30 protein-coding genes and 1 pseudogene are annotated in these 42,312 nt (G+C 70.5%); 22 read left to right on the top strand and 9 right to left on the bottom strand.

Annotated elements, in window-relative coordinates:
* The first annotated feature begins 81 nt into the window (after positions 1-81).
* The gene (locus FNH04_RS06530; protein WP_152781213.1) at positions 82-2,094 is read left to right on the top strand and encodes an ATP-dependent DNA helicase; all 2,013 of its coding nucleotides are present in this window, start codon (positions 82-84) and stop codon (positions 2,092-2,094) included.
* Between the two features lie 141 nt (positions 2,095-2,235).
* Here FNH04_RS06530 and lexA read toward each other — a convergent pair whose 3' ends face one another.
* The gene (gene lexA, locus FNH04_RS06525) at positions 2,236-3,012 is read right to left on the bottom strand and encodes a transcriptional repressor LexA (protein WP_322722668.1); all 777 of its coding nucleotides are present in this window, start codon (positions 3,010-3,012) and stop codon (positions 2,236-2,238) included.
* A gap of 520 nt (positions 3,013-3,532) precedes the next feature.
* Between lexA and nrdR the strand changes: the two genes are divergently transcribed.
* From nrdR to FNH04_RS06510, 3 genes and pseudogenes are all read left to right on the top strand, one after another.
* Positions 3,533-4,087, top strand: a complete 555-nt coding sequence (gene nrdR, locus FNH04_RS06520; RefSeq protein ID WP_152781211.1) for a transcriptional regulator NrdR — start codon at positions 3,533-3,535, stop codon at positions 4,085-4,087.
* A gap of 160 nt (positions 4,088-4,247) precedes the next feature.
* Positions 4,248-7,133: a vitamin B12-dependent ribonucleotide reductase gene (locus FNH04_RS06515; RefSeq protein ID WP_152781210.1), complete on the top strand. Its 2,886-nt coding sequence runs from the start codon at positions 4,248-4,250 to the stop codon at positions 7,131-7,133.
* 278 nt (positions 7,134-7,411) lie between these two features.
* A pseudogene (locus tag FNH04_RS06510) lies at positions 7,412-7,582 on the top strand (DUF6215 domain-containing protein); the annotation flags it as partial.
* A gap of 125 nt (positions 7,583-7,707) precedes the next feature.
* On the opposite strand, the gene FNH04_RS06505 reads toward FNH04_RS06510, so the two are convergent.
* Complete coding sequence (locus FNH04_RS06505; RefSeq protein ID WP_322722667.1) at positions 7,708-8,241, bottom strand: TerD family protein; 534 nt, start codon at positions 8,239-8,241, stop codon at positions 7,708-7,710.
* A gap of 151 nt (positions 8,242-8,392) precedes the next feature.
* On the opposite strand from FNH04_RS06505, the gene FNH04_RS06500 reads away from it, so the two are divergent.
* The 4 genes from FNH04_RS06500 to FNH04_RS06485 all read left to right on the top strand — a co-directional run bounded on the left by FNH04_RS06500 (position 8,393) and on the right by FNH04_RS06485 (position 12,630).
* Entirely contained in the window at positions 8,393-8,998 is a 606-nt protein-coding gene (locus FNH04_RS06500; RefSeq protein WP_322722666.1) for a YdbC family protein, read from the top strand.
* 161 nt (positions 8,999-9,159) lie between these two features.
* Positions 9,160-9,819, top strand: coding sequence for a histidine phosphatase family protein (locus tag FNH04_RS06495; protein WP_152781206.1), 660 nt, complete (start codon positions 9,160-9,162; stop codon positions 9,817-9,819).
* A gap of 12 nt (positions 9,820-9,831) precedes the next feature.
* The gene (locus FNH04_RS06490; protein WP_152781204.1) at positions 9,832-10,734 is read left to right on the top strand and encodes an ADP-ribosylglycohydrolase family protein; all 903 of its coding nucleotides are present in this window, start codon (positions 9,832-9,834) and stop codon (positions 10,732-10,734) included.
* Positions 10,735-11,139: 405 nt separating this feature from the next.
* Positions 11,140-12,630, top strand: a complete 1,491-nt coding sequence (locus FNH04_RS06485) for a DUF4153 domain-containing protein (RefSeq protein WP_228031185.1) — start codon at positions 11,140-11,142, stop codon at positions 12,628-12,630.
* A gap of 356 nt (positions 12,631-12,986) precedes the next feature.
* Here FNH04_RS06485 and FNH04_RS06480 read toward each other — a convergent pair whose 3' ends face one another.
* A complete protein-coding gene (locus tag FNH04_RS06480; RefSeq protein WP_322722665.1) occupies positions 12,987-14,534 on the bottom strand; it encodes an MFS transporter in 1,548 nt (515 codons plus the stop codon).
* A 174-nt stretch (positions 14,535-14,708) separates the two neighbouring features.
* Here FNH04_RS06480 and FNH04_RS06475 point away from each other — a divergent pair, with 174 nt between their 5' ends.
* The 3 genes from FNH04_RS06475 (at position 14,709) to FNH04_RS06465 (ending at position 16,902) form a co-directional block, all read left to right on the top strand.
* Positions 14,709-15,386, top strand: coding sequence for a TetR/AcrR family transcriptional regulator (locus FNH04_RS06475; RefSeq protein WP_228031182.1), 678 nt, complete (start codon positions 14,709-14,711; stop codon positions 15,384-15,386).
* Between the two features lie 104 nt (positions 15,387-15,490).
* Entirely contained in the window at positions 15,491-16,192 is a 702-nt protein-coding gene (locus tag FNH04_RS06470) for a ribonuclease HII (protein WP_152781200.1), read from the top strand.
* A gap of 68 nt (positions 16,193-16,260) precedes the next feature.
* A complete protein-coding gene (locus FNH04_RS06465; protein ID WP_152781198.1) occupies positions 16,261-16,902 on the top strand; it encodes a hypothetical protein in 642 nt (213 codons plus the stop codon).
* Positions 16,903-17,415: 513 nt separating this feature from the next.
* Here the strand turns inward: FNH04_RS06465 and FNH04_RS06460 are convergent.
* On the bottom strand, positions 17,416-18,051 hold the full coding sequence (locus FNH04_RS06460) for a hypothetical protein (protein WP_322722664.1): 636 nt from the start codon (positions 18,049-18,051) through the stop codon (positions 17,416-17,418).
* A 559-nt stretch (positions 18,052-18,610) separates the two neighbouring features.
* On the opposite strand from FNH04_RS06460, the gene FNH04_RS06455 reads away from it, so the two are divergent.
* The 8 genes from FNH04_RS06455 to FNH04_RS06420 all read left to right on the top strand — a co-directional run bounded on the left by FNH04_RS06455 (position 18,611) and on the right by FNH04_RS06420 (position 32,608).
* Positions 18,611-20,770, top strand: coding sequence for a RecQ family ATP-dependent DNA helicase (locus FNH04_RS06455; RefSeq protein WP_152781224.1), 2,160 nt, complete (start codon positions 18,611-18,613; stop codon positions 20,768-20,770).
* 458 nt (positions 20,771-21,228) lie between these two features.
* Complete coding sequence (locus FNH04_RS06450; RefSeq protein ID WP_228031181.1) at positions 21,229-23,031, top strand: DUF4192 domain-containing protein; 1,803 nt, start codon at positions 21,229-21,231, stop codon at positions 23,029-23,031.
* Positions 23,032-23,857: 826 nt separating this feature from the next.
* Positions 23,858-25,768, top strand: a complete 1,911-nt coding sequence (locus FNH04_RS06445) for a glycogen debranching N-terminal domain-containing protein (protein WP_386574940.1) — start codon at positions 23,858-23,860, stop codon at positions 25,766-25,768.
* A 131-nt stretch (positions 25,769-25,899) separates the two neighbouring features.
* The gene (locus FNH04_RS06440; RefSeq protein WP_152781194.1) at positions 25,900-26,658 is read left to right on the top strand and encodes an NUDIX hydrolase; all 759 of its coding nucleotides are present in this window, start codon (positions 25,900-25,902) and stop codon (positions 26,656-26,658) included.
* A 40-nt stretch (positions 26,659-26,698) separates the two neighbouring features.
* Positions 26,699-28,588: an ATP-binding cassette domain-containing protein gene (locus tag FNH04_RS06435; protein ID WP_322722663.1), complete on the top strand. Its 1,890-nt coding sequence runs from the start codon at positions 26,699-26,701 to the stop codon at positions 28,586-28,588.
* Positions 28,589-28,784: 196 nt separating this feature from the next.
* Entirely contained in the window at positions 28,785-29,672 is an 888-nt protein-coding gene (locus tag FNH04_RS06430; RefSeq protein WP_322722662.1) for a FadR/GntR family transcriptional regulator, read from the top strand.
* A gap of 447 nt (positions 29,673-30,119) precedes the next feature.
* Entirely contained in the window at positions 30,120-31,664 is a 1,545-nt protein-coding gene (locus FNH04_RS06425) for an RNA polymerase sigma factor (RefSeq protein ID WP_322722661.1), read from the top strand.
* A gap of 134 nt (positions 31,665-31,798) precedes the next feature.
* Entirely contained in the window at positions 31,799-32,608 is an 810-nt protein-coding gene (locus FNH04_RS06420; RefSeq protein ID WP_152781188.1) for a serine protease, read from the top strand.
* A 190-nt stretch (positions 32,609-32,798) separates the two neighbouring features.
* Here the strand turns inward: FNH04_RS06420 and FNH04_RS06415 are convergent, their stop codons facing one another.
* Positions 32,799-33,029, bottom strand: a complete 231-nt coding sequence (locus FNH04_RS06415) for a DUF7455 domain-containing protein (protein ID WP_322722660.1) — start codon at positions 33,027-33,029, stop codon at positions 32,799-32,801.
* 453 nt (positions 33,030-33,482) lie between these two features.
* On the opposite strand from FNH04_RS06415, the gene FNH04_RS06410 reads away from it, so the two are divergent.
* The 3 genes from FNH04_RS06410 (at position 33,483) to FNH04_RS06400 (ending at position 37,944) form a co-directional block, all read left to right on the top strand.
* Complete coding sequence (locus FNH04_RS06410) at positions 33,483-35,606, top strand: DNA gyrase/topoisomerase IV subunit B (protein ID WP_322722659.1); 2,124 nt, start codon at positions 33,483-33,485, stop codon at positions 35,604-35,606.
* A gap of 179 nt (positions 35,607-35,785) precedes the next feature.
* Positions 35,786-36,355 carry a DUF485 domain-containing protein gene (locus FNH04_RS06405; protein WP_152781186.1) on the top strand — a complete coding sequence of 190 codons (570 nt, stop codon included), beginning with the start codon at positions 35,786-35,788 and terminating at the stop codon, positions 36,353-36,355.
* Complete coding sequence (locus tag FNH04_RS06400; RefSeq protein WP_322722658.1) at positions 36,352-37,944, top strand: solute symporter family protein; 1,593 nt, start codon at positions 36,352-36,354, stop codon at positions 37,942-37,944. Before FNH04_RS06405 ends, FNH04_RS06400 begins: the two co-directional genes overlap by 4 nt.
* Before the next feature lie 61 nt (positions 37,945-38,005).
* On the opposite strand, the gene FNH04_RS06395 is transcribed toward FNH04_RS06400, so the two are convergent.
* The 4 genes from FNH04_RS06395 to FNH04_RS06380 form a co-directional block, all read right to left on the bottom strand.
* Entirely contained in the window at positions 38,006-38,686 is a 681-nt protein-coding gene (locus tag FNH04_RS06395; protein ID WP_152781182.1) for a response regulator, read from the bottom strand.
* Entirely contained in the window at positions 38,686-40,410 is a 1,725-nt protein-coding gene (locus FNH04_RS06390; protein ID WP_152781180.1) for a sensor histidine kinase, read from the bottom strand. The genes FNH04_RS06395 and FNH04_RS06390 overlap by 1 nt, the downstream gene beginning before the upstream one ends.
* Positions 40,411-40,528: 118 nt before the next feature.
* On the bottom strand, positions 40,529-41,467 hold the full coding sequence (locus FNH04_RS06385; RefSeq protein ID WP_322722657.1) for a sucrase ferredoxin: 939 nt from the start codon (positions 41,465-41,467) through the stop codon (positions 40,529-40,531).
* Positions 41,468-41,593: 126 nt separating this feature from the next.
* On the bottom strand, positions 41,594-42,312 hold a 719-nt coding region (locus FNH04_RS06380; protein WP_322722656.1), incomplete at its 5' end, for a citrate/2-methylcitrate synthase.

The raw sequence follows: 42,312 nt of genomic DNA, 5'->3' as shown, positions 1-42,312 counted from the left end.
CCCGGGCCCCGACCTGATCACGCCCTTCACCTCCGCCTCGATCACCCGGATGTCAGTGCCGGGCCGTAGGGTGGTCGCGCTATGACGAAGCCCTCACTTCCCGAACTCCTCCATGCCGCTGTCACCGCCGTCGGCGGCACGGAGCGCCCCGGCCAGGTGACGATGGCCGAAGCCGTCGCGGAGGCCATCGACGACGGCTCGCACCTGCTGGTCCAGGCGGGCACCGGCACTGGAAAGTCGCTGGGCTACCTGGTCCCCGCCCTAGCGCACGGGGAGCGTGTCGTCGTGGCGACGGCCACCCTCGCGCTGCAGCGCCAGCTCGTGGAGCGGGACCTGCCGCGCACGGTCGAGGCGCTGCACCCGCTGCTGCGCCGCCGTCCCGAGTTCGCGATGCTCAAAGGCCGGTCGAACTACCTGTGCCTGCACCGGCTGCACGAGGGTGTGCCCCAGGACGAGGAGGAGGGCCTCTTCGACCAGTTCGAGGCGGCCGCGCCCACCAGCAAGCTGGGCCAGGACCTGCTGCGGCTGCGGGACTGGTCGCAGGAGACGGAGACAGGCGACCGCGACAACCTGACTCCGGGCGTCTCCGACCGGGCCTGGGCGCAGGTTTCGGTGTCCTCCCGGGAGTGCCTCGGCGCCTCCAAGTGCGCGTACGGTGCCGAGTGCTTCGCCGAGATGGCGCGCGAACGGGCCAAGCTCTCCGACGTCGTCGTCACCAACCACGCGCTGCTCGCGATCGACGCCATCGAGGGTGCGCCGGTGCTCCCACAGCATGAGGTACTGATCGTCGACGAGGCGCACGAGCTGGTCTCCCGCGTGACGGGTGTGGCCACCGGGGAGCTCACACCGGGCCAGGTCAACCGTGCCGTGCGCCGCGCCGCGAAGCTCGTCAACGAGAAGGCCGCCGACCAGCTCCAGACCGCCGCCGAGGGCTTCGAGCGGCTGATGGAGCTGGCGCTTCCGGGCCGCCTGGAGGAGATCCCGGAGGACCTCGGATACGCCCTCATGGCGCTGCGGGACGCCGCTCGTACGGTGATCTCGGCCATCGGCAACACACGCGACAAGTCCGTCCAGGACGAGGACGCGGTCCGCAAACAGGCGCTCGCCTCGGTGGAGACCGTGCACGACGTGGCGGAGCGGATCAGCAACGGCTCGGAGTGGGACGTCGTCTGGTACGAGCGCCACGACCCCCGCGGCGGAGCCGCATATCGACCCAGCGGCGCCTCCCTGCGCGTCGCCCCCATGTCCGTGTCGGGGCTCCTCAGGGAGAAGCTCTTCACGGACCGTTCCGTCACCCTCACCTCGGCGACCCTGAAGCTCGGTGGCGACTTCAACGGCGTGGGAGCTTCGCTGGGCCTGGCGCCCGAGGGCACAGGGGGCGAGGACCTGCCCGAGTGGAAGGGCGTCGACGTCGGCTCGCCGTTCGACTACCCGAAGCAGGGCATCCTGTACGTCGCCAAGCACCTGGCGCGCCCCGCCCGGGACGGCGACCGCGCCGACATGCTGGACGAGCTCACCGAACTGATCCAGGCCGCTGGCGGACGCACGCTGGGCCTGTTCTCGTCGATGCGGGCGGCCCAGCTGGCAGCCGAGGAGCTGCGCGCCCGTATCCCCGAGTACCCGATCCTCCTGCAGGGCGAGGAGACGCTCGGCGAGCTGATCAAGAGCTTCGCCGCCGACCCGGAGACCTGCCTTTTCGGCACGCTCTCCCTCTGGCAGGGCGTCGACGTGCCGGGCCCCAGCTGCCAGCTCGTGGTCATGGACAAGATCCCCTTCCCGCGACCCGACGATCCCCTGATGAGCGCCCGCCAGAAGGCCGTCGAGGACGCGGGGGGCAACGGCTTCATGGCGGTCGCGGCCACCCACGCGGCCCTGCTGATGGCCCAGGGCGCCGGCCGTCTCGTACGGGCCTCCGGAGACCGCGGTGTGGTCGCCGTACTGGATCAGCGTCTCGCGACGGCCCGTTACGGCAGCTATCTGAAGGCGTCACTGCCCGACTTCTGGTACACGACGGACCGTAATCAGGTGCGCAAGTCCCTGGCCGCGATCGACAAGGCGGCGAAGGAGACGGAGAAGGAGAAGGAAGAGGCATGAGGACGGGGGTGCCGTGTCCCGGCCAGGACACGGCACCCCCGTCCAAGTGCAGCGGAGCGGGGCCGGACAGCGCAGGGCCCCGGAACCGGCGCAGGGGGTTCCGGGGCCCGGATCGAGGGCGGCACGCCGCTCGCCGCAGGGTCACACCCGTCGTAGCACCGCCACCACCTTGCCCAGGATGGTCGCGTCGTCACCGGGGATCGGCTCGTACGCGGCGTTGTGCGGGAGGAGCCATACATGGCCGTCCTCGCGCTTGAAGCGCTTGACCGTGGCCTCGCCGTCCAGCATCGCCGCCACGATGTCACCGTTCTCGGCGACCGGCTGACGGCGGACCGTCACCCAGTCCCCGTCGCAGATGGCGGCCTCGATCATCGAGTCGCCGACGACCTTCAGCACGAACAGCTCACCGTCACCGACCAGCTGCCTCGGGAGCGGGAACACGTCCTCGACCGACTCCTCGGCGAGGATCGGCCCACCGGCGGCGATACGGCCGACGAGCGGGACGTACGACGCGGCCGGCTTGCCCGTCGTGTCAGCGGGCTGCGCCGACGCCTGGTCGGAGCCCCGGACCTCGTACGCGCGCGGGCGGTGCGGGTCGCGGCGGAGGAAGCCCTTGCGCTCCAGGGCCATCAGCTGGTGCGCCACCGAGGACGTGCTGGAGAGGCCGACCGCCTGGCCGATCTCGCGCATCGACGGCGGGTAGCCGCGCCGCTGCACGGAGTCCCTGATGACCTCGATGACCCGGCGCTGCCGGTCCGTGAGTCCGGAGCTGTCCGCCCGGATGCCTGGAGGTCGGCCAGGCAGGGACCGCTTGGGTCCCTCAGGATTCGTGGCTTCGTTCATCGCATGCACCGGCTCGAATCGGTCCTGGGAGCGGTCCTGGGCAGTGATGGCGGCACTGTCTGCGGTGGTGGTCACGTCGGCCCCTCTCGATGGTCTCCCGTGCAGCACAACGGTAGTTGCTTTCGAAAGGTTGCGCCAAACACACGTTCGAGTGAAAAACTGTGGACTGCCTGACGTGATCAGGTGTGGGAGTGTATGGCCAACGCCGCTCCTGGCGGACAAAACCGATCATCGCGGTACTCTTCACCGCCGAGGGCGACGGCCTTGTGGGCCGATGTCGCCGCGCGGCCCAGTCTGCCACCCGCCGTCCCGTCAACCGGGCGCCGCCTCCGCCAGCGTGGCGCCCACCGTATCCCCGTCCGTCCTGCGGCGGAATGGCCTGGCGGCACATGTCTCGGCGTGTGCGACACGCGCGGCGTGGACTGGTTTACGTGCCAAGCCCCTACATGTAGTGCTTGGATGGCTACAACAGCCCAGAAGTTGTGGTCCCCCGGGGCTGCAGGCTCATCGGCATCCCCTATGCTTGGGGCTGCTTCGTGGGGCGCAAGCGGCCATACGGGGCTATCGAGTCTGCTGTGAGGAGGGTTGGAGTTCCATGCACTGCCCCTTCTGCAGGCACCCCGACAGCCGTGTCGTCGACTCCCGTACGACCGACGACGGAACGTCGATCCGCAGGCGCCGTCAGTGTCCCGACTGCTCCCGTCGTTTCACGACGGTGGAGACGTGTTCACTGATGGTGGTCAAGCGGTCCGGCGTCACCGAACCCTTCAGTCGGACGAAGGTCATCAACGGTGTGCGCAAGGCGTGCCAGGGGCGGCCCGTCACCGAGGACGCGCTTGCCCAGCTCGGCCAGCGGGTCGAGGAGGCGGTGCGGGCCACCGGGAGCGCCGAGCTGACCACTCATGACGTGGGGCTGGCCATTCTCGGCCCGTTGCAGGAGCTCGATCTCGTCGCCTACCTGCGGTTCGCCTCGGTCTACCGGGCGTTCGACTCGCTGGAGGACTTCGAGGCGGCCATCGCGGAACTCAGGGAAGAGCAGGGGAAGCGCTCCGCCGCGGACGACGAAGACGCGCGTGAGGAGTGCCGGAAACCCGAGCGCGGGCCCGGGGGGACCGGAGGGGTCCCCATGCCCGCCCGCGCCGCCGACTGACCGGCGGACCGCCCGGAAGGACCATCCGGACCGGACGATCGGCGGCGATCAGAACCTGTCGCGGGGGGTTGCGCGAGCGGCGCCGCGACACAAGACAGAACACCGTGTCACGGGAACAAAGTGGCACTTCAGGGCGTTTTCGCCCGTACAGGGAGGCGGCATGACAGAGACGGCGAGCGGTCCGGCACGGAGTTCCCGCGCCAAGGGCACCAAGGCGAGCAAGGGACTGCGTATCGAGCGCATCCACACCACCCCTGGCGTGCACCCGTACGACGAGGTCGAGTGGGCGCTCCGTGACGTCGTCATGACCAACTGGCGCGACGGCTCGGTCAACTTCGAGCAGCGCGGCGTCGAGTTCCCCGAGTTCTGGTCGGTGAACGCGGTCAACATCGTCACCAGCAAGTACTTCCGGGGTGCCGTCGGCACCCCGCAGCGCGAGGTGAGCCTGAAGCAGCTCATCGACCGCATCGTGAAGACGTACCGGAAGGCCGGTGAGGACTACAAGTACTTCGCCTCGCCCGCCGACGCCGAGATCTTCGAGCACGAACTGGCGTACGCCCTCCTGCACCAGATCTTCAGCTTCAACAGCCCGGTCTGGTTCAACGTCGGCACGCCCCAGCCCCAGCAGGTCTCCGCCTGCTTCATCCTGGCCGTCGACGACTCCATGGAGTCGATCCTCGACTGGTACAAGGAAGAGGGCATGATCTTCAAGGGCGGTTCCGGCGCCGGCCTGAACCTCTCCCGTATCCGCTCCTCCAAGGAGCTCCTCTCCTCCGGCGGCAACGCCTCCGGTCCCGTCTCCTTCATGCGCGGCGCCGACGCCTCCGCGGGAACGATCAAGTCCGGTGGCGCCACCCGCCGCGCCGCCAAGATGGTCATCCTCGACGTCGACCACCCCGACATCGAGGACTTCATCGAGACCAAGGTCAAGGAGGAGGAGAAGATCCGCGCCCTCCGTGACGCGGGCTTCGACATGGACCTCGGCGGCGATGACATCACCTCCGTCCAGTACCAGAACGCCAACAACTCGGTCCGTGTGAACGACGAGTTCATGAAGGCCGTCGAGTCCGGCGGGAAGTTCGGCCTGCGCGCGCGGATGACCGGTGAGGTCATCGAGGAGGTCGACGCCAAGTCCCTGTTCCGCAAGATGGCCGAGGCCGCCTGGGCCTGCGCCGACCCCGGCATCCAGTACGACGACACGATCAACCACTGGCACACGTGCCCGGAGTCCGGCCGTATCAACGGCTCGAACCCGTGCAGCGAGTACATGCACCTGGACAACACGTCCTGCAACCTGGCCTCGCTGAACCTGATGAAGTTCCTGAGCGACGACGGCAAGGGCAACCAGTCGTTCGACGTCGAGCGCTTCCAGAAGGTCGTCGAGCTCGTCATCACCGCGATGGACATCTCCATCTGCTTCGCGGACTTCCCGACCCAGAAGATCGGCGAGAACACCCGCGCCTTCCGCCAGCTCGGCATCGGCTACGCCAACCTGGGCGCCCTCCTGATGGCGACCGGTCACGCGTACGACTCCGACGGCGGCCGCGCGCTGGCCGGTGCCATCACGTCACTGATGACCGGCACCTCGTACCGCCGCTCCGCCGAACTGGCCGCGGTCGTCGGCCCGTACGACGGATACGCCCGCAACGCGCAGCCGCACCTGCGCGTGATGCAGCAGCACGCCGACGCCAACGGCAAGGCCGTCCGCATGGACGACCTGGACACCCCGGTCTGGGCCGCCGCCACGGAGGCCTGGCAGGACGTGCTCCGCGTCGGCGAGAAGAACGGCTTCCGCAACTCCCAGGCGTCCGTCATCGCCCCGACCGGCACCATCGGTCTCGCGATGTCCTGCGACACCACCGGCCTCGAGCCCGACCTCGCGCTGGTCAAGTTCAAGAAGCTGGTCGGCGGCGGCTCGATGCAGATCGTGAACGGCACCGTCCCGCAGGCCCTGCGCCGCCTGGGTTACCAGGAGGAGCAGATCGAGGCGATCGTCGCCCACATCGCCGAGCACGGCAACGTGATCGACGCCCCGGGCCTCAAGCCCCAGCACTACGAGGTCTTCGACTGCGCCATGGGCGAGCGCTCCATCTCCGCGATGGGCCACGTCCGCATGATGGCCGCGATCCAGCCGTGGATCTCCGGTGCGCTCTCCAAGACGGTCAACCTGCCGGAGTCGGCCACCGTCGAGGATGTCGAAGAGGTCTACTTCGAGGCGTGGAAGCTGGGCGTCAAGGCGCTCGCGATCTACCGCGACAACTGCAAGGTCGGCCAGCCGCTCTCCGCCAAGAAGAAGGAGCCCGAGGAGACCAAGGCCGAGGAGCCCGTCGCCGAGACCAAGGTCGAGAAGGTCGTCGAGTACCGCCCGGTCCGCAAGCGTCTCCCGAAGGGCCGCCCTGGTATCACCACGTCCTTCACGGTCGGCGGCGCCGAGGGCTACATGACGGCCAACTCCTACCCCGACGACGGCCTGGGCGAGGTCTTCCTGAAGATGTCCAAGCAGGGCTCGACCCTCGCGGGCATGATGGACGCCTTCTCGATCGCCGTCTCCGTCGGTCTCCAGTACGGCGTCCCCCTGGAGACGTACGTCTCGAAGTTCACCAATATGCGCTTCGAGCCGGCCGGCATGACGGACGACCCGGACGTGCGGATGGCGCAGTCGATCGTCGACTACATCTTCCGCCGCCTGGCGCTCGACTTCCTGCCGTTCGAGACCCGTTCCGCGCTCGGCATCCACTCCGCCGAGGAGCGCCAGCGCCACCTCGAGACCGGCTCCTACGAGCCGACCGAGGAAGAGGTCGACGTGGAGGGGCTGGCCCAGTCCGCGCCGCGCGCGCAGGAGCTGAAGGCCGTCGCCACCCCCAGGGCGGGCGTCGAGGCGGCCAAGCCCGCCCCGCAGCAGGCCCACACCAGCGCCGAACTCGTGGAGATGCAGCTGGGTATCCAGGCGGACGCCCCGCTCTGCTTCTCCTGCGGTACGAAGATGCAGCGAGCCGGCTCCTGCTACATCTGCGAGGGCTGCGGCTCGACCAGCGGATGCAGCTGACCCCGGGCGCCTGCTGGGCGTGAACTAGCTGGTCAGGGCGGTGGAGTCGGTATCCGGACTCCACCGCCCTCGGCGTTTCCCGGGCCATGGCTCGTATCGCAGTCGTACTTCCGGGAACCCGGGGCGAGCCGCCACCACGGAGGCGTGTATCGGGCGCGCACGCAGGATGGGGACATGGTCGTGGGGACATGGTCGACGAGTGCGCTGAATCCAGGAAGGGCATGAGCGCGGGGGCCCAGGCGGCCGCGGCGGTGGTGCCGGTCGCGGTGTTCCTGGCCGGCCCCGTAGGCATCGCCCGCAGACTGCTGGTCGCCAAGGACGCGAAGGACGGCGGTGGCTCCTTCGAGGTCGTCGTCTGGCGTCAGGACGATGTGCCGCTGGATGACACGGCGTTGCTCCGCGTCGCCGAGAAGGTGCTGCCGACGGTTCCCGGCTGGAGCGTCGGCTGAGGAATGCGCGCGTCCGCAACAGAGCCGTAGGGAACACGCGTTCCGTGTCCCTACCCGGTGCCTCGAAGGGCGGTACGACCGATGTCCGTACCGCCCTTGAGCGTTGACGGGTGATCTACGAGGTGTCAGGACTCGCTTGTGCTGCCCATGACGCGGGCGAAGGAGGCTGGGTCCTCCTCGTAGCCCTTGACACCCGGGTGGAAGGACCACGTCCCGGAGTCGTCGCGTACGAACTCCGCGATCGTCGCCGCCGTCGCTCCGAGGACGCCGCCGAAGTCGTCCTCGGCCAGGACGGTGTAGCCCTCACGGATGCGCAGGGCGGGGTTGTGGACGTTCACGAAGGTCTTCCGGCTGCTCGACTGCTGTATGGCCACACCGACCACCACGCGCGCGTAGCGGCTGTCGAGACGGTTGAGCTCCACCGTCATGACCTCGTCCCAGCCGAAGCCCTGCCCCGTCTTGCTGTCGCGGTCGAGATTGATGGTGCCGTCGGGGGAACGGCTGTCGAAGTGCACCACATACGCGGGGTCTCCATGCGGTGCGGTGGCCGGATAGGTCGCCGCGACCAGATCGAGGTCCGTGGGTGTCTCCCCTGCCGGACTCGGGTCCCACTTCACCGCCACCTCGACCTTGCGGATGCCCTTGTTGAGGCCGTTCACCAGATCTCCCTCCCCGTCTCCTGGGCCTGCCGCCCGAACTGCCGCGCAGTCCTGGCCAATTGTCCATCCTCCCACGCGCGCGGAGCGCTCGCTCGGGTGTACTGCGCCGGAGCGTGACCGGCGCCACGTTCCTGGGCCTTACCATGGCGCGGTGCTGGTCAAGTGGATTCGCTGCACCGTGGTGGACCGCCGCGGTTTCGAACGGGGGCAGCGAAAGTGGGCGGGGCTTCCGGGGGAGCCGGGTTTCCGTGGGCAGGGCGGCGGCTGGAGCCGTGGGCGGCCCGGGGTGGTCCACATCTTCTCCTTCTGGGAGAGCCGTGCCTTTTACGACTCCTTCATGGCGCGCTCCCACGACCGGCTTGCCGCCTCGCAGTCGGGCACCTTCAAGGACCCACAGGTGAGGCTCTTCGACCACCGCTTCGACGTGAAGACGGGTTTCGAACCGCGCTTCACGGACGCCGACCTGCTGCGGGTGGCGCACTGTCGCGTTCACGAGGAGCGCGCCGAGCACTTCGCGCTGATGCAGGAGAAGGTGTGGAACCCCGCGATGGCGGGTTCACCGGGCATGGTGCGGGGGCTCTTCGGCGAGGCGCCGGGCCATGAGTTCCTGATCCTCTCCATGTGGCAGTCGGCCGCCGAGCACGGGAAGTACCGCGCCGAGCGGGTGGAACGGCTCGCCCTGCGGGCCCAGATCGAGGCGGACGTCGCCGCGCTCGCGGGGGACATCGTGCAGCTCGAGCCCGCCTGGACGGTGTGAGGTCCGGTCGGCGCCAAGAGGTGAATGGGGGGTTCCGGGCGCGCGCAGGGGGCGATTGGGAGCGCTGAATGCGGTGCCCGGTGCGCGAAATCTGTGTGACCTACGCCGTATGAGGCCCGTACGGGTGCTCGATCGGCCGTCAGCCGATCTAGGGTTTCGGCATGGCACGACCACGGCGCATCGTCCTTGTCCGGCACGGCGAGTCAACGGGCAACGCCGACGACACCGTGTACGAACGCGAGCCCGACCATGCCCTGGCGCTCACCGAGCGCGGCTGGCGGCAGGCGGAGGAGACCGGCAAGAGGCTCCGGGAGGTGTTCGGCCGGGAGCGCGTCAGTGTGTACGTCTCCCCGTACCGCCGCACCCACGAGACCTTCCGGGCCTTCCACCTCGACCCCGAACTTGTGCGCGTCCGCGAGGAGCCACGGCTGCGCGAGCAGGACTGGGGCAACTGGCAGGACCGCGACGAGGTACGGCTGCAGAAAGCCTATCGGGACGCCTACGGGCACTTCTTCTACCGCTTCGCCCAGGGGGAGTCCGGGGCCGACGTGTACGACCGGGTCGGCGGCTTCCTGGAGAGCCTGTTCCGCAGCTTCGAGGACCCCGACCATCCCCCGAACGTGCTCCTGGTGACCCACGGCCTGGCCATGCGGCTGTTCTGCATGCGCTGGTTCCACTGGTCGGTGGCCGAGTTCGAGTCGCTGTCGAATCCCGGGAACGCGGAGATGCGGATGCTCGTTCTCGGAGACAACGGCAAGTACACGATGGACCGGCCTTTCGAACGTTGGTGTGACCCGGAGTCGTACGGAGTCACCGATTAGAGTGGCAGGGCGATGACCGCTGACTCCTCTCCCGCCGGGCGCCTGGACCGCGCCCTGAGCAGCCTGCGCGGACTCTCCGTGGGGGACGCACTCGGTTCGCAGTACTTCGTGCCCGAGAACTATCCGCTGCTCAAGCGCTGCGAGACCCCGCCCGGCCCCTGGCAGTGGACGGACGACACGGAGATGGCCTGTTCCGTGCTGGCGGTCCTCGCCGCCCACCAGCGCATCGACCAGGACGAGCTGGCCCACTCCTTCGCCGAGCACCACGACTTCGACCGCGGCTACGGGCCGGCGGTCAACCGGCTGTTGCGGCTGATCAGGGAAGGCGGCGACTGGCGGGAGCTGGCCTCGGAGCTCTTCAACGGACAGGGGTCGTGGGGGAACGGCGCGGCCATGCGGATCGCACCACTGGGGGCCTGGTACGCGGACGACCCCGAGCAGGCGACGCACCAGGCGGAGATCTCGGCCTACCCCACGCACCAGCACCGCGAAGCCGTCGCCGGAGCCATGGCCGTCGCCGCGGCCGCCGCCCTCGTGGCCGACCCGGCCGGGCCGCCGAGCCCGGAGACGCTGCTGGACGGAGTCATCGCACTCGTCCCGAAGAGTGCCGTCGGCGCGGGACTGCGGCGGGCCCGCGACATGCTCGACTACGGGGACGCGACCACCGTCGCCGCCGTACTGGGGTGCGGTCGGCGTACGTCGGCGCACGACACCGTCCCGTTCGCGCTCTGGGCGGCCGCGCGGTCCCTCGGTGACTTCGAGCAGGCCTTCTGGACGACGGCGCAGGCCGGCGGCGACGTGGACACGACCTGCGCCATCGTCGGGGGAGTGGTCGCCTCGGGGAAGGCGGGGACGCCTCCCGCGGAGTGGGTGCGGCAGACGGAGGCGCTGCCGGACTGGGCGCGCGTGGCGTAGCGGGGGGCAGAGGATCCCGGCCCCGCCGGCCGGATTCGCCCCGGTTGTCACAGGCGTGCCACAGAAGGCCTTCACCCGCTCCGGCGCTCGTTCCGCGGCATACCCTTGCGCAACGCGGCCTGTCGATCATGAGGGCGTGCGTCTACGAGACACCGGCCACGGGCTGCCTGCCGCAACGACGCGTTGCGCGCGGCGGGCGAACAGGGCCGGTCGGGAGGGGGTCCCGTGTCCGGCATACCGTCCGCGTCCGAGCCGAAGAAGGAAGCGCCCGGAGAGCGTCTCTCACCGGCCGACGAGCCCGAGTCACCAGCCGACGAGCTCGAGGACGACATACCCAGAGCCCGGGCGAGCTCCCCGGAGGCGGCGTCCGTCGCCCCGCCCCCGGCGATCGTCCCGGTCCCCTGGCTGGCCGAGCTCCAGACCGACGAACCAGCCCCGGTACGTACGGCGACCCTGTGGGCCGCACTGGCCACCGGCATTCTGAGCATGCTGCTGCTCGGCGACGGCCTGGCCGTCAACCTGCTGATCGTCGCGCTTCCGGCCGCGCTCGCCGCGTACTTCGCCGCTCGGGCGGCCGGCCGTCGCCCGCGCGCGTGGACCATTGTCTGGAGCGTCGGCGCACTCGCGCTGCTGACCGTGCCGGCGCTGCTGGACGCGGACTGGCCGTCGTTCCTCGCCGTCGTCACCGCGGTCGGGACCGGCTCGCTGGCGCTGCACGGCGGCCGCAGCTGGCCGGCCGTTCTGCTGGGCCCGATCGGGGTGCTCAACTCACTGGTCACCGGCCCGGCCTGGGCCTGGCGGGGGCTGCGCACCCTGTCGCGGGGTGTCCGCGAGCGGCTGGGCCCACTCCTGCGGGCGCTCACCGTGACGGCGGTACTGCTGCTGGTGTTCGGGACGCTGTTCGCCGGGGCGGACGCTGCCTTCGCGGACCTGCTCGGCGCCCTGGTGCCGGACATGTCCGTGGCCGATGGTCCCTTGCGGGTGCTGCTCTTCGTGTTCGGCCTGGTCGGGGCGCTCGCAGCGGCGCGTACGGCCGCCGCGCCCGTTCACTGGGACCTCGTCGAAGTGCCCGAGGGCCGCGCCCGGGGCCGTGTCGAGTGGGTGCTGCCGCTGATCGTGCTCATCGCGCTGTTCGCGGTCTTCAACGCCATCCAGCTGGCTGTCCTCTTCGGCGGATACGACGCCGTACTCGAGGAGACCGGCCTGACGTACGCCGAGTACGCGCGACAGGGATTCTGGCAGCTGCTCCTCGCGACGCTTCTCACCCTGCTCGTCATCGTGCTCGCCCTGCGCTGGGCGCCGCGCACTCGATCGGGTGACCGCTCGCTGGTGCGGGGCGTGCTGGGAACTCTGGCCGCTCTGACGCTCGTTGTGGTGGCATCCGCTGTGCGGCGTATGGACATGTACGTGGAGGCGTATGGACTGACGCGACTGAGGATCTCGGTGCTGGGCATGGAGCTGTGGCTCGGCCTGGTCATCGTCCTCATCATGGCCGCCGGGGTGTGGGGCGCCCGCTGGCTGCCACGTGCCGTCGCGGCCAGTGCGGCCGCCGGTGTGCTGGTGTTCGGGCTCGTGTCGCCGGACGAGCTGATCGCCGAGCGCAACGTCCAGCGGTACGAGGACACGGGCCAGTTCGACCTCGACTACGCGCGCGGCCTGTCCGCCGACGCCGTGCCGGCTCTCGACAAGCTGGACGAGCCCCTGCGGACCTGCGCGCTGCGGTTCGTCGCGACCGACCTCGGCGAGCGGAACACGCCCTGGTACGCGATGAGTCGGGGCGAGGCCGAGGCGCGGCGAATCCTTGAGGAACGGCCGCTGTCGGAGGAGGCGGACCCGGTCGAGTGCGGACGCTTGGCGGACGAGGCCCTGTACGGCCGCGAGGACGGTCTTCACTGAGGGGTTGGGGTTCGGCTTGGAGCGCGGGTCCGGCTTGCGGAAGCGGTAGGCGCTGCGCGGGTGTACGGCAGCGGGGGTGCCGTGGGTGTGGTGTGCGGCGGGAGGCTGTTCGGACTTCGCTGCCGTCGCCGTACCTCTCTCGTACGGTCGCGCCTCAGCCTCGTACGTGCGGCAGCGCATTCGGGCTCGTACGGTCGAGCCCGCTGTCGTGCCGCTGCGAAGGTGGGCAGGGGCGCGGCGTGCGGGAGGGCCGGGCACCCTCCGCCGTCGTAGTTGTGGGGCTGGGGATGGCCGGACCACGTCCTCGCGCCGGTTGTCCCGTACCCGGGGCGTGGTCCGGCCGGCGGCGGTCCCCGTCAGCCTCCGGCGGGTCCCGCCGTGCCGGCCAGGGCGTCGAGGTCGCTCTTGCGGACCTTGATGACCAACGCGGCGGTGGCCAGAGCGAGTACGGCCATGGCGGCGGCCGGGACGAAGGCCGTCGAGATGCCCTGCGCGAGCACCTCGTGACCCCATGGAGCGGGCAGTTGGTGGGTCTTGGCGAACTCGGCCTTCTGCTCGGCCGTGCCGTCCGCCAGGAACTTCGGCAGTTGCTTCTCCGTCTCGTCGCGGCTTGCCGTGCCGAAGACCGTGGTCAGGATGGACAGACCGAGGGAACCACCCACCTGCTGGGTCGCGTTGAGCAGACCGGAGGCCGCACCCGCCTCGTGCTGGGCGACCCCGGAGACCGCGGTGAGGGTCAGCGTGACGAAGTTCAGGCCCATGCCGAATGCGAACAGCAGCATCGGCCCGAGTATGCCGCCGACATATGAGCTGTCGGGCGTGATGAAGGTCTGCCAGCCGAGCCCGAGAACGACGAGCGTCGAGCCCGTCACCATGAACGGCTTGGGACCGAGGACCGGAAGGAAGCGCTGCGACAGACCGGCACCCGTGACGATGGCGACCGTGACGGGCAGGAAGGCGAGACCGGATTCGATCGGCGAGTACCGCAGCACGTTCTGCACGAACAGCACGATGAAGAAGAACATGCCGAACATCGCGGCGGCCAGGCTCAGCATGATCACATACGTGCCGGAGCGGTTGCGGTCGGCGAACATCCGCAGTGGCGTGATCGGTTCCCTGGCCCGCGACTCGATGATCCCGAAGGCCAGCAGCAGGACGACCGCGGCGCCGAAGGAGCCGAGGGTGAGGGTGTCGCGCCAGCCCTCCTCCGAGGCGCGAATGAATCCGTACACCAGAGAGGCCATGCCGGCCGTCGACGTGAGCGCGCCCGCGATGTCGAACCGCCCCGGGTGCCGCTCCGACTCGCCTATGTACCTCGGTGTGAGCACGGCGATCAGGACACCGATGGGTACGTTGACGAAGAGCACCCACCGCCAGTCGAGCCACTCGGTGAGCATGCCGCCGGCGAGGAGACCGATGGCACCGCCTCCCGCGGAGACCGCGGCGAAGACGCCGAAGGCCCGGTTCCTCTCCGGGCCCTCGGCGAACGTCGTCGTGATGAGCGCCAGTGAGGTCGGCGACGCGATCGCGCCCCCGACACCCTGGAGCGCCCGGGCGGCCAGCAGTTGCCAGGGCTCCTGGGCGAGTCCGCCCAGGAGCGAGGCGAGCGTGAAGAGCAGGATGCCGGTCATGAAGACCCGGCGCCGGCCAAGGATGTCACCGGCCCGGCCGCCGAGGAGCAGCAGGCCGCCGAAGGCCAGCGTGTACGCGCTGACCACCCATGTCAGGTCGGTCGTGCTGAATTCGAGCGCGTCTTGAATGTGCGGGAGTGCGATGTTCACAATCGTCGCGTCGAGTACCACCATCAGCTGGCAGGCCGCGATCACGGTGAGTGCGATGCCGGGGTGCCCCTCCCGGCGGGCCGCTCCCGGCTTCTGATCCTCAATCAACGGAGAGGTTGTCACTATGGGTCCCCCACAAGTGTGTTAGTGAACGCTCGCGTTCACTGTCGCGTCTACGGTAGTGAGTCCCCCTTAGTGAACGCAAGCGTTCACTGAAGTCGCCGCCGGATGGCGTCCCATCCCGCTCGCCCTCCCCGGAAGTCCCCGCTTCCCCCTCGCTCAACGGAGAAAGAACAGATGGCTACTTCGCGCTGGACGGCCTCTTCCGCTCAGGCGACCGCCGCCGCTCGGACAGGCACTCCCGGCCAGGAGGCCGTTCCCGCTCGGACGGCCGCGCTGCGCCGGCGCGGCGCGGTGCTCGAGCGCGCGATCCTCGATGCCGCGCTGGAGCAGCTCAGTACGGTCGGCTGGAACGGCCTCACCATGGAGGGCGTCGCCGCGGGCGCCCAGACCGGCAAGGCCGCGGTCTACCGTCGCTGGCCGTCCAAGGAGGACCTCGTCGCGGACGCGCTCCAGGCGGGGTTGCCCCGGTTCGACGAGGCGCCCGACCTCGGGAGTGTGCGGGAGGATCTGCTGGCGTTGTGCCGCCAGGCACGCGAGGCGATGTTCTCGCGCCCCGGGTTCGCCCTGCGCTCGGTGATTCACGAGTGCGACACCGCTCAGGCCGAGCGCTTTCACGGTGTGATCTTCGAGGGGGTTGTGGAGCCGACCGTCAAGCTGCTCCGTGAGGTCATCAAGCGGGGAATTGAACGCGGAGAGGTGCGTTCCGATGCGGCCAACAGCTATGTCTTCGACGCCATTCCAGCCATGATGATGTACCGCTCCAAGATGTGCGCGAGTGAATGGGGTGAGCGTGACATCGAGGAAATGATCGACCAGTTGATGGTTCCGCTGCTGCGGCCGACGGGCGCGTGACCGCCGTTCGAAGGGTGCTGGATCCAGGGCCCGCGCGGGCGCCGACGGGGTCCGGGGGAGCCGGGTGTCGCGGGGGGTTCCCGGCGGCGTACGCTAAGAGCGCCATGCCGTACGAACCGCCTACTCACACCGTCGAGCGCTCCCTCCGCGCCACGACCGGAGCGAAGATCGTTGCCGGTGTCGACGAGGTGGGGCGGGGCGCCTGGGCCGGTCCCGTCACCGTCTGCGCTGCGGTAACGGGCTTGCGTCGACCGCCCGAGGGCCTCACCGACTCCAAGCTCCTCACGATCAAGAGGCGTACGGAGCTCGCCGAGGAGCTGCGGACGTGGGTGACGTCGTACGCCCTCGGTCACGCCTCTCCGGAGGAGATCGACGCCCTCGGTATGACGGCCGCGCTGCGGCTCGCCGCGGTCCGTGCCCTGGAGGTGCTTCCGGTGCGGCCCGACGCGGTAATTCTCGACGGGAAGCACGACTACCTGGGGTCGCCCTGGCGGGTGCGTACCGTGATCAAGGGCGACCAGTCATGCGTGGCTGTCGCGGCGGCCTCGGTGATCGCCAAGGTTCAGCGCGACAAAATGATGGCCGAGTTGGGCGTCGAGCATGCAGACTTCGGTTTTGCGGCCAACGCCGGGTATCCGTCACCCGTGCACAGGGCCGCGCTGGAGGAGCGGGGCCCCACTCCGCACCACCGGCTGTCGTGGGCGTATCTTGATGCGTTGCCCCGGTGGCGGCATCTCAAGAAGGTCCGCAGTTGGGTGGACGGAAGCGTTCCGGAAATCGAGGGCCAGCTCGGCTTCGATTTCTGACGGTTCCGTTCGCACTCATGTGCCACCCGCCGACGCGAGTCGCACCGGCGTTTGATAAACATCAACTCATGCCTCTCATTCCCGAGGAGCCTCAGATTCACGAGAGTGCCCAGGGTCCGCGTGCCACTCCGGCCAGCGGCCGTGCCACGCCGACCCCCCGCCCCGTACCCGGTCCCCGTCCCGCCGCGCCCGCGCGGCCCGGCCGACCAGGTCCCGTCAGGCCGATGCCGGCCCAACGCGCGCCGCGCGACGCTGCCGTGGCCAAGCCGGGGCCGCCCGCTCCGGCTACCGCCACACCTGTCACTTCCGCCACCCCTGTCACGCCGCAGGTCCAGCTGATTCCGGCTTCGGTGGAGGGTGCGCTGGACGCCGCCGAAGAAGCCGTCGATCTGCTGCTCGAGTCGGGTCGTGCCCCCGGCGAGGTGCTGGTGATCACCACCGGTGAGCCGCATCCGTGGGCCGCCCATGAGCTGTCCTTCGGCGAGGACTCCTACTGGGCGCAGCACGACGTCGGCGACGACGTGTTCTACGCGGACGCCGGCGTCGCCCAGCGCGTCAAGGCGCGTCCCGTGGTCGTGGTCGCCGTCAACGGCGGTCAGGACACCGCGGCCGCGCAGGTGCTGCCGCTGGCACTCGCCTGCGCCGGTGCGCTGCTGATCGTCTGCGGCGACCCACAGCGGATCAACTCGGTGCTGGGCGCGGGGGTCTGAAGCGGTTCCGCGCCCGCGGCGGGGGTCATCGGTCCCCGCCGACGAGGTGCGTGACTGCTTCCGTGCCTGCGGCCGGGCTGGGCGGCCGTGTCCCGGGAGTGGGCTGAGCGGTCCGGGGGTTTCGTTCTGGGCGTACATGCTCGGGCGTCCGCGCTTGGGCGTGTGCGCCTGTGCCGGGCCGGGAGGCCGGGGCCGGGGCCGGGGCCGGGTTCGGCCCTGAGGTGTCCGGTTGTGGTGTCTGGGGGCAGGGTGTTCTGGCGCGTCTCCGAAGTGGCCCCTGTGGGGGCGATACGGGGTCGCGCCGCTGCCTTTTGCCGTCGTTGACGCATGGAGGGCGTGCCGGGGCGCGTGGACGATCGTGCCCGGTTCAGAGGTCTCGGGGCTGTGCCCGCGCGCCCTGTGCGGTGTGGTGCGGCGCCCAGGCGGCCTTCCGCCTGTTCCTCCGGGTGGGGCGCCCCCGCCGTATCCGGATGGGCGCCCCGTTTCGTTCCAGGGACGGATGGGTCCCCGACGTCAGCGAGCCGCCGCCCTGCGCAGTACCTCCGACGCGGCTCCCCCGGTACGTGGCAGCGGGGGCGGTGCCTCGGCCGTGGCGAAGGCCGTCGCGGGCGACGACGTGTTGGGGCGGCGCCCGCCCCGGTCCTCGCCGAGAACCTGCCAGCCGTCACGTGTCAGCGTGATGTACGCCCCGCAGCGCAGCCCGTGCAGCGTGCACGCGTCTCGCAACCCCCACATCCACGCCCCGTCCTCCTCCGTCCAACGCGCGTCGCCGTCGCGGCAGTAGAGCAGCACAGCCGTACGTACCGGAGTGCGACGCCGCAGGTCGTGCGGGATGACCCGGCGCAGCTGGGCGAGCAGCACATTGCGGAACATCCAGCCGTCGGCGGGCGCCGGGCGCCGGGTGAACGACGCACTCGCCCGCAGTCGTTCGTCCGGATCGAGGACGGCCACGACCGCGGTGGCGGGCCGGGGTTGGTGCCGCGCGTGCAACCCGCTGACGACCTCCCGGGGATTGCGCAGCAGTGGAATACCGGCGGCGGCCCACTCCGCGGGTTCGAGCATGCGGGCCAGGGGGTTGGTGGAAGCGGCGGACAGAGCGGCAGACGCCGACATGTTCGCCGCCGAGGACGGTGCGAATCCGAAGGTCACGGTCCTCCCTTCGGCTACGCGCCCACACTGCGGGCGAGGTTGGACTTGGGGGAGCGCACGCCGCAGCAGAGCCCTACCGGACCACGGGGAGAGCCGTGCGGGGAGCGGGCTTCAATTCTTCCTGTCGAACTTGAATGCGGCAACGAGCAATTGGGGCCACCGACCGTTTTCTGGCGATCCGTCGCCTATATCCCCGCCCCGCGGGTTCAGTGTTGCCAGCGCTGTCCCATGCCGCTCCGGCGAGGCATGGTGACGCAGGAGCACATACCGCTCCGTACGACCGCAACCGGGGCCGTCCGGGCGCGACCGTTTGTGGGTGCGGACGCTGGTTTTGCAGCCGGGCCATCGGTTCGTACCCGGACCTCGTCCCTGCTTGGCGAGAAGCAGCCGCACCCCGGGGCGTCGCGGCCCGTCGAAGCATGCGCGCGGCGACCGCGATTGTCCAGCGTGTTTCGGTCGCGTCGTCGACGAGCGGGACGCGGCCGGTGGGTCGTTTGTGAGTCGGGTGTCACTCAGCGTGAAGTGGCCCACTGTCCTCGCCATCGGGTTGCATGGGGGCATGGACGTTCTGGAGCTCCGTGCCGAAGCCGATGCCATCCTCGCTGAGCTCGTCGGTGCCCCCGGGGGTGCGGCGCGGCTGCGGGAGGACCAGTGGCAGGCGGTGGCGGCTCTGGTGGAGGAGCGCCGACGCGCTCTGGTGGTGCAGCGCACGGGCTGGGGCAAGTCGGCGGTGTACTTCGTCGCCACCGCTCTGCTGCGCCGGCGTGGATCCGGCCCTACGGTGATCGTCTCGCCCTTGTTGGCGCTGATGCGCAACCAGGTCGAGTCGGCGGCGCGGGCCGGTATCCGGGCGCGCACGATCAACTCGGCCAACCCGGAGGAGTGGGACGCCATCCACGAGGAGGTGGAGCGCGGTGAGACCGACGTTCTCCTCGTAAGCCCGGAGCGCCTCAACTCTGTGGATTTTCGTGAACAGACGCTGCCCAAGCTCGCGGCCACGACCGGTCTGCTGGTGGTCGACGAGGCGCACTGCATCTCCGACTGGGGACATGACTTCCGCCCCGACTACCGGCGGCTGCGGGCGATGCTGGCCGAGCTCGCCCCGGGCGTGCCGGTGCTGGCGACCACGGCGACGGCCAATGCGCGGGTCACCGCGGATGTGGCCGAGCAGTTGGGTACCGGTGCCGGGGAGGCCCTGGTACTGCGGGGGCCGCTGGAGAGGGAAAGTCTGCGGCTGGGTGTCGTGCGGTTGCCGGACGCGGCGCATCGCCTGGCCTGGCTCGCCGAGCACCTGGACGAGTTGCCGGGTTCCGGGATCGTCTACACGCTGACGGTTGCCGCAGCCGAGGAGGCCACCGCCTTCCTGCGGCAGCGAGGCTTCCGGGTGGCCTCCTACACGGGCAGGACGGAGAACGCCGACCGGCTGCAGGCCGAGGCCGACCTGCTGGAGAACCGGGTCAAGGCGCTGGTCGCGACTTCGGCGCTGGGGATGGGCTTCGACAAGCCGGACCTGGGCTTCGTGGTCCATCTCGGTTCACCGTCCTCGCCGATCGCCTACTACCAGCAGGTGGGGCGTGCGGGCCGTGGTGTCGAGCACGCCGATGTACTGCTGCTGCCGGGCAAGGAGGACGAGGCCATCTGGCGTTACTTCGCCGATACCGCCTTCCCGCCCGAGACGCAGGTGCGACAGACCCTCTCGGCCCTGGCCGGTGCGGAACGGCCGCTGTCCGTGCCGGCCCTGGAGGCTCTGGTCGATCTCCGGCGCACCCGTCTGGAGACCATGCTGAAGGTGCTGGACGTCGACGGCGCGGTCAAGCGGGTGAAGGGCGGCTGGATCTCCACCGGCGAGCCGTGGGTCTACGACTCCGAGCGGTACGCCTGGGTCGCCCGGCAGCGGGCGGCCGAGCAGCAGGCCATGCGCGACTACGTGAGCACCACCCAGTGCCGTATGGAGTTCCTGCGCCGACAGCTGGACGACGAGGGCGCGACCCCGTGCGGCCGTTGCGACAACTGCGCGGGAGCCTGGGCTGACTCCTCCGTTTCGGCGGAGACGCTGACGGGGGCGGCGAAGGAACTGGACCGCCCCGGGGTGGAGGTTGAGCCGCGCCGCATGTGGCCGACGGGAATGCCCGCACTGGGCATCGAGCTCAAGGGCCGTATCCCGGCCAAGGAGCAGTGCTCCACCGGGCGGGCCCTGGGACGGCTCTCGGACATCGGCTGGGGAAACCGGCTGCGCCCGCTGCTGGCCGAGAACGCGCCGGACGGGCCGGTTCCCGACGATGTCCTGCGGGCCGCGGTGACGGTCCTCGCCGACTGGGCGCGCTCTCCGGGCGGCTGGGCGACGAACGCCCCGGACGCCTCCGCGCGGCCTGTGGGAGTCGTGGCCGTGCCGTCCCTGGCCCGCCCGCAGCTGGTCGGTTCGCTCGCTCAGGGAATCGCGACCGTCGGACGCCTCCCGTTCCTGGGCACCTTGACGTACATCGGGCCGGGCGGCGCGCACGCGGCACGTCGTAGCAACTCCGCCCAACGTCTCAGGGCGCTGTCCGGCGCCTTCACGGTCTCTGACGAGCTGGCCGGTGCCCTCGCGTGTTCTCCAGGTCCTGTCCTGCTCGTGGACGACTGCACCGACTCCGGCTGGACCCTCGCGGTCGCTGCCCGCCTGCTCCGCAGGGCAGGGTGTGAAGCGGTTTTTCCGTTGGTCCTCGCCGCGGCAGGCTGAGCTTTCCGAGGCTGACGGTGTTACCAGGCTGGGAGTGTTCCCGAGCCTGTGGGTGCTCCCGGGGCCGGCGGCCCGAGACGGGGGGCGTTCCCGAGTCCGCAGCTGTTCCCAAGGCCGTGGCTGAGGCGTGTGACGCGGCGGGGGGTCGCGGTACGGAGTGGCACAGACGTCCCCGTACTTGGTGGTGCGCTCGTGCGAGTACGGAGCCACGGGAAGCGGGCCTCACGGGAGGCGGGCCGGTACGGCATCGGCGGCGGAACACAGGTCGGTTCGGCGGTCCGGTGGAGCGTCGTCGGTCCGCGGTGGACACGTCGTCGTGGGTCATGGCTCCATGCAACCCCACGCCTCGGACATCGTGAGGACGAGCCGGGCGAGCTGTGGACAAGTCCTGACGTGGCCATGGTCGGACTTATCCACAGGGGAAACCGGAATCCTGCAATCCGCGGGATGGTCACGGCATGACGAATCACAGCGAGGCAGCCGGCACCTCCGGCAACGGCGACAGCAGCGAGCAGCGACGGCAGGGTGGAGGGGAAGGCCGTGTCCGGCCCCGGCACACGGGGTGTGGGCAGGGCGTGGAGCAGCCAGGACAGGGCCCGGGGGGCGCCGGTCCCGGGCGGAACCCGCAGGATCCAGGTCGCGGAACAGGAGAGCGCGACTCCGAATCCGCAGGGCGCGAGCCCGAGTCCCCGGGTCGCGAGCCCGAGTCCCCGCGACGCGAGCCCGAGTCCCCGGGGCGCGAACACCCGGTGTACGCGGCGCACGAGCACTCCTCCCTGTTCCCGGGACACGCCAAAGCCAGGGGACACGCGGGGCACAGCCCGTCCACCGGTCCGTGCGGCGAACACCAGGTCACGCTCCGTACGCCTGCGGAACTGGCCGACGCCCTGCCCTACCTGCTCGGGTACCGGCCCGAGGACAGCATCGTGCTCGCCGCGCTCCACGACCGCGACGGCCGGGGGCGGTTCGGCGGACGGGCACGGCTCGGCATCCCCGCCCAGGCGGACGACTGGCCCGCCGTGGCCGAGCAACTGGCACACGGGCTGGTGACCGGCAGCGAGCGCCGAGGCGCCAGGCCCGAGACCATGGTCGCGTTTCTCTGCCAGGAGCCGTCGAGCGGGGAGTCGGGGCAGGAGGTGATGGAGCGACTGCGCCCCCTGGCACAGCTGCTGCGCCGGGCCTGCGGCAAACTCGACGCCCCCGTCGTCGAGGCTCTGTGCATCTCGGACGGCCGTTTCTGGTCGTACTGCTGTCCAGGCAACGGCTGTTGTCCGTCCGAGGGCGAGGCCATGGGGCTGCCCGGTACTTCGGTCCTGGCCGCCGCAGCGACCTACGCAGGCCTTCAGGTACGCGGAACGCTGCGGGAGCTCAGGGCCAGGCTCACCCCCTGGGAGACGGCTGCCGCCCTCCAGCAGGAGGCCGCGCTGGACGCCGCCCACACGGCCGTCGTCCTTCGGATGCTTCACGAGGAGAGCCGAGCGGCGGTGGCCGAGGAGACCCTCGCCCTGGCTCAGCGCCTCATGAGCCGCCTGGCGGACGCCCCACCCAGGTCCGGCACGCTCCAGGCGGACCTCCGCGACGACGAACTCCTTGGGCACGAGGACACGGCCGCCCTCATTCTCGGCCTCCAGGACCGCTCGACCCGCGATCGCGCGGCGGAGTGGATGGAGGGCGACGAGGCAGGACCGGCTCTGCGACTGTGGCGAGCGCTGGCCCGCCGCTGCGTCGGTGCCTATGGCGAGCATGCCGCGCCCCCGCTCACGCTCGCCGGCTGGGTGGCCTGGTCCTCGGGTGACGAACTGGAGGCGCGGGAAGCCTTGGCCATGGCCCTTGCCGCCGACCCCGACTACCTCTTCGCCCGCCTTCTCCACCAGGCCTGCAACGAAGGCCTCGACCCTGAGTCCATCCGCCGCTGCCTCCGCTCGGAGCGGAAGAACCGTTCGGAGACCACGGGTGTCGGCGCGGACGGCATCCCGGGGGCGCAAGGCGAGGACGCAGCCCAGGAGCCGGGGCGGCTCCACTCCTGCGGGGCCCAGCTGTCCGGGACCGGTCCGCGCCGGCGACGCCGTGCACGAACCGAGGGCAGTCTCACCGCGCGCGCCACACGACGCTCCCCGAAGGCGCCTGGTGACCGCCACCCACGGTCGGCCGACGGCCCCTCACGGGCGGGCGACGGTCCGGGCCGCGCGGCCGACAGCACGAGCCGTCGGACACGAGCCCGCCGTGGTGCGGAGGGCCGCGACGGAGCGGCGGAGACATGAGGACGCGCCAAGACACGAGAGTGAGCAGCGGTCCGGTCGTGAGGGGAATGGGGGTGCCCGGACAGTGAGGAACGGTCTGAAGGGGCTCGCGGGTGCGGCTGCCCCCTGGCCCCCGGGGGCAGGGGTTCCAACGGCCCGTGGACGCCGGTCGCTGCTCCGTGCGCCGTGGTTCCTGGCCGTGTCGGCGATGCCAGTGCTGTGCGCGGTCATGATCGCGACGCCTCTGCTGTGCGTGGTCGCCTGCGCGATGCCAGTGCTGTGCTCGGTCATGACCGCGATACCTCTGCTGTGTGTGGTCGCATGCGTGACGCGGGTGCCGTGCCGTCGGCATACGGCCGGCTTCCCATGCCCGGGGCGTGACCCGGCGGAGGCCCGCGCCGTTCACCTGAGTGGCGGAACGCCGGTCGGACCGTGGGAAACCGCGGTTGGGCCGCACCGTCGCACCGTCCTCGCCCCTCCGGAGCCTCGCGCCTGGCGCCGAGCACACCGGGGGAGCGCCGAGCGCAGAAGAAGCCGCCGCATGTCCCTGCTCACCCAGCCCTCCGCCCCCGACGGCGACCGTCCACTGTTCCGTCGAGCCGCTCCGGCCTCGACTCGAGGGACAGGCGTCTGGGCGCCACACGGACGGACCGCCGAAGCCGCCACCAGTCCGTCACCTGCTCCAGCGGGCAGGAGCAGCCCGATAGCCTCCTTCGCGGGGAAGGACAGTGTGAAGCCCTCCGCCCTGGTCACCGGCAGCCCGGACGCATGGCCGGCCGCAGTGTCCACCGTTGTCGCACCGTGCCGCCCGGCGGGCCTGCCACCCGTCCATGCCGCGCTGATCTGTGTGGCCCTTCCGGGCCTTGCGATCTCCACGGAGCGGGGACAGCTGACCGGCGAGGGGCTGGAAGGCTTCTACCAGGCCGGTCGGCGCGTGCTCTCCCGTTGTCGGCTGCGCGTGGCAGGCCGGGAACCGCTCGCCGTGCAGGCGCGGATGGTCGCGGCGGACCAGGCGCGGTTCACAGGGACGCTCTGTGTCTCCGCGAACCCCGTACCGGACCCGGACGTCGTGGTCGAACGCACGCGGTACGCGGACGGCACGGAGCGGATCACTTTGCACAGCGCGGTTCCCCGCCCGCTGCGCCTGCCCGTCGAAGTGGCCCTCGGCACCGACCTCGCCGAACTTGGCGCGATCGCCTCCGGCAGAGCGGGGCCCGAACTGCGGGCCAGCGTCCACGACTCCGGTCTGCGGTGGTCCTGTGTCAGCGGGCACTCGGCCGTCACCGCGCAACCGCCGCCCGCCGAAGCGCTGGCTTCGGCCGGACTGCTGCGCTGGGAACTCGAGCTCCCGCCGGGCGGCACCCGCACCGTCGAACTGCGCGTGCGACCGGACCGTACCGGACCCGTCAGAGCCGTGGGACGCGGCGCGACGAACCCGATCGCCCAGGCCACGGCCACGGGCGACGATCCCGGAGTCCAGGCATTCCTGCACACGTGCATCGAGGACCTCAAGGCCCTGCTACTGCGTGACCCCGTCAACCCCTCGGACACGTACCTCGCGGCAGGAACGCCCTGGCGCTGCGGCATGGCCCCGGCCAACGCTCTCGCCGCCGCACGGATGACGCTGCCGCTCGGCACCCGTCTCGCCGCGGGCACACTCCGCACACTGGGCCGCACCCAGATCACGGGCGACGGACCGAGATCCGGCATGATCCCCGGACCGCTACGGGACGCCGGCCCCCACCTGCCGCCGGGCTGCACCGGCATCGAGGCCACCCTGCTCTTCCCGGTGCTCCTCGCGGAGGCACGGCGCTGGGGGCTCCCGGAGCAGGAGGCTGAGGAACTGCTGCCGGTCGTCGAACGCTGCCTGCGGTGGCTGCGCGGCACCGTCGGTGACGGCCCGTACCTGGCAGACCCGCACCCCGGCGGGCCGCTCCGCTGCGAGACACAGGCGCACGCCCACCGGGCCGCGGTGCTGGGCGCCGATCTCCTGGACGCCTACGGCAGACCTGGCGGCACCGGGCTGCGGGAGTGGGCCCAGGAGGTGCGGACCGCGTTCCGCCAGGACTTCTGGATCGAGGACCGGGGCGGCGGCGTACCGGCGGCAGCCCGCACCACGGAGGGGCGATCACTGCCGCACCTCGGGGCCGGAGCCGCCCACCTTCTCGACACCGGCCTCCTCGGCTCCGGCTCGGCGGCCCCGGGCCTGCTCGACAAGGCGCAGACCGACCAGCTCGCGCGCCTGCTGGGCGGTCCGGCCATGGACTCCGGGTGGGGACTGCGGACCCTGGCCGCGAAGGAGGCGGCGTACAACCCCTTCGGCCATCGCGGTGGAGCAGTGCGGGTGCAGGAGACGGCGACAGCGGTTGCGGGGCTGGCCGCCGCGGGCTACGAGAGGGAGGCGGGTTCGCTGCTGCGGGGAGTGCTGGCGGCGGCCGAGCAGTTCGGAGGGCGGTTGCCCGAGATGTACGCGGGAGAGCCCCGTACGCCGGGGAGCTCACCCCTGCCCCACCCCGCGGCCTGCAGGCCGGCCGCGACGGCGGCGGCCTCCGGGGTGCTGCTCCTCGCCGCACTCGCCGGGATCCGCCCCGACGCACCGGGCGGGGCAGTGACGCTGCGCCCGATACGCAGCGCACCCCTGGGCGAGATCAGTCTGGTAGGGCTGCGAGTCGCCGGCGCGCCCTTCTCCGTGCGCGTCAGCAGACTCGGCCTCGCCATGGTCGAGGAGGCGGCCGACGGGCTGCGACTGGGAGGGTGACCTCGGACGACGTGTGATCGAACGGATCAGGGCGGTGGCTCAGGAGGGTCGTGAGGGACAGAAGTGGATCAGCTGGGGAAGCGATCGCGGGAGGACGTGTTTATCGTCAGGAAGACGACTATGATCACGACATGCCCTACGACCCGTCAGCCTTCCCGCCCTTCGCCGTCACCGTGGACCTGGTCGTGCTGACCGTGCGCCGCCACGCCCTCTGTGCGCTGGCGGTACGGCGAGGTGAGCAGCCGTTCCAGGGGCGGTGGGCGCTTCCCGGCGGCTTCGTTCGGGCCGACGAGGATCTGGCTCAGGCCGCCGCGCGCGAGCTGGCCGAGGAGACCGGGCTGCGGGCCCACGACCCGTCCGCCCCGGCCCAGGACAACGGCGCACACCTGGAGCAGCTCGCGACCTACGGTGACCCCAAGCGTGACCCGAGGATGCGGGTCGTCAGCGTCGCCCACCTCGCGCTCGCTCCCGACCTGCCCGCACCCAGGGCGGGCGGCGACGCCAACAGCGCACGATGGGCGCCCGTGGAGGAGCTGTTGCAGCAGGGCGGCTACGGCCGCGACGGCGAACCGGTGGCGCCGCTCGCCTTCGACCATGCGCAGATCCTGGCGGACGGTGTCGAACGGGCCCGCTCCAAGATCGAATACTCGTCGCTGGCCACCGCTTTCTGCCCGCCGGAGTTCACCGTCGGCGAGCTGCGCCGCGTTTACGAGGCCGTGTGGGGCGTGGCCCTCGACCCGCGCAACTTCCACCGCAAGGTCACAGGCACCCCGGGCTTTCTCGTGCCCACCGGGGGTACGACCACACGCCAGGGCGGCCGCCCCGCCCAGCTCTTCCGCGCGGGCGGTGCCACGCTACTCAACCCGCCGATGCTGCGCCCCGAGGTCTGACACCGCATAAATCGGGACATATCGCGCTATCTTGCTGTGGGTGATCCAGGCCAACGGACTGACCAGCAACCCCCGCAAGGTGCTTCCACCCGCCGTCGACAACGTCTCCTTCGAGGCCCTTTCCGGTCGTGTCACCGTGCTCCTCGGTGCGCCGGGTGCGGGCAAGACGACGACGCTGCGACTGATGCTCGCACTTCAACGGGGCCGTGGAATCGCCTACTTCAGAGGTCGCCCCCTGCACCGCATCCCCCATCCGTCGCGCGAGGTGGGAGTCGTCCTGGGCGATGTCCCCGGCCACCCGGCCCGTACGGTCCGCGGCCATCTCCGCATGCTCTGTGCCGCCACCGGTGTGCCCGTACGGCGTGCCGACGAGGTCCTCGAAGCCGTGGAGCTCGTCAGTCTGCAGGACGAACGCCTGGGCACGCTCTCGCGCGGCATGGACCGCCGACTCGGGCTGGCCTGTGCGCTGCTGGCCGATCCGCACACACTCGTGCTCGACGACCCCGCCGACGGACTGTCCGTCCGTGAAAGCCGTTGGCTGCACGGGGTCCTGCGCGCCCATGCCGTCCAGGGCGGCACCGTGCTGTTCACCACCCACGACCCCAAGGAGGCGGCGCAGACCGCCGACCAGGTCGTCACGTTGGAGCGGGGAAGGCTCGTCGCCGACCAGGAGGTGGCCGACTTCGCCCGCACGCGGCTCCGCCCCCGTGTCGTCGTCCGCAGCCCGCACGCCGTCCGTCTCGGCGCGCTGCTCACCAAGGAAGCCCGGACCGCTAGGCGTTCCGTCGAGATCGTGCGTGAGGGCGGCAACCGGCTCTCCGTGTACGGCAGTACCTGTGCCGACATCGGGGAGACCGCCTTCCGGCACGGCATCCTCGTACACCAACTCGCCGACGAGACCGGGGACATGGGGCCGACGCCGACAGCGGACAATGCCGGCGGACCCGCCGCCGACGGCTCTCGCCCACATGCCGACGAAGGCGCTTGCGCACCGGCTGCCGATGGCGCTGGTTCGACCGCCGCGGGCGATGAGGTCCCGAGCGCCGACGGTGCCCCGGACACCGATGACGCAGAGGGGACGGACGCGCCACCTCCCCAGGCGGGACCGTCGCAGCAGGCGGGCCTCCCGGCGCTTCCGCCTCCCATCAGCGTCCGCCCGGCCCCGAGTCCTCTGCGTCCGCTCCGGTACGAACTGCGCCGCGCCGTCGGGGTCGGTACCGGTTACGCCACCGCAGCGGCCGTACTGGTGACCTCCGTCCTTCTCTCCGTACTCCTCGCGCGTATCGGTCACACCCCGCAGGCGCGACTGCTGGCGGCGTGGCCATATGAACTGCCACTGCCGCCCGCCGCGCTGGGCGCCGGCTTCCTCGGCGCGATGGCCTTCGGTGACGAGTTCCGCCACCCCGCTCTGGCCGTGGATCGCGGCACCGTCCCCCGCCGCTTGGGGCTACTCGCCGCGAAACTCCTCGTCGCCGCGGCAACCGCGCTGATGCTGGCCTTCCTCACGGTGGGCTGCGACCTCGAAGTGCTCTACCTCCTCTACGGAGAGGAACTCACCGAGGTTCCCGCCGACTGGCTCTCCCTGAGCGCGAGTTGGATCGGCCTCGTCGTGGGGTGCTCATGGGCGGGAGTGCTGGCCGCCGGACTGTTCCGGTCCACGACCGGGGGACTCGCCGCCGTGCTCGCCGTTCCGGTCCTCGTCGTCCCGCTCGTGCACAAGGCCTGGGAAGGAGGGACGGTGCGGACCGCGGCGGGGTTCTCGGCACGGCTGCACGACATTCCCCTGCTGCAGTGGCCGTTCGGCGGAGGACGCCATGCCGCTGCCGTGGGACGGATCATCGCCGAACCCGTGGGTGGAGCACTGCTGTTGTCGCTTACCTGTCTGCTCTGCGCGTACCTGCTCACGAGCCTGCGCAGCAGGGTCCGATGACGGAAGCAGAGGGCCTTGGGCGATCGTCTGCTGACTACCGTCCGCATTCTTCCGCTCCCGTCATGCGCACAACTCCTCGGAGAACGCCCATTTCTTTCCGATAAGGCGTCAATTGCGACGGGGTGAGCGATCACCCTTTCGTGTGCTTTTCACCAAAGACCTCAAGGGAGTTGGGGACGGCGCCGACAAAGGATGCGTGACTACCCTTGCGCACACCATGATGACCGCCGCCCGCTCCGCAGACTCCGGCCTGGCCGGCCCGGGCGAACGCGACCGCTACTCCTACTCCGAGGCCCCCGGGATCGATCGCGTCGGCCCCCCGGCATGGGAGGGTGCCGATCCCGAACTCGGCCGTGTGGGCCGACGCGCCGCGGGCAGCCGCGGACGCGGCCTGCACGGCCAACTCGTCCAGCAACTGGGACAGATGATCGTCTCCGGTGACCTCGGCGCGGACCGCCCGCTCGTACCCGAGGAGATCGGCCAGCGGTTCGAGGTCTCCCGCACAGTCGTCCGTGAGTCGCTCCGTGTACTGGAGGCGAAGGGACTGGTCAGCGCCCGTCCCAACGTCGGCACGCGGGTGCGTCCGGTCAGCGACTGGAACCTGCTCGACCCGGACATCATCGAGTGGCGGGCCTTCGGGCCGCACCGCGACGACCAGCGGCGCGAGCTGAGCGAGCTGCGCTGGACGATCGAGCCGCTCGCCGCCCGCCTGGCCGCCGGGCACGGACGCGAGGACGTCCAGCAGCGGCTCGGCGACATGGTCGAGATCATGGGCCACGCCATGGGGCAGGGCGACTCGCTGACCTTCTCGCGCGCGGACGCCGAATTCCACTCGATGCTCATCCAGGTCGCGGGCAACCGCATGCTGGAGCACCTCTCCGGCATCGTCTCCGCCGCCCTCCAGGTCTCCGGAGGCCCGGTCACCGGCTGTGACCGCCCCCACGACGCATCGCTGACGCACCACGCCCGGATCGTCGAGGCCCTCGCCGCGGGAGACGGCGCGGCGGCGGAGGCGGCCATGCGTCAATTGCTCACCGTCCACCCCGAGGTGGAGCGCGTGGTGCCCGCGCCCCGCGAGCACTGACGGCCGCAGCGGGCGGCCATGGTCACGAAACCGTGCCCGGTCCCCGGCACCACCCGGCGGGCGAACACGTCTACCGGGCGGTGCCGGCTTCCCCGGAAATCGGCGGGGCGGACGGCGTGAATCGGCGGGGTCGGACGGCGCGGGGACTGGAAAGTCACCGGGTCGATGCCGGTCGCGGCCACTGGTGACCAACTTTGACCATATCTGGAAGCATTTACATGCTTACGGGGTGTGACTCGGGCCACGCAGATTGGGCGTAACGCTCCTCGAGGCAGCGCGATGACTTAAGAGGTGACAGCCGAGAGGGAATACGGACGCCGTTCGTGGCGCTGTGCATCTTCCCGGCCCCCGCCCGCGCCGTCGGCCATCCCCAAGTCGGCGGTCGTCGGTTCCTGTCCACTGTGGACGGGGCCGGAAGCCGTTTTCCAACGTTCCGAGAGGTTGTTCGTGTCGGCCAGCACATCCCGTACGCTCCCGCCGGAGATCGCCGAGTCCGTCTCTGTCATGGCGCTCATTGAGCGGGGAAAGGCTGAGGGGCAGATCGCCGGCGACGACGTGCGTCGAGCCTTCGAAGCTGACCAGATTCCGGCCACTCAGTGGAAGAACGTACTGCGCAGCCTCAACCAGATCCTTGAGGAAGAGGGTGTGACGCTGATGGTCAGTGCCGCAGAGCCCAAGCGCACCCGAAAGAGCGTCGCAGCGAAGAGTCCGGCCAAGCGCACCGCCACCAAGGCCGTGGCGGCGAAGACGGTGACCGCCAAGAAGGCCACTGCCCCCGCTGCTCCGGCGGTGCCTGCGGCCGACGATCCCACCGAGAGTGACGCGCCCGCGAAGAAGGCCGCCGCCAAGAAGACGACCGCCGCCAAGAAGGCTGTCGCCAAGAAGACCGCCGTCAAGAAGACGGTGGCCAAGAAGACCACCGCCAAGAAGGACGACGCCGAGCTCATCGACGACGAGGCACTCGAGGAGACCCCGGCGCCCGGCAAGGGCGGCGAGGAGCCCGAGGGCACCGAGAGCGCCGGTTTCGTGCTCTCCGACGAGGACGAGGACGACGCGCCCGCGCAGCAGGTCGCCGCGGCAGGCGCCACCGCCGACCCGGTCAAGGACTACCTCAAGCAGATCGGCAAGGTCCCGCTGCTCAACGCCGAGCAGGAGGTCGAGCTCGCCAAGCGCATCGAGGCGGGCCTGTTCGCCGAGGACAAGCTGGCCAACGCCGACAAGCTCGCCCCCAAGCTCAAGCGCGAGCTGGAGATCATCGCCGAGGACGGCCGCCGCGCCAAGAACCACCTCCTGGAGGCCAACCTCCGCCTGGTGGTCTCCCTGGCCAAGCGCTACACCGGCCGCGGCATGCTCTTCCTGGACCTCATCCAGGAGGGCAACCTCGGTCTGATCCGCGCGGTCGAGAAGTTCGACTACACCAAGGGCTACAAGTTCTCGACGTACGCCACGTGGTGGATCCGTCAGGCGATCACCCGCGCCATGGCCGACCAGGCCCGCACCATCCGCATCCCGGTGCACATGGTCGAGGTCATCAACAAGCTCGCCCGTGTGCAGCGCCAGATGCTCCAGGACCTGGGCCGCGAGCCCACCCCGGAGGAGCTGGCCAAGGAGCTCGACATGACCCCGGAGAAGGTCATCGAGGTCCAGAAGTACGGGCGCGAGCCCATCTCCCTGCACACCCCGCTGGGAGAGGACGGCGACAGCGAGTTCGGCGACCTGATCGAGGACTCCGAGGCCGTCGTCCCGGCCGACGCCGTCAGCTTCACGCTCCTGCAGGAGCAGCTGCACTCCGTTCTCGACACCCTGTCCGAGCGTGAAGCGGGCGTCGTCTCCATGCGCTTCGGTCTCACCGACGGCCAGCCGAAGACCCTCGACGAGATCGGCAAGGTGTACGGCGTGACGCGCGAGCGCATCCGCCAGATCGAGTCCAAGACGATGTCGAAGCTGCGTCACCCGTCGCGCTCGCAGGTGCTGCGCGACTACCTCGACTAGTCGTCGTTCGTACGGTCGTGAAGGCCCGGTCTCCATTGAGGGGACCGGGCCTTCGGGCGTCCGCGCGGCATGCGAGCGTCCGCCCTGTGGATCACTCTGGGTGTGCTGTCAACATCCCAGAGTGAGGAGTTCGCATGCGCCGGCCCTTTGTCCGAGTACTGGCCCTCGCTGCCGCGGCGGCCGCGATACCGCTTGTGTCGTCCGCCACCCCGGCGGCCGCCGATGTCGTCATCGGCGGCTATCCGGCCGAGATTTCCAAGAGTCCGTGGACGGTGGCGCTGTCCAGCCGTGACCTGTTCGGGGGTACCCGGGCGGGCCAGTTCTGCGGTGGGGTCGTGGTCGGCCGCTCCACCGTGCTGACCGCGGCCCACTGTCTGAGCGAAGCGGTGCTGGGAGCGCCGCCGGAGCGGATTCGCGACCTGAAGGTGATCGCGGGACGCGGTGATCTTCTCTCCACCGCGGGCCAGGAGATCCCGGTGCGTTCTGTGTGGGTCAATCCGGACTATGACAGCTACACGAACGCCGGGGACTTCGCTGTCCTCACCCTCGCCTCCTCGCTCCCCGAGAGCTCGGTCATCCCGATGGCGGCGGCGGGGGACCCGGCGTACCAGCCGGGCACGGAAGCCGTGGTCTACGGCTGGGGTGACATCACGGGCGCGGGGGACTACGCCCGGAGTCTGCACGCCGCGCGCGTGACGGTGATGGCCGACGCCGTCTGCGAGGAGGCGTATCCGGGGAACACGGACGGCACGTACAAGTCCGCCTCCATGGTGTGTGCCGGAGAGCGCGCGGGGGGCCGTGACGCCTGCCAGGGGGACAGCGGGGGGCCACTGGTCGCCCAGGGGAAGGTGATCGGTCTGGTGTCGTGGGGGACCGGCTGCGGTCTGGCGGGGAGCCCCGGCGTCTATACGCGGGTCTCCTACATTGTCCGAACAGTGAGCTGAAGGCGCTGAGGCCGAGCGCGCCGCCCGAGACGGGAACCGTTCGGCACACGAACCGACGGAGCCTTTGTGTGTGGCTCCGCACACGTACGGTGCTCGCCGTACGAGTACGGGCGGCCACCCCCTGTGTGAGGGGGCGACCGCCCGATTCACCGGCCTCGGCGCCGGCGCTGGCTCGTCGTGATGCGAGGTGTCAGCGTTCCTCGTCGCCGGCGTTCGCCGGAACGGACGTCAGTCGCTCCGTCTCGTCCTGTATCTCAGCGGCGATCTTCTTGAGCTCCGGCTCGAACTTGCGACCGTGGTGAGCGCAGAAGAGTAGTTCGCCACCGCTCAGCAGAACGACGCGCAGGTATGCCTGGGCGCCGCAACGGTCGCATCGGTCAGCGGCCGTCAGCGGGCTCGCGGGGGTCAGAACAGTAGTCACGTCGCCTCTTCTCTAGCTCGACGAGCTGTCGTACCAGGGTCAACATCCAACCAGGCCGAAAACGTTCCCGCTCGCGGCTTTTCCTCGAAAAAATCTTTCCAGGCCAGCTGTCTGCTGCCGGTTGGCGGCGAATGAGCCGTAGTGCGTGTCTTCGTGTCGTACGGTTTCGCGCTGTCTAATCGGTTGTCTTCGGTTGTCTCGTCCTCCCGGCTGGGTTGCCGGTTGTTCATGAGGACGTGCCCGGAGCCTAAATGGTTCATGCCTCGAAGGGAACGTGATATGTACTTCACTCCATCGAGGGATCGAACGCTCGTACGAGCCTGGACTACTCTGAGCTCAGACGAGGGTGGCGTTACATCGGCTCTACCAGGCCTCGGTACCCTCGGAGCGGCAACCGAAGCCGCGTCCTTACCCCAAAGGACCCCATCTGAAATTCAGCGAGGAGCGAACCGCGTGACCGCCGACACGTCCGTGCCGTCCACAGCGCTGCTGACAGGAGCAGACCGGGACGGTTCCAACTACACCGCGCGGCACCTGCTCGTCCTCGAGGGGCTCGAGGCCGTACGCAAGCGCCCCGGCATGTACATCGGATCGACCGACAGCCGCGGTCTGATGCACTGCCTGTGGGAGATCATCGACAACTCCGTGGACGAGGCCCTCGGGGGCTACTGCGACCACATCGAAGTGATCCTCCACGACGACGCCTCCGTGGAAGTGCGGGACAACGGCCGCGGCATTCCCGTGGACGTCGAGCCCAAGACGGGTCTCTCCGGCATCGAGGTCGTCATGACCAAGCTGCACGCCGGCGGCAAGTTCGGCGGCGGCTCGTACGCGGCCTCCGGCGGTCTGCACGGCGTGGGCGCCTCCGTGGTGAACGCGCTCTCGTCCCGTCTGGACGTCGAGGTGGACCGTGGCGGCAACACGCACGCCATCAGCTTCCGGCGCGGCGTGCCCGGCGCCTTCGCGGCCACGGGACCGGACGCGAAGTTCGAGGCGCAGAGCGGCCCGCGCAAGGTCAAGAGGATCCCCAAGACCCGCACCGGCACGCGCGTGCGTTACTGGGCCGACCGCCAGATCTTCCTCAAGGACGCCAAGCTCTCCCTGGACACGCTGCACCAGCGCGCCCGGCAGACCGCGTTCCTCGTGCCCGGACTGACCATCGTCGTCCGCGACGAGTACGGCCTGGGTCCGGACGGCAGCAAGGGCGAGGAGTCCTTCCGCTTCGACGGCGGGATCAGCGAGTTCTGCGAGTACCTGGCCACGGACAGGCCGGTCTGCGACGTCCTCCGCTTCACGGGGCAGGGCACCTTCAAGGAGACCGTCCCGGTCCTGGACGACCGCGGGCACATGACCCCCACCGAGGTCGTACGCGAACTCGGCGTGGACGTCGCGCTGCGCTGGGGCACGGGCTACGACACGACCCTCAAGTCGTTCGTGAACATCATCGCCACCCCGAAGGGGGGCACCCACGTCGCGGGCTTCGAGCAGGCCGTCGCCAGGACGGTCAACGAGGTGCTGCGCGCCAAGAAGCTGCTGCGCGTCGCCGAGGACGACGTCGTCAAGGACGATGCCCTGGAGGGCCTGACGGCCGTCGTCACCGTGCGTCTCGCCGAGCCGCAGTTCGAGGGCCAGACCAAGGAGGTCCTCGGCACCTCGGCGGCCCGCCGCATCGTGACGAACGTGGTGACGAAGGAACTCAAGGCGTTCCTGACCTCCACCAAGCGTGACGCCGCCGCACAGGCCCGCGTCGTCCTGGAGAAGGCCGTCGCCGCCGCCCGTACGCGTATCGCGGCCCGCCAGCACAAGGACGCCCAGCGCAGGAAGACCGCACTGGAGTCCTCCTCGCTGCCCGCCAAGCTCGCCGACTGCCGCAGCGACGACGTGGAGCGCAGCGAACTGTTCATCGTCGAGGGCGACTCCGCGCTGGGCACCGCCAAGCTCGCCCGGAACTCCGAGTTCCAGGCCCTGCTGCCGATCCGGGGCAAGATCCTCAACGTCCAGAAGTCGTCCGTGACGGACATGCTCAAAAACGCCGAGTGCGGCGCGATCATCCAGGTCATAGGGGCCGGATCCGGCCGGACCTTCGACATCGACGCCGCCCGCTACGGCAAGATCATCATGATGACCGACGCCGATGTGGACGGCTCCCACATTCGCTGCCTGCTCCTGACGCTGTTCCAGCGCTACATGCGCCCCATGGTCGAGGCGGGCCGTGTGTTCGCCGCGGTGCCGCCGCTGCACCGTATCGAGCTCGTCCAGCCCAAGAGGGGCCAGGACAAGTATGTGTACACGTACTCGGACCGCGAACTGCGGGACAGGCTCATGGATTTCCAGAGCAAGGGCGTCCGCTACAAGGACTCGATCCAGCGCTACAAGGGCCTCGGCGAGATGGACGCCGACCAGCTGGCCGAGACCACGATGGACCCCCGCCACCGCACCCTGCGCCGGATCAACCTCTCCGACCTGGAGGCCGCCGAGCAGGTTTTCGACCTCCTGATGGGCAACGACGTCGCTCCCCGCAAGGAGTTCATCTCCAGCTCGGCGGCGACGCTGGACCGGTCGCGGATCGACGCGTAACCGAGGAGGCGCACATCGACAGCCTCTTCGCCAGGGCAGGCGTCAAGGACCGTGCACAGGCGGCCCCTTATGCCCACTCGAGGGGGCTTGTGCAACCGTCCTCGGCGTCAGTCACCTGATGGGGTGAAGCGCAAAGGGAAGAAGAGTCAGAGATCTTCCCGTTCTGTCCATCCTTGGGCATGACGTCAAGTAATGGCCGTCTCCGTCTGCGCCGCGGAGGTGGTCCCGAGAGAACGGTCGAGAGCCGTGAAGGGCGTGCCCCGGCCCCCGCCGGCACCGGCGTGGCCGGGGAAGCACGCTTCGACGACCCCTGGTACGACGCACTGAACTCCGGCTGGGGCGAGTTGGACGGCACGGGCGCACCTGCGTCCGTCGGGCCGTCGGCCGACCGGGGGGTCGGGGACCGGGCCGGGGGCGCGGCCGACATCTATCTGGAGGTGCAGCGGAGCGCGGCCTTCCAGGAGGTGCGCAGCAGGTACCGGCGGTTCGTGGTCCCGGGAGTCGCCGTCTTCTTCACCTGGTACGTCGGATACGTGGTGATGGCCACGACCGCGCCCGGCCTGATGGCGCGCTCGGTGGCGGGTGCCGTGAACGTGGCGATGCTTGCGGGGCTCGGGCAGTTCCTGACCACGTTCCTGTTCACCTGGGCGTACGCGCGGCACGCGAGGGTGCGCCGGGACCGGGCCGCGCTCGAACTGCGCTGGGACACCCAGGAACTGACGCGGGTCGTCGGAGGAGGACACCGGTGACCGGCGACCACCAGACACTCGCGCTGCTGCTGTTCAGCGCGTTCGTCGCGGTCACCCTGGGAATCACGACCTGGGTGAGCCGCAACCGGCATGGCTCGGCGGAGGAGTTCTATGCCGGCGGGCGGTTGTTCTCGCCGATGGAGAATGGTTTTGCCATCGCGGGCGACTACATGTCGGCGGCATCGTTCCTCGGGATCTCCGGACTCATCGCGCTCCACGGATACGACGGGCTGCTGTACTCGGTGGGCTTCCTGGTCGCGTGGCTCGTGGTGCTGTACCTGGTCGCTGAACTGGTACGCAACTGCGGGCGGTTCACACTCGCCGACGTGGTCGCCGCACGGATGAGCGAGCGGCCGGTGCGGACCGCGGCGGGAACGTCCTCGGTGACCGTGTCCGTTCTGTACCTGGTGGCGCAGATGGTGGGAGCGGGGGCCCTGGTCTCGCTGCTGCTGGGTGGTACGAGCGAGTCGGCCAGGACCTGGACGATCATCGGCGTCGGCGCGCTCATGGTCATCTATGTGTCGTTCGGAGGGATGCGGGCCACCACATGGATCCAGATCGTCAAGGCGATCCTGCTGATGGGCGGGGCGCTCGCGCTGACCGTGCTCGTTCTGGTGCGCTTCCAGGGGGACTTCGACCAGATGCTGCGCACGGCGGCGCAGCGCAGTGGGCACGGGAACGCGTTCCTGGCACCCGGGTTGCGGTACGGCGGTGACTGGACCGCGCGCTTCGACTTCATCAGCCTGGGGCTCGCGCTGGTGTTGGGTACGGCTGGGCTGCCGCACATCCTGTCGCGGTTCTACACGGTGCCGACCGCCAGAGCCGCGCGTCGCTCGGTGGTGTGGTCGATCGGGCTCATCGGCGGCTTCTACCTGATGACGATCGTGCTGGGCTTCGGCGCGGCCGCGATCGTCGGGCCTGAGGCCGTACGTGCTTCGAACGCGGCCGGGAACACGGCGGTTCCGCTGCTCGCGCTCGACCTGGGCGGAGGCGCGGACTCCACCGGCGGAACGGTCTTGTTCGCGCTCGTCGCCGCCATCGCCTTCGCCACGATCCTCGCGGTCGTCGCCGGGATCACGCTCGCGTCGTCGGCATCCGTGGCGCACGATCTGTACGCGTCGCTGCGCCGCCCCCGTGGAAAGCAGTGGAGGGAGGTGACCGTCGCGCGGGTCGCCGCGGTCGGGGTCGGCGTGGTCGCGATCGCGATCGGCCTGCTCGCCCGTGACCTCAACGTGGCGTTCCTGGTGGGCCTGGCCTTCGCGGTCGCCGCCTCCGCCAACCTGCCGGTGCTGCTCTACTCGCTGTTCTGGCGGCGTTTCACCACGCGTGGTGCGGTGTGGGCCGTGTACGGGGGGCTGCTGCCCGCGGTGGTGCTCGTGCTGTTCTCGCCGGTGGTCTCGGGGAGCCCCGGATCGCTGTTCCCCGGTACCGACTTCCAGTACTTCCCCCTGGAGAACCCGGGCCTCGTCTCCATCCCGCTCGGTTTCCTCGCGGGCTGGCTGGGCACGGTCACCTCGGCGGAGCGGGCGGACCGGGCGAAGCATGCGGAGACCGAGGTGCGATCGCTCACGGGCGCCGGGGCGGTCTGAGGCCGGCAGAGCCCTTGCCCGACAGGGCGCGCTCCCCACGACGTACGGGGGGACCCTGCCCTCAGGGGCGTGTCGCCCACACGTAGCGGTGCTCCGGCCGGCCCGCGTCTCCGTACTTGAGGGTCAGCGTGGCCCGTCCCGTCCGCTCCAGGAGCTTCAGGTAGCGCTGGGCCGTCTGGCGGCTGAGACCGGTCTGTTCGGCGATCTCCTGGGCCGACAGCGGGCCGTCGGCGGACATCAGGGCGCGGCGTACGAGCTCCGTCGTCGTGGCCGAGTGGCCCTTGGGAAGGTCGGGCTCTCCGCCCGCCGAGAGGGCGCCGAAGATCCGGTCCACCTCGGCCTGTTCGGCCTCGCCGCCGCCGTCGAGGGTGCGGCGCAGATCCGCGTACGCCTCCAGCTTGGCGCGCAGGCCCGCGAACGCGAACGGCTTGACCAGGTACTGCAGCGCCCCCTGACGCATCGCCGCCTGGACGGTCGAGACGTCGCGGGCCGCCGTCACCATGATCACGTCGGCCTGGAGACCGCGGCGCCGCATCTCCTGGACGACCGCGAGCCCCGTCCGGTCGGGCAGGTAATGGTCCATCAGAACGAGGTCGAGGCGGGGCAGCGTCTCCATCTGCTGCAGCGCCTCCGCCGCGCTGTGTGCCGCGCCCGCGACATGGAAGCCGGCCACCTTCGCCACATAGGCGGCGTTGACCTTCGCGACCCTGGGGTCGTCGTCCACGACCAGGACCTCGATCATCAGGACTCCTCCTTGGTGGCTGCGGTGGCGGTCCGAAGCTCCTGTGCGGGCTCCGGACTTGGCGCTCCTGCCGGGCTGGGCGCCGTGCCCGCCGGGACAGGATCCCTCAGCTCCGGTTCCGCCAGTGCCTCGGGGAGTATGACGGTGAACTCCGCGCCGCCGCCGTCCGCCTCCCCGACGCGGGCGCTGCCTCCCTGCCGTTCGGCGAGCCGGCGCACCAGGGAGAGCCCGATACCGCGCTTGCCGTGTGCGGGCGGCTTCTTCGTGGACCATCCGTCCGCGAACACCAGTTCCCGCTGCTCCACAGGGACTCCGGGGCCGGTGTCACGCACCCTGAGGACCGCCGTGCGCGCTTCGGCACGCAGTTCGACCTCCACGCGCGCGTGTGGCGTACCGGCGACGGCATCGAGGGCGTTGTCGACGAGGTTGCCGACGATGGTGACCAGACCTCTGGGGTCGATCAGCTGGTCCGGCAGGAAGGTCCGGTTCGAAAGAGACAGGGCCACGCCACGCTCGGCCGCCACGGTGGCCTTGCCGACGAGCAGCGCCGTCAGCAGCGGATCGTGGATCTTCTCCGTGACCTGCTCGGAGGTCGCCCTGTGGTCGCCGACCACCTCGCCGACGAACTCCACTGCGTCCTCGTACATCTCCAGTTCGAGCAGGCCCAGCAGGGTGTGCATACGGTTGGCGTGCTCGTGGTCCTGCGCGCGCAGGGCGTCGATCAGGCCGCGTGTGGAGTCGAGTTCGCGGCCGAGCTGTTCCAGCTCCGTACGGTCGCGCAGGGTGGCTACGGCGCCCCCGTCGTCGGTGGGCATGCGGTTGGCCACCAGGACGCGCTGGCCCTGGACGGTGAGCAGGTCGGTGCCCGTGACACGACCGGCCAGGACATCCGTCGTACGGCCCTCGCCGAGCGCCTCGTCGAGGGAACGGCCGACGGCTTCCTCGCCGATGCCCAGCAGCCGTTGCGCCTCGTCGTTCAGCAGCCGGACGCGGCCGCCGCGGTCCAGGGCGACCACGCCCTCCCGGATGCCGTGCAGCATCGCCTCGCGCTCCGCGAGCAGCGCCGAGATGTCCGAGAAGGCCAGGTCGCGCGTCTGCCGCTGCACTCTCCGGGAGATCAGGTACGCGGCCAGCGCCCCGATGGCGAGGGCCGCGCCTGCGTAGGCGAAGAGCCCGGGGATCGCGTGGATCAGCCGGGCGCGCACGCTGTCGTACTCGATCCCGACCGAGACCGCACCGACGATCTTCCCGTCCGCGTCGCGCAGCGGTACCTTGCCGCGTGCCGAACGGCCCAGCGTCCCTTCGTCTATCTGCATGACCTCATGTCCGGCGAGGGCCTGGCGCGGGTCGGTCGAGACGACGCCGCCGATCTGTTTCGGGTCCGTGTGCGACCAGCGGACGCCGTTCATGTTCATGACGACGACGTACTCGGCCCCACTGGCCTTGCGGATGCGCTCGGCCTCCGTCTGGACGGGGCCGTCCACGGACGGCCTGGTCGACACCAGATCCTTGGCGAGCTGCGGCTGGACCGCCGTCGTCTGCGCGATCGCGAGGGCGCGGCGCATCGCCTGGTCGTCCAGCTGGTCGCTGAGCGGTGCGAGGAACAGCCCGGTCACGAGCACGGCGACTCCGGCGGCGATCGCCACCTGCATCAGCAGCACCTGCGAGAACACCCGTCGCGGCAGACCCAGGCGCAGACGACGTGCGGGGGGAGTGGGGCTCATACCCACGACGGTACGTGGGCGGGCGAGCCGGGCCGAAGGGGTGTGGCGTGGATCTCTTCGAGCGGGCAGACCCGCGTCTCGTACGCGTCTGCGGCAGCTCGTGGGCCGGCGCCCCTGGTCAGAGCGCCGGAGCCGTGGCCGCGAGGGCCCGTACGGCCACCACGTCCATCCGGGCGGGGGAGCCCAGAGGAGAGCCGCAGCTCTCGGGCCGGGGCGGCAGCGAGGCACCCTGGGCGACGGTCACATGCCAGAGGCGGCCGTCGGTGTGCGCGACCGTCACCTCCCACTGCGGGGCTGTGCCCTCCGTGGCGACGACGGTGAGAGCGCCCGCCCTGTCCTCGCCCGTCTCCGCGCGCACGGCCAGCTCGGCCGCCTGCCCGGGCCGCTCCCAGGCGGAGCTTCCGCGGCACCCCTCGGTGACGATCCGTCCTTCCCGTACGCCTTGGAGGACCTCCTTGACGTGGTGGGCCTCGGCGCGGCCGTACGCGTATCCGGTCGGCAGGACCAGCAGCGTGGGGGAGAAGCGGTGGCCGCCCAGGTGGGTGACCTCCCAGACGCCCTCCACTCCGGAGGCGGCCAGTTCGGCGGCGAGGGGCCGGCCCAGGAGGGCGCAGCAGCGGTCGCGCTTGCCGTTGGTGCAGACGAGCGCCAGCGGGTCGCCTGTGTGGGGCCGACCCCGTAGCACGGAGCCGAAGGTGTGATGGTCACCCGTGGCCAGCGCGGTGAAATCGAGGTCGAGCAGCTGCTCCGGATCGGTGGTCGTGGTGCTGTGCAGCCACATGTTCCCCGGAACGGTGTGGGCCGCGTACACACGGCGCTCGCGGACCGTGTGGCAGTCCGCGTGCCGGCCGGGGCGGCGTATGAGCGCGACACGTACACCCGTGCCGTCCGCTGCCGCCTCGAGGGCGCGGCCGACGGCCGGGTCCAGGTGGCTCGATGTGAGCGCCCTGGCACCCCAGGGGCCGGGCTGTTCGAGCAGCAGCCAGGTCCTCGCGGTGGCCGAGGTCCCCGCGAGAGGCTCGTCGAAGTGCCGCGACGCGGTCGTGCACGTACTCACAGAGGTGAGCCTAACCTGACTTGAGTGTCAGGGGCTTCCGGACGGGCCAATGGGGCGCACAAAAACTTGGGGGGCGCGCGTGGCGCGTGGCACGTGGTTCAGCCGTGGGCGGTCGTGCTCGCTCCGTCACCGCGGCAGGGGCTGGGGCGGCCGCACCCCCACGTACTGTCCGCTCGGACGCATACGCAGGGGGCGTTCCCCGTACTCCTCCTGTGCGTGTGCGATCCAGCCCGCCGTCCGTGCGACGGCGAAGATCGTCTCGCCCGCGGAGGCGGGCATACCCGAGGCGGTCGTGAGGACGGCGAGGGCCAGGTCGACGTTGGCGTGAAGGGGGGCGTGGCGGGCGGTGGTGGCCTCGATGTCCCGGGCGGCGGCCAGCGCGGGAGCCGCTCCCGGAACGTCCTCCAGGAGGGTGAACAGTGCTCGCGCGCGTGGGTCCTCCCCGGGATAGAGGCGGTGCCCGAGACCGGGAACGCGGCGTCCCGCGCGCAGTTCGTCGGCGATCACGGGAACCGCGGTGCCGCGGTCGAGGACGTCGAGGAGCAGCCGGTGGGCGAGTTCACTGGCCGCGCCGTGCAGGGGGCCTTCGAGGACGCCGAGTCCCGCGGACACGGCGGCGTACGTGTGCGCGCGGGCGGACGCGGCGACACGGACCGCGAGGGTCGAGGCGGCCAGATCGTGGTCGGCCAGCAGTCCGAGTGCCGTGTCGAGCGCGCGCAGGGACGCCTCGTCGGGGCTACGGCCGGTGAGCCTGGCCCAGAGGCGGTGGGCCAGCGGACCCGAGTCGCGGTGCGTGCGCAGAACCGGAGGGAGGGCGGTGACGAGGGTGGGGATGAGGGTGCGGG

It is taken from the genome of Streptomyces phyllanthi (genome assembly GCF_009377205.1).
GTDB classification, from domain to species: Bacteria; Actinomycetota; Actinomycetes; order Streptomycetales; family Streptomycetaceae; genus Streptomyces; species Streptomyces phyllanthi.
This window is presented reverse-complemented; position numbering and strand designations above follow the sequence as displayed.

What these genes read in the sequence shown, in the direction of transcription:
- FNH04_RS06530 (WP_152781213.1), top strand. Translation starts at nt 82, where the DNA reads ATGACGAAGCCCTCACTTCCCGAACTCCTCCATGCCGCTGTCACCGCC.
- nrdR (WP_152781211.1), top strand. Translation starts at nt 3,533, where the DNA reads ATGCACTGCCCCTTCTGCAGGCACCCCGACAGCCGTGTCGTCGACTCC.
- FNH04_RS06515 (WP_152781210.1), top strand. Translation starts at nt 4,248, where the DNA reads ATGACAGAGACGGCGAGCGGTCCGGCACGGAGTTCCCGCGCCAAGGGC.
- FNH04_RS06495 (WP_152781206.1), top strand. Translation starts at nt 9,160, where the DNA reads ATGGCACGACCACGGCGCATCGTCCTTGTCCGGCACGGCGAGTCAACG.
- FNH04_RS06490 (WP_152781204.1), top strand. Translation starts at nt 9,832, where the DNA reads ATGACCGCTGACTCCTCTCCCGCCGGGCGCCTGGACCGCGCCCTGAGC.
- FNH04_RS06475 (WP_228031182.1), top strand. Translation starts at nt 14,709, where the DNA reads ATGGCTACTTCGCGCTGGACGGCCTCTTCCGCTCAGGCGACCGCCGCC.
- FNH04_RS06470 (WP_152781200.1), top strand. Translation starts at nt 15,491, where the DNA reads ATGCCGTACGAACCGCCTACTCACACCGTCGAGCGCTCCCTCCGCGCC.
- FNH04_RS06465 (WP_152781198.1), top strand. Translation starts at nt 16,261, where the DNA reads ATGCCTCTCATTCCCGAGGAGCCTCAGATTCACGAGAGTGCCCAGGGT.
- FNH04_RS06455 (WP_152781224.1), top strand. Translation starts at nt 18,611, where the DNA reads ATGGACGTTCTGGAGCTCCGTGCCGAAGCCGATGCCATCCTCGCTGAG.
- FNH04_RS06450 (WP_228031181.1), top strand. Translation starts at nt 21,229, where the DNA reads ATGACGAATCACAGCGAGGCAGCCGGCACCTCCGGCAACGGCGACAGC.
- FNH04_RS06440 (WP_152781194.1), top strand. Translation starts at nt 25,900, where the DNA reads ATGCCCTACGACCCGTCAGCCTTCCCGCCCTTCGCCGTCACCGTGGAC.
- FNH04_RS06420 (WP_152781188.1), top strand. Translation starts at nt 31,799, where the DNA reads ATGCGCCGGCCCTTTGTCCGAGTACTGGCCCTCGCTGCCGCGGCGGCC.
- FNH04_RS06405 (WP_152781186.1), top strand. Translation starts at nt 35,786, where the DNA reads ATGACGTCAAGTAATGGCCGTCTCCGTCTGCGCCGCGGAGGTGGTCCC.
- FNH04_RS06395 (WP_152781182.1), bottom strand. Translation starts at nt 38,686, where the DNA reads ATGATCGAGGTCCTGGTCGTGGACGACGACCCCAGGGTCGCGAAGGTC.
- FNH04_RS06390 (WP_152781180.1), bottom strand. Translation starts at nt 40,410, where the DNA reads ATGAGCCCCACTCCCCCCGCACGTCGTCTGCGCCTGGGTCTGCCGCGA.